This window comes from Capnocytophaga canis (assembly GCF_000827555.1).
Taxonomy (GTDB): domain Bacteria; phylum Bacteroidota; class Bacteroidia; order Flavobacteriales; family Flavobacteriaceae; genus Capnocytophaga; species Capnocytophaga canis.
In genome coordinates, this window is the sequence record NZ_CDOI01000195.1 from 57,672 (window position 1) to 115,342 (window position 57,671).

Sequence of the window (57,671 nt, forward strand, 5' to 3'; positions counted from 1 at the left end):
GTCGATATCCATTCAGGCATTCGATGACTACTGCAGGTTGGTTACACTCTAATAAGGTATTATAAAAACCTGCCGCTTTGGTCATATTTCGAGGTACCAGAATATGTACGCCACGCAATAAATGCAACAGAGCTCCCATATGCGAACCTGCATGCCAAATTCCTTCCAAACGGTGTCCACGAGTTCTGACAATCAGCGGAGCCATCTGCCGACCTAAGGTTCGATAATGTACCGTAGCTAAATCATCGCTCATCGTTTGTAATCCATATAAAATATAGTCTAGGTATTGAATCTCGGCAATTGGACGTAACCCTCTCATAGCCAAACCAATACCCTGTCCAATAATGGTAGCTTCACGAATACCAGTATCAGCAACTCTCAGCTCTCCATATTTCTTTTGCAAACCTTCCAATCCTTGATTTACATCACCGATGTTTCCTGTATCTTCCCCAAAAATGAGTAAATTTGGATATTTAGCAAATAATCCGTCAAAATTTTCGCGTAGCACTACCCTAGCATCAACCAGTTCAGCATTTTCTTTGTAGATAGGTTTTACCTCTGTGACCAATGTTGGATTTTTTTCATTTTCAATATACAAATGACTGCTATATTTCGGTTGATTTTCAGCAAAATAATCATTGATCCAACTACGTAAGGTTTCTGCGTTAGTTGTCGTTTCAGTGGCAACATATCGCAATACTCTACGTGCGGCACTTGCTACATCTCGGCGTGAAATGGTAGAAATAGAGGCTAAATGGTTTTTTATGCTTTGAACAGCATCATAATTTTTAAATGATTCATTTACAGATAATTCTATAATCTCAATTAAACTGTTTCTTTCCCTGAAAATAGGATTTTGATAAGCTTCCCAAGCTCGTTTTTTCCCATCCCGAACCATTTTCTTAGCCTCAGCATCAATGGATGCTACTTCTTCTTCGGTAGCAATGCCACTCTCAACAATCCACTGACGCATTTTCAGATTACAGTCAAATTCACGTTCCCACTCCAGTCGCTCAGTACTTTTGTAACGTTCGTGCGATCCAGAGGTTGAATGTCCTTGAGGTTGTGTGAGTTCCCGAACGTGAATCAGTACAGGGACATGTTCTTCACGAGCAATTTTTCCAGCTTTTTCAAAAACTTCCAACAAAGCAGGATAATCCCATCCGTTCACAACGAAAATTTCATAACCATTGTTATTCTCATCACGCTGGAATCCTTTCAATATTTCGGAAATATTCTCTTTAGTAGTTTGATATTTAGCAGGTACCGAAATTCCATAGTTGTCATCCCAAACCGAAATTACCATAGGTACTTGCAACACCCCTGCAGCGTTGAGGGTCTCAAAAAAATGACCTTCACTGGTACTGGCATTTCCAATAGTTCCCCAAGCTACTTCATTTCCGTTGTTTGAAAATTTTTCTTTTTCTGTTTGGGGTACTTCCCTGAATATTTTTGAAGCCTGAGCTAATCCAAGTAAACGTGGCATTTGTCCAGCAGTGGGAGAAATGTCGCTACTACTATTTTTCTGTTGTAATAAATTTTTCCAATTGCCGTTTTCGTCTAAACTGTGAGTGGCAAAATGCCCTCCCATTTGCCGTCCTGCACTGGTTGGATCTGCTTCGATATCAGGATTAGCATAGAGTCCTGCAAAGAAGTTTTCAATAGTAAATGCTCCAATGGCCATCATAAAAGTTTGATCACGGTAGTAACCACTTCTGAAATCACCATCTTGGAACGCTCTAGCCATTGCCAACTGAGGTACTTCTTTTCCGTCTCCGAAAATACCAAATTTGGCCTTTCCGGTAAGGACTTCTCTCCTACCCAGAAGACTACATTCACGGCTAATTACTGCTGTTCTATAGTCTGTTAAAATATCTTCTTTCGATAAATGAATTGTTGTTTGTATTTTATTTTTTCGTGTCATAATTCTGAAAATATAGCGACCTCAAAGGTAATATAATTTTATGATATAAGCAAAGAATTTGAGGTATGCTTCATCCGTTTATCTTCTAATTCCTTGTGCATTAATCCACTCGTGATAAACTCGACTGTTAATCAGATGCTGCGAGTAGGTAGACGCAAACTTGTGAAACCCAGGTTTTTCAACATCTGCTACGAAATAGAAAAAATCATGATTTTCAGGGCTTAATACAGCTTCAATTGCTGAAATATCCGACATGGCGATAGGAGCTGGTGGCAGTCCTGCGTACTTATAGGTGTTATACGGAGAGTCGATTGTCAAATCACGATTTAACACCCTTTTTATGATAGTATCATGCTTACCAGTGTGTTCCTTGATGGCATAAATAACCGTAGGATCGGCTTGAAGGAGCATATTATTTCTTAAGCGGTTGATATAAACCCCCGCTACCCTACTCTGTTCCGATACTTGCGCTGTTTCTTTTTGCACAATCGAAGCTAAAACACTCACTTGCTTTGGCGTAAGATTTTGATTTTTAGCTTTTTCTATTCTGTCTGAATTCCAAAAACGACGGTACTCCTTGAGCATACGATCTCTAAACTGCGTAGCTGAAGTATTCCAAAAAAATTCATACGTGTTGGGTAAGTACATTCCTAACACATCTTTCGATGTAAATTCATTTTCAGTCAAAAATTGAGGATCTAAGAAAGCATTCAACAGCGAAATGCTATCCGCTTCAATTTGCTGTGCAACCCGTCCTGCTAAATTTTCTAACGTCTCTTGGTTGTTGAAAGTCAATTTTATAGGTCTATTTTTACTGCGTAATACATTGATTATGTCATTATTACTACTTCCTTTTTTGATGATATAACGACCCGCCTTGATGTTATCAACATATTTTTTCTGCTTGGCTACCTGTATAAATGATTCTATATCAGACAAATATGGATTTAGCACATGCGTAACATCGCTAAAATAAGCTCCTGTTGGAATGAATATTTCAATTTCACGCTCCTCAAAATTGGTGTTAGGAGCTAAAATAAGATTGTAAATTGAGTAGGAAAAGAAACCTAAAATAATTAAACCAATAATTGAAATAGCGATTAATATTTTCTTGAAATACATGTCGTTATATATTGAAATTTATATTCTACGTAAAAATAATATGCCACAAATTTACAAGAATATTTGGCTTTACCAAAGGTTTATTGATAAATAAAGGATATAGCATTAGGCGAACTCAAAATTTCCCCATTTAGAACGACCAATTTGGACTGCATGAAATGGTCAATATTACCGAAGATAAAATACACGATATCAGAGTATTATAGCAAAATATCTATCCGAAAATTAAAAACTTTCGGACGGGAGTGATTACAAATTAATGAAAATTGAAAATAACCACCGAAACTGATAGTTTCAAACAGTGCTAAATATGTATTTCCCTATTTATTCAATTCCAAATTTTTCAATGGCTTCTTCAATAGCATCGTAGACCTGCGTTAACTGCTGATTTGTAATAACATAGGAAGGAAATACATATACTGTATTTCCAACAGGACGCAAGATAATTCCTTTAGAAATAAAAAAATCATATAGCTGATTGCGTATACTGCCATAGTATTCATTTCCTGCATTAGTATTCACTTCAAAAGCTAAAATTACTCCCAAACTACGCCAACCGCTTGTCTTTGAGTTGCTTTTCATTTTATTTATAAACTGTTTGTGCAAATCTGATATTCGCTGTATGTTTTGGCTACAATCATTAGTTTGCAAAATTCGAATGGTTTCCAAAGCAATAGCACAACCTGTAGGATTTGCCATATAGGTATGCCCGTGAAAAAATGCTTTATTAACATCATCACTACAAAAAGCATCAAAAATAGCTTGAGTAGTTGAAGTTACTGCAAGTGGAATCGTACCTCCTGTTAAGGCTTTGGACAAACAAATGATATCTGGCTTTTCATTCAAATAATCACAGGCAAATATTTTTCCTGTTCTGCCAAATCCTGTCATTACTTCATCAGCTATTGTGATAACTTTTTCATTTTTAGCTATTTGAATTAATCTATCCAATGCTTCAGGTGCATACATTCGCATACCCGCAGCTCCTTGCACTAAAGGTTCAAAAATGAAAGCCGCAGGATTGTATTTCTTTATGACTTCAGCTAATTTTCTCTCCGAATCCTGTTCTTTTCCTTTTTCAGGAATTGGAATACGAACCACTTCAAGTAATTGATTTTTAAAAGATTCGGTAAAAAAAGAAATCCCTGAAGCTGCCATTGCTCCGAAGGTGTCACCATGAAATGCGTTTTCAAAGGCTACAATAACATGCTTTTTTTGTCCTTTGTTAAAAAAATATTGAATAGCCATCTTTATAGCTACTTCTACTGCCGTTGAACCATTATCAGAAAAGAATATTTTTTGTTGATTTTCAGGCAATAATTCAATTAGTTTTTCGGCGAGTTTTACAGCTGGTTCGTGAGTAAATCCACCAAAGAGTACATGTTCCAGTTGCGAGAGTTGTTTGAAAGCTGCCTCGGCTAAATGAGGATTAGCATGTCCGAATACATTTACCCACCAACTGGCGATAGCATCTATATATTGTTTACCGTTTTCATCCCAAAGTAAGGCATCTTTTCCTTTAACAATACCGATGGGATACATGGCTGTTTTATGTTGAGTGTAAGGATGCCATAGATGGCGTTCGTCTCGTTGTTGTAAATTCATTTTAAAAATATGTAAAATATAGGTAGCATTTTGACCTATTTATTTTCAAAAAAGTGGAATGTTGCAAAATAGGAATATTCATCCTCAGGATTCAATTGCGTTGACGGAAACTGCGGATAGTTCAAAGCATCAGCAAATCCTTGACATTCAAAGCATATTCCTGCGTTTTGTCCTGTTGATTTTCTGCCTTCTGGATGTAGCTCTGGCACGTAGTATCCTCCATAAATATGCAGTACAGGCTGATTGGTTCTTACGTCCATTCGGATGTTACTTTCTTCACATATCAACGAACCTACAACTTCATTTTCAGATACTTGACGAGGAAAAGCATTGTCTATATCTGGATGTACAGTTACTGGCTTTCTATAATCTAAATATGTATTTTCTACAAGAAGCAATTCACCAGTTGGAGAATAGTCGGGATTCAATGGCGAGTAGCGATTTCCATTGACCTGTAAAAGATGGTTCAATATATTTTTTGAATCACTATTAAAGTTAAAATACGTATGCTGTGTCAGGTTTAAAATAGTTGGTTTATCCGTTTTTCCATGATAATCCACACGAAGTTCATTATCATCGTTGAGTGAATAAGTAACGGTTACTACGACTTCGCCTGGAAAGCCTTCTTCTCCATCTGGTGAAATGTATTTTAAGACTACGAATAAATTCTGGCTATCACCAACTTCAACAATTTCCCAAACTTTACTATCGAATCCTTGAAAACCACCGTGCAATTGAGCTGCTCCATGGTTCACCGTCAACTGAAGTTCTTTACCATTAAGCGTTGTTTTTCCTCCTTTAATACGCCCTGCATTTCGTCCAATAATAGCCCCGAAATAAGGATATTCCTTGCGATAAGCCTCACTTAAGTATTCTTCAAAAGTATCAAATCCTAAGACTGTTTCTATTTTTTTTCCATTCACAGGATATTTTATAGAAGTGATGATACCTCCGTAGTTCATAATGGAGACTTCCATACCTTTACTATTCTCTAACGTGATGAGTGTTACGTTTTTACCTGCGTATGTTCCGAAAGTTTTTTTATGTATCTGTTTCATTATATTTTTTCGGACGAATGTACACCTTTTTTTGGGATTTTGCAAAGATTTTACACAAAAACATACTCCCGTCCCAAAATTAAAAACTTTCGAACGGGAGTTAGATTTTTACAAGTATAAGGCATTCTCAGGCAATTTTTATGAAAAAAGTTTAGGATAGTTGTGAGAGAAAATTAATTATCAAAATTGTACTTACTAAATAAATCTAATTCGTGTTTACATTTGTGTATATGAATATAATTCACAGTTTTTGCGTTACAATTGTAAATTAGAGTACTTGCAATAAACCTTGTTTATTACTTTTAAATGTTTGTATGTTTCAAAAAAATAGTTTACATTTGTGCCATCTTTAATTTAAAAAAGACTTTACAATGATAAACACCCCTGATTTCGTTAAAAGGTTACAAGAAATTATGGAACACTATGACCTTAATGCTTCTTCTTTAGCTGATATACTTGACATACAACGATCAAGTATTTCGCATTTATTGTCTGAACGTAATAAACCTAGTTTAGAGTTCATAATGAAGCTCATAGAGCAGTTTCCTGAAGTTAATTTTCACTGGATAACACAAGGAAAAGGTAATTTTCCTTCTAAAGAAAATTCTGTAACTAAAATTGAAGAAAAAAAGTCTATTATGCAAACAAATCTTTTTGGTGATGAACCCGAACAATCTGCTACTACTAAAAGAAAACAAAACCCACCTCAAAACGTAGTAAGAGTAAAAGAACCTGAAAGCGAAATTTCTTATCAACAGATTTCACCAATCTCCAAAGTTGTAGAAAATACATTTGTTACAAAAGTAAACAACAAAAAACAATTGAAGAAGATTATCTTTTTTTATGACGATAATAGCTTTGAGGTTTTCGAAAATTAATTTACTTTTGTAAACAAATCTTTTTTTGCACTTAAATTCATTAGGATGGTGACTATTTACTGTGCTACCTCTTTTCTCTCGTGTTATTGGTACTAAAGTCTGTAAATGTAAAAACAAATTGTAGGTGGTATTACATCAGGTCAAACACTTGATATTGACATCAATTTTTTATACTTTCCTAAATATGTCATGCTGTGATAAACACCTCACGTTTCATCTTACAAAATTCCTATTCTCAGATGATGTCTGCTCATCAGAACTGCTACAATAGGAAAATATCAAGATTAGAAATCTACTTCCCATTTTTTATTCGCTTTTTCTTTCCTAGATAACATAGTAAGAAGTTATTTTCCATACTAATTCAGCGTCCAAAAATGGTTTTTACGAACGTAAGTTTATTTTTTACCTCATAAAAATCATTTGAAATATATACTATTTTTCTTAATAAAATAAGATGAAAAAATGAAATAAATTTTTTTATATATAAAATAATGATTATAAAATACTTAAATATTAATTTATAAATTAATACTTTAATATTAGTAACAATTTATTAATATATGACATTTTGGCAGTTATTTTGATGTTTATTTTTAAATAATTGATTTACAGATATTTGAATTACATTAATACTTCTTCAAAAACATATTTTTATATATATTAAAGTTATTATTTATATATTGATATATAAATTACTTATTACCAATTATTTAAACTGTAAAATTTTACAGATATATTCGCAGTCAGCTTTATAAAATAAATCCTGAAAAAACGACTTCCATTAACGGATTTTTATTTTTTATTTTGGTCAATATTTTTTTGCTGAGGTTGTATTATCCAATGTATTTTTCATCGAAGAAGTTCTATCTAACAAGAATAATCGCTGTCCCCTACTCTTTAAAAGGAATAACAATCATACGAATTCAAATTTGTGATAAAATTTTTATGGAAAACTTTAATTATTTCTTTTTTTAGTATCTTTGCCCGATTTTTAATGATTTACAAAATGCAAATAGAAGTATTAAAATCTAAAATTCACCGAGTTACAGTTACTGGAGCTGACCTAAATTATGTAGGAAGCATCACAATCGATGAAGATTTGATGGAAGCAGCCAATATGATTGAAGGAGAGAAAGTTGCAATCGTAAACGTAAACAATGGTGAACGTTTGGAGACCTATATTATTAAAGGAAAACGAGGTTCGGGAGAGGTAATTCTTAACGGGCCTGCAGCTCGGAAGGTACAGCGAGGCGATATCATTATCATCATTTCCTACGGAATTTTAGATTTTGAGGAAGCTAAGGCCTTTAAACCTTGGATTATTTTCCCCAATGAAAAGACAAATAAAATAGAATAAATAAAACATAAAATACTGATAATGAAGTTAATAAAAACTATCCTTCCGCTATTTTTAGGTGTTTTTTTATGCTGGTATGCTTACAGCCAATTCACTGATGAGCAGCTGAATGAAATCAAAGAAAAGTTCTTAAAAGCGGATTATTTTTATATTATATTATCAGTTTTACTCGGTTTTTTGAGCAATGTCTCACGTGCTTTACGATGGGAATTATTACTCAACCCTATGGGATACAGAACTCGTAGCTATAATCGGATAATGGCAGTTTTTATCGGATATTTAGTAAACGTTACTATCCCAAGATCTGGGGAAATATCAAGAGCTTTGGTAGTAAATCGTTATGATGGTGTGCCTTTTGACAAAAGTATAGGAACCATAATTTCGGAACGAGTAGTTGATCTAATCCTATTACTATCGTTCACGTTGACTGCTTTTCTACTTCAATTTAATTTAATTAGCGAGTTTTTACTGTCGATAATTCCTTTCCAAAAATTGATTTTTCTTTTAGGAATTGTATTAGTTCTTGGAGTATTATTTTCTATATGGGTCTATAAATCAACACATTTCATTGCTTTAAAGGTACGCAATTTTGTAGCAGGACTTAAAGAAGGTATTTTTTCCATACTTAAACTACGGCGACGAGGAGCTTTTTTATTGCATACAATTTTCATTTGGACAATGTACGTTTTGATGTTCTATCTTCCGTTTCTTGCTCTACCTGAGACCTCCTACGTTAGCATAGGAACGGTACTAACATCCTTTGTAGTAGGCAGTTTTGCCATAGCTTTTACTAATGGTGGCTTTGGTTCATATCCCTTTTTTATAGCAGAAATTTTACTACTTTTTGGCATACCTTTAGTGTCAGGTACCGCTTTTGGTTGGATTGTATGGACAGCACAGTTCTTTATGACTCTCTTTTTCGGAGGAATTTCTTTTATTTTACTCCCGTTATTAAATAGATATCAAGAAGATTAGAAATGTTTCTTTCTGAAAATGAGAAAAATATCGAAAACACGCAACTCGTAGAGCTTTGAACCAAATTAATTCAAAAACTTTTTACGAATTTCAGGAGGCAGTATGGGGCATTCTTTTTTAATGAGTTTCTTACGATGTTTTGCAATAATGTCATACACAAAATCAGCTATAAATGTAGGAGTTATCCAAATAATAAACCGAAGCAATGGATACATATTACTTTCTTTCAAAAACATAAAAATGGCTTTTGATTTTATATAAAACACCTCCCCTACTCGAACTATAACTGTTTTATCTACAAACTTTTGCAATTGATATTTTACGATAAAATATTGTCCCGTTTCAGAGGTGCTTGACACAAATTTAAAACTATCCCGCTTGTCGGATTTTGCTAAATGATAAGCTATCCGATTACAAAAAAGGCAATCACCATCAAAAATCAAAAAAGAATTATTCATAACGAAGAGCTTCAACAGGATCTAACTTGGAAGCCTTCATCGCAGGGTATAACCCTGAAATAATGGCTACTACAAAGGCTATCAAAATGGCCACAAAAATGACTCCCCATGGAATTATAAAATCAAAATCTGCTACGAGTGAAATGAAGTAACCTAATGTTATGCCTAAAACAATTCCTGCCATGGCTCCCAATTGTGCAATGATAACTGTTTCAGTGAAAAATTGCATTGTAATTGCCTTACGATGAGCTCCTAAAGCCTTGCGAATACCAATTTCTTTGGTACGTTCAGTTACAGAAACGAGCATAATATTCAACAAAGCAATCGACGATCCTAAAATAGTAATCAATCCAATCACAAACCCTGCAATTCCAATGCCTTGTGTGATACTTTCAATACGATGCAATAAATCATCACTGCGTTCCATACCAAAATTATCTTCATCCAATGGTCTGAGGCTTCGAATGTTACGCATAACAATAAGTGCATCATCCATAACGACATCTAGCTTACCTTTATCATTTACCTTTACTTTTATTGCAAAATTCGGATTTTGGAGCGTAAAAACCGAACGAGCAATCCCTAATGGAATCAACACTTGCATATCTTCATTATTTCCAAATGTAGAACCTTTTGACTCCAATACGCCAATAATTGTAAATTTATGTCCTTTAATAGAAATAACCTTACCAATAGGATTGACATCTTTTAATAATTTTTTTGTAAAATCAGCTCCAATAATACAAACTTCTGCATTATTCTCAATATCTAACTTACTGAAATCCCGACCACTGTCAAGTTCTAAGCCCGAATTTTTAATATAGAACTCATCCACTCCAATCACTTTTGATGAAGGATCGGTTTTTTGATTTTCGTATTTAACTTCAACCGAAGCAGATGAAAACAATGAAATACTGATTTGTGCAAACGGATTTTGTAATTGTTCTCTGAATGCTATTGCATTTTGGTAACTAATGGGCGGATTTATCTTCTCATTAGCTCCGCTGCCTTGAACTCGTTGGGTATACTGATAGCGTGTAATAGAAAATGTATTGGATCCCATTTTTGAAAAGTTACCTTCCAAAGTGTTGCGGAGTGCTGTGATAACACTCAAAATCCCAACTAATGCCGTTATACCGATAGCAATGATTAGCACCGTAAGAATTGTACGCAACAACTGGCTTTTGATTGACTCTAAAGCAATTTTTATATTTTCTCGAATAACTGTAAATCGGATTGCCATACTACGAAATTTTAAGTCTATTCATATACTTTCAACTCTTTAAGTTGCTGTTGGTCAAAACCATAAATATCATTTTTGATAATAAGCTGATTATTTTCATCAACCCAAGCGGTAATATACAACAAACTGATTAAGTATCTGTTTTTTAGAGTAATACGATTTTGATTGGGCCCCGATTGCATTGCTTGGTCTACCTTCTCACGTGTCCATTCATCTTGATTCTTAAGCAGTAAATACGCCAATTCGGCAGGTTGTTCCACACGCACACAACCATGACTAAAAGCTCTTTCTTCACGTGAAAACAATCGTGTTGAAGGAGTGTCGTGTAGATAAATACTCATATCGTTGGTTAAAATAAATTTCACCAGCCCCAATGAGTTCCGAGCTGATGGAGCTTCTACAAAACGAAATTTACGCTTTCTGATTTCAGGATTTGTCCAATCTACACTATTCGGATCAATCTTTTCACCATTTTCATAAATGGTATAGCCTCGTTTTTGGTATTTTTCGGCATCATTCTCCGACACCATTTGTGGAATCATTTCATTGTGAATAATGCTCTGTGGCACCGTCCAAGTAGGTCGAAATTCTACGTAACGAATCGAATCAACAAAGACAGGAGTTGCGGTATATTCCCTGCCTACTACCACATTCATTTGATGAATCATTGAATCTTTATGATATACAAATAACTTAAAATCAGGAATATTCACAATGAGATAATCATCACCTAAATCATTGTTTAACCAACGCATACGCTCCATATTAAGTTTTAGAAGTTCCACTTTTTGAGCCTTGGTCATATTTAAGTGATAGAGAGTTGTCTTCCCTGGAACACCATCAGGAGTAATGCCTTTGGTTTCCTGAAACTTTTTGAGGGCATTTAACAAAACGGTATCAACCACATTTGTCGAAACCAACGGAGTGACTTCATAACCTTTCTGTTTTAAATTATGCCGCATAGCCTCCACTGCCGAATGCTTATACCCATCAACAAATAACTTTGGATTCTCAAAAGCAATTTTAATGATTGAATCCGGCTGAGTATCAGCTCTCAATTCAGCGTATTTTTCACTCATTCGCTTGTACAGGAGATGGTTGGGATGTAAAGCATCAATCACGGTTACCAAATCATCTGTATCTTCTAATTTTAATAGAATTTCAAGATCGTTTCGATTGCGTTTGATTTTCTTCCAAACGTGTTGACCATGTGATAATTTAGATACACGTCCGCTACCTAAATGCTTCGTTAACAATAAAAAAGAAGCCGTTATTTCTTTATCAGCTTGTTCAAGTTGCATAAAATCAACCGTTTTAGAATAGAGACTGTCTACCAAATGCTGCAAAGCCTTATAACGGTACGTTTCTGGATTCAATCCGTAATTTTCTGATTTTTCCAATACTTTCATATAGCCATAAAACAAATTAGTCGGTTTTTTTTCGTAAAGCCAACGTGTACTATAGCCATTTTGAGAATAAAAACTTTTTAATTCCGCTAATACTTCTTTATCTTTTACAGTTATTCTTTCAAAAGAAACCTCTGTAGTGTCTGAAAATGAGATTGTTTTGTTATTTTCAAACACCTCACGTGATTTGATTTCATCAATCAATTCCTTTGGATTCGAATTATTTTTACAACTTTGGAAAAGTACAAACCCCACTAAAAGGATTAACAAATATTTATTCATTTACTGTTCTATTTTTAAGTTCTAATTTGGAAATATTATCTAAATCGGGAATTTGAAAATAACTGCCAATTAATTTCCCTTTATTTCCATAAATTTTATTTATTGTTAACTGCTTATATAGAAGATAACACCCTATGTACAAATCATTTAAATCGGATTAACATCTCACTAATAAGTATTTTTCAAAGAAAAAGTATTGTCCACCAGTTCAAAAATTTTAGCTTTCTCTCTTCTCTTTTTTAAAAAATTGTATGGTTTTTTCGATACTTTTTTTCAAGGATATCTTTTCTGTTTGTAACTCTAAATAGTCAATATATTCATTCAAAACGGAGGATGTAAATGCTATTTTTTGATTTATCGACCACAATACTGCAACTAACAACTCAACAGCTAATATTTGTTCAATATTTTCGATTACCTGCAAACATTTAACTGCTGAACTGCCTCCCATTCCTTTAATATCAGTCATTTTTTCAGTAAAAATAGGGCTTTCAACACTCACAGGTGTAGACAACCGCTTATTTTCAGCTAAAATACTCTCTGTTATACGTTGAAAAACAGATAAATCTAAGAAAAAATCCTCCTTTTCATCTTCTCTTGATGAAATAAGATGAAAAATTCGTCGTTCTGACATATTTCCCAAACTTGTCAATGCTATAGCAAGAAAATCTAAACCTAATGACAAGGGTAAAGTATGTGAATTTCCACTGGAAATCAGTTGGTTTTCTTTAGAAAAAACCAACAAATTATCCGTTACAGAATTAATTTCGGTTTTAATAACTTTTCGAACATGGGCTACCGTATCTTTGACAGCCCCATGCACCTGTGGAATAGCACGAAAAGCCTCAGGAGCTGTATCAAACTCTGAACGTTCCACATTTATTTCATTGTTTTTCAGTAATTTGCGTAGCGATTCTGCTGTTTGAATTTGCCCTTTATGTGGACGAACGATTTGGACTTGTTCTGAGAAGAACAAGTCACTCACTCCGAAGACTTGTGAAGAAACCGAAGCTATAAAATCCGATAACTCACACAATTTAAGAGCTTTGATCATATTAAAAGCTCCATAAGCAGTTGTCAATTGTGTACCTCCTAACAAGATTTCGGCTTCTTTTTCTTTCAGATGCAACGGTTTCCACCCAAATTTTTCTTCCAGCTCACAGGAGGAAAAAATCTTTCCTTTAATGCGTACCTCACCCTCTCCAATAAGCGGTAAAGACAAGTGAGCCAATGAAATACGATCATCTGGTGTATCTTTTGAATAAACAACCGGCAATACATTGTAATTAAAAAAATTCAAAAATCGTTCAATAATTTCTAGACGTATACCGCTGAATCCGTAGCAAAAAGACTGTATTTTTAAAAATAACATCAATTTTACCACCTCATCAGGAATGGCAGTACCTACACCACAGGCATAGGATTTCAATAAACGACACTGAAAATCAGCATTTTCGTTAGGAATATTTTGTTTTTGATGCTCAAGAGACCATCTACTCAAAAAATCTTGGCTTTTTTGGATATTTATTTTTGCCTCCTCCGATAATTTGAGTTTTACATCCTCAATTAAGAGATTTTCAATATTTTCTAAAAATAATGTATCGTTAGATATATAGTGATTCATTTCAATTTTTCGTTTAATTCGATCAGTTTTTCGACAAGAATATAGAAATCACTCAATTTCAGCACTTAAATCGGCATTTAAAAGTGCAGTACACATCGGTTCTAAGGTCTTGTAGGTTCCTGATTTTACATCACATTTTCCTTTGTAATGCACTATAATAGCACATTGTTCGGCTTGTTCATAGGTATGATCACAAACTCGTACCAATGTATCAATCACATGATCAAAGGTGTTTACATCATCGTTGTATAAAACAAGATGATATTCCCTATCCAATAATTCCTCAACAAGTGTTTCGGTCTCGGTTTGGGTTTGCTCTTTATGATTGAAAATTAGCATATTACAAAAATTAATCTTTTTTGACACATTTTACTGCTACCCATTCATTACGTTCTAAATTTTCAACAAATGAAAGACCATGTTTACTGCATTCCTCAAGGATTACTGGCATATCACTTTTGTAAAATCCACTGAGAAGCACCATTCCATTTTGCGATAGAGTCGCTGCGTACAACGAGAGATCATTTAATAAAATATTTCGATTGATATTAGCTATTACCACATCAAAATGCTCGTTTTTTAATAAAGAAGCATCACCTAACTTCACTTCAATACACTTACAATCATTTCGTTGTATATTCTCTATTGAATTTTCAACACACCAATCGTCAATATCTATTGCCGTAATTTTAGTCGCACCTCGTTTTTCACTCATAATCGCCAAAACACTGGTACCACAACCCATATCAAGTACCGATTTTCTGCTAAAATCGGTCTGTAATAAAAACTGCAACATCATATAAGTCGTTTCATGATGTCCTGTTCCAAAACTCATTTTGGGTTCGATAATAATGTCATATTTGGTGTCTGTTTTTGCATGAAAAGGAGCCCGAACCGTACACAAACCATCTACTGAAATCGGATCAAAATTCTTTTCCCACTCTTCATTCCAATTTACTTGCTCAATAGTTCGGAATGAATAAGTTATGAGAAATTCCTCCGATTTTAAAATATAAATCTCATCTAAAATATGTTCATTCCACAAACTTTCTTGAATATAGGCCAAAATCCCTCGTTCGGTATCAACAAAACTCTCAAAACCCCATTCTGCTAACTCAGCCACCAGAATCTCAGAAGCAACTCCCTGAGGTTCTATTTTGAAATCATATTCTATATAATTCATTTGTAATACTTCTTTACTATTTTATACAAGTTTATTTTGAAAATATGATTTGCAGAACATTCTAATATAACTATTTCATATTTAAAATAATACACACAAACCAAATTCGTCTTAAATTTTTAGAACTTATTTGATACTCGATTACCCATTTCACATAAACATTTTGGACAAAGACTCTAATTTTACAAAAAATAAACCCCTAAAAATCAGATTCTTGCTATTGCTTTTCCCAGAAAAAATATACCAAATCAACGTATAACTAATTAAGAGTAAGTTAAGTGACACATCAATCTACTAATAATCAGAAACATAATTAATTTGGATTAATCACATTTTACAAACGACCTATGGAGTAACTCTTTCGAGTATTGAACATGAAGAAGACATAAACATTGTATTCCTAACTATTTCAACAACGCTAATAGTTCAAAAAAATACAAGTGGGAACTCCTTCCTTACTAAAATAACTTTTTTCTTCTCAATTCAAAATTTTGTCCTAGATAAACTTTTCTAACCATTTGATCTTCTGCCAACTCTTCAGGAACTCCCGCTTTGAGAATTCCTCCCTCAAACATAAGATAAGTACGATCAGTAATCGCTAAAGTTTCCTGTACGTTATGGTCGGTGATTAGGATACCAATATTTTTATTTTTAAGCTGTGCAACAATACGTTGAATATCTTCTACAGCCACGGGATCAACTCCTGCAAAAGGTTCATCCAATAGAATAAATTTTGGACTTGTTGCTAATGCTCGTGCAATTTCAGTACGACGTCGTTCACCTCCTGATAATAAATCACCTCGATTTTTGCGAATATGTCCCAAACCAAACTCCTCAATCAATGAATCGGTTTTCATCTGTTGTTCTTTTTTCGATAACTTGGTCAATTGCAACACACTTTTGATATTGTCCTCAATGCTTAATTTACGAAAAACGGAGGCTTCTTGTGCCAAGTACCCAATACCTCGCTGAGCTCTTTTATACATCGGATAGTCAGTAATATTCTCTGTATCAAGATAAATAGTTCCTCCATTAGGTTTAATCAACCCCACAATCATATAGAAAGATGTTGTTTTACCCGCTCCATTAGGCCCTAAAAGCCCAACAATTTCTCCTTGATTTACCTCCAAAGAAACGCCTTTAACAACTTTTCTTCCTTTATAGATTTTGATAATATCATTGACTATTAATTTCATCGTATGTAAAAAATATGCAATAAATTTAATTTTTCGAGCAATATTAATGCTATTAGTTAGAACAATACACTCCAAATACTACCAAAGCTAACAAACCCCTCGTTTTGCATAACTGTAACTACTTTGGTTTAACTTTAAATTCAGAATAAATATTGTTTATCCACACCAAAAGATAAATTTTCCTGCTTGAATTTTGGTATAAAAAATGGTTAGGATTTTAAAACTCAAATCGGTATGGCATTTCATCCAATTCAGCCTCCAAATCCACCCAATCATGCACTTCGCTCACTAAACTATATACCATTGCTTCGGTGAGTATCTTACCTTCATAAATGTCCGTAATAGTCTGCTCGGAAGCATCTTCCTTGAAATAAGTTTCATCACCAAAGAAATCAAATGCCCATTGCTTATAGACGGCAGGATTAGTAGTGATTTGGTCAAATTTAGAAATAATTTCTTCAATTTCAAAATTTTCCTCAGCATTCCAGGTTTCTCCATCCAATGACCACAACACGAACGGAATATCAGAATTCGAAAAATTTTTACGAAAATAAGGATGAAAAATCTTCGGTATTTTTTTTTCAAACAACTGACTGTTAGCATCTTTACTATCTTCCGAACTCGCTGACGGCACAATCAGACACGCCTTGTCAAGAAAATAGAACGACAGGGAGATTCCATCTTCATCCTCAAACCCTAAGCCCCATTGAGCCTCGGTGCCGTCATACTCCTCTTGCTTACTCTTGTAGAAGGTGTGGTAGGTTTCAAACTCATATCCACAAATAATCCAATCCATCACAGCTCTGCCACGACAAATCTGTTTTAACGTTTTCACGTTAGGTAATTGCTTTAGGTAGGTTTTACAATTCATTGAACCTTAAAAATATTAAATTATATTTTGAAAATATGATAATGTTTCATTTATAGGATTTTATTCCACTTTTGCCTTACGCTTTTGTTCCTTTTTCAAAACGTAGACTGAAATGAATATACTAATTTCATAAAGTAACATAATGGGGATAGCTACAATAATTTGACTCGCTACATCGGGAGGTGTGATGATTGCAGCTAAAATAAGTACCAAAACAAGTGCATGTCGACGATATTTCCTCATAAAAGTCGGGGTTATGAGTCCTAATTTGGTTAAAAAGTAAATGATAATAGGTAATTCAAATACTAAACCGCACGAAATTACGGATGATCGGACTACCGAAATGTAAGAATTTAGATCAATTTGGTTTGCAACTTCTTGACTAACAGTGTATGTTCCTAAAAAATTTATAGAAAGAGGTGCAATCATGTAATAACCAAACAACACTCCCATAAAAAACAACAAGGACGCTATGAAAATAAAACCACTCGCTATTTTTCGCTCATTTTCATATAGCCCGGGACTTATAAATCTCCAAATTTCATACAAAATATAAGGAAAACCAAGAATAACTCCTGCCCAAATAGATGTCCATAAATGCACTGAAAATTGTCCTGCCATTGTTCTATTTTGTATACTAAAAGGCAGTTTTTCCATGCAGAAATCACTCTCATAATTAAAAAATTGTCCCAATTTACAAAACATTTCGTAGGTAATAAAATCACCTTTTCGAGGTCCAAAAATAATAGTATCGAAAATAAAATCTTTCAAGAAGAAGGCCACTACGGCAATGACCAAAACGGCTACAGTGGAGCGGATTAGGTGCCACCGTAGTTCCTCCAAATGGTCTAAAAAAGACATTTCATCTTTTTGCTGTGTCATATAGTTGTTTGAAAATAAAGAGTATAGCTCTCTCCGTTTGATAAATAATGTGCAAATATACGTTTTGTTTTGAATTTTTGGAATTTTTAGAATAGTTTTTTGAAGCAGTACCACTAAAAAATTACTCTAAAAATCCTTTTATATAATTACATCAAGTAGAACTTTTTGTTTCCTGATGCCGTTTAAAATACTGACTAAATGCACTTATAGTTTATAAACCATAAGGATGGGATTCTTGCAGAGTCTGTCTATTCATTCTGAACTCATATTTTTCAAAAAATAACTTTTAAAAAGGCGTAATTCATCCCAAGTGTATCTTTCGTTCAAAAGGTCATAGATATATCCTAAACTCAAATCTTCTTCCTGTTCAAAAACAGTTGTCAGTTCGTTTAGAGCCTGTTCGGATAACAATTCTGAAATTTGCACCTTATCCATTTCCATTAACTTCATAAGATGTCGATAGATAGTTGCTGTGGTAAACATGCGTTTTTCTGCAACTGCCTCAACAGAACGCATTTCTTCCCATAATTGATAGGTGATATCATAGGTCGATTCTTTTTCTTTGGTAGCAATTTTTATTGCTTGATGTGATTGCTCCTCCACAAAAAGTCGTTTTTCTTTCAGCTGTTCTTTTGCTTTTAATATTAAATTTTCACGAATCCTTACCAACTGCGAAAGATTGATGGAAGAATTATTAAATGGCTGTTGATTTTTAGCCAATTGCATCATTTGTCTTGTTTTAAATAGGCTACGTATTACTTCCGAAGTTACACTCTCCAAATCAATAAGTTCCTCACGAAATTGTTTCACTTTTTTATGAGTTTCAATCTCTTTTTGCACTCGTAAGACTTCATACCAAAGAGTCTCTAATCGTGGAAAAAAATAGAGATATGCCTTTTCAAAACGCTCATAGAGGAAGTTAAAATCATAGTCAGTCTGTAAGATATCTTTCAACTGCTTGGTAAATTTTTCGGTCAGTATAACCATTTCAACGACTTGATTCATCTGTTCTAATGCCCAATCTTTATAAAGATTCTTATTTCCCATATCTCCTACATAGCTACCTTTGTGTAAGTTCCAATTTCCTAACAAATTATCCCATTGAAAACATTGTAAAACGGCATTCTCTAAGTACGCTTTTTCACCACTGACACATGCTTGAGAAAGTTGTTCAGGACTAGCTTTATTTACTGCATACTGAACCACTTCTTCACTATTTTCGATACCATATTTACTAACTTGAGAAAGCAATACCATTCCCTCGATGGAACGCAATCGAGAAAAAGCTACATACAATTGTCCTGGGGCAAACACATGGTCTAAATCTAAAATTGCCTTTTCGAAAGTAAGCCCCTGACTTTTATGTACAGTAATTGCCCAAGCTAGCCTCAATGGATACTGTGAGAACGTTCCAAGTCGCTCTTCTTCAATTTCTTTGGTTTGCTCATTAATCTGATAGCGGATATTTTCCCATTCATGTTTTTCAACATTAATGGTTTTTCCTCCATCTAAAAGAACTTCAATCTCATCATCCGAAAGCCTCATCACTGTCCCCATTTTTCCATTAAAAAACAATTTTTCAGGTGATAAGTCGTTTTTAATGAACATAACCCTCGCTCCTTCTTTTAAGTAAATATATTTATCTATAGGATACATATATTCAGGAAAATCACCCACGATCTCTGCCTCAAACACATATTCTTTAATATGTAACTCTCTCATTTCATGATTGTTAATAGCATCAGCTTTGGCATTGTGAGTCGTCAAAGTGATATATTCATTTCGTCTATCCGATCTAAAATTAGGATTTACATAACCTTGTAATAATTCCATATTACTGAAATTCAATTTATTATCTCGAAGATTATTTAGTATGGAAATAAAATCATCATCCGACTGTCGATATATTTTATCCAACTCTACGTATAATAACGGATTTTCAGTAATAACTTTGGACTGAAAGAAAAATATCCCACTGTAGTATGTTTTCAAAACCTCCCATTCTTCGTTTTTGACTACGGGTGGTAGCTGCAATAAATCTCCAATAAACAAAACTTGTACCCCTCCAAAAGGACGTTTGTCTTTTCGAATATTTTGCAACATAAAATCCATAGCATCCAAAACATCGGCACGTAGCATACTCACCTCGTCAATAACCAATAGCTCCAAATGATGAAATAACTGTTGTTTATTTCTTCTCATTTTAAAGTGCTTACGCAATGTCATCCGATTTTCAAAACGCGAATTAGCATAAACCACAGGTGGATTGGACAATGTTGGTAAAAATGACGCAAAAGGCAACTGAAACATAGAGTGAATGGTAACTCCACCTGCATTCAAAGCTGCTATGCCTGTGGGAGCAACCACAATAGTATTTTTATGTGTAGTTTTAATGATTTTGTGCAGTAATGTAGTTTTTCCTGTTCCTGCTTTTCCTGTTAGAAATATATTTTGTGAGGTTTGATTTATTAACGTGAGTATGAGTTCCTCCATAAGGCAACTATTTTGATTGGGGTAAAGGTAAAAAATCTTTAGAATTTAGGCAAATAAACTTTAACATTCAATCCCCTTGAAATTCAATAGATTAAATGAATCAGTGAAGAGTAAACTTTTACCATAAAACAGTAACAAAATTTGAGAAAGAGTGATTATTTATGCATTCTTGTAGTAAATTATTAGTTTTGCCAACTCATACCAAACTATTTGACACATTCAATCAACAAAAAAAGAAGCCTTACTAAGCTTCTTTCTTTTGTTTAATCTGTTTGATAAAATCTTTTATAAAAACACCTCCTATACCAATCACTATACCTAAAAATGTCCAAATAGCAACTATCATCGGTCGTTTTGGTTTTGAACGCTCATTAGGAACACTCACAGGTTCAATAATAGTGAAAATAGGTTGATCTTCTTTTACTTTTATCTTTTTGCTTTCTAATTGTTTAGCCAATTCAGAGTATACGCTGAAAGCTAAGTTATAATCTGTTTGTAATTGCTGTAAACGAGTTTGAGGTAACGAACTAAAAAGATTTCTATTTTTATCCTGAAACTGAGCCAAAGCAAATTGTTTACTCTTGAAATCTTTCTCAGCTTCTTGATAGCGTTCGTTAATAAAATCTAATTCTTCAACTGCTTTTTGAGTCTTAAATTCAGTAATACTCTCTTGTAATAAATTCTGAGCACTTTGTAACATCTGAGCAGCTGCTAAGGCCTCCGACATTGAGTAAGATAGCATAATCGTACCCTCTTTTTCATTGATTGTAATTGATAATTGACTATCAACGCTATTTAAAATTTCTCGCTCCTTTTGAGATAGTTGTAATACGGTCTTTTGTTCCTCAGAAGTGTTTTCTTCTTCTTTGCTTCCAAACAACAACCCAGGTAAACCTATAGTATATTTTTTCACATAATCCAATATACCGGGTTTTACATGATCCTCACAATAAGTTTTATAGGTAATCTTTTCTGAAATGTTTTCAAAATTCAAAGGTGTTTGTACTAATTTCTTTTTAAACGGAACACTTTGAACCACTTTTGGGTAAACTGTAATAGGAACCTCCTCTGAGGAAGCTCCGCCTAAGCTAATTCCAGCTATAGCCGCAAACCCACCTAATCCTCCTCCAATTGATTTACCATCAGTAGTTTGAGGAATCATCAGTGTAGTTGCGGTATATTCCTTTGACGAAAACAAAGCAACTAAGATTCCTATGATGAAAAATAAGATTGTAACTTTTAAGATATACTTACGAGCATCCCAAAGCTTTCGGATTAACTCCAATAAATCTATTTCATCTTCTTTTTTTTGTTTACTACTTTCCATTTTATTTTGTTATAACGTTATAAATCAATACCCCCATAGTGGTTATGGCTGAAATAATTCCGATGGTTTCTCCTGGTGAAAGTCGCTGACGTTCAGGTTTTGAAGGAACAATAATAATCGCTCCCGGCTTAATTTCTGGATAATTATTGAAAATCAAGGAAATATCTGTAGAACGAATATCACCATTAGCATACATCACATACACGGAACGTTTTTTAGCTCTATCAGAAAACCCTCCTGCTCTGTTCACATAATCACGAAGTGTCATCCCTTTTTGATAGCGAACCAGTGAAGGTGCTAACACTTCACCTCGAATTTCAACAGTTTGTTTTTCAGAGGGAATCAACAGCACATCGGATTCATTAAGAACCAAGTCATATTTGCTATGCTTTTTTTCTAATATTTTTTGTAAATTAATTCCTATACGATATTCAGAAACTTTTTTTTCTATCTTTTTTAAAGATTTATCTTGATCACCAATGCTACCAATGGATATCAACTCATCCAAAAACTGCTCTTGCTTGACTTCACTCTCATCTAATTTCTTACGAATTAAAGTAGCTCCCTCAATATACGCATGAGGTGAAAATCCCCCAGCTCTCGCAATTAAATCTGAAATGCGTTCATCTTTGCTTTGTATGCTATACACACCAGGATAAAGTACCTCTCCTTCTATTTTTACGGATTGCATAGGAGTATAACCTTTAAGATAACGCACTGAAACGATGTCGTTGGGTTGTAATATAAAGTCCGAATCGTCTTCTGTTACTTTAAACTCTTGACTTAATTTTTTAAAATTTTGATCGTATGTTTCACGAAAAACGTCAATCGTTGACGCATCAGCTCCTTGTGCCAATCCTCCCGTAAGTACAATAACATCCTTTATAGTCATATTCTCCATAAAAGGAAGATCTTTAGGTTTATTAACAGCTCCTTCTACTTTTACAAAACGACTCATTTGTAAAGAATCCTTAAAAAAGATATGAATACTATCGTTATCTTTAAGAGCTATATTGTGCTTCTGTTCAATCAAATCCTTCACGGAAAAATTGATGGTTTGATAATCAACTCTATTCAAAGTTCTGAAAATCAGACCTCTTTCTAATGAAGCTTCTCTTTTAAGTCCATTAGCTCGATTTAATAAATCAAAAGCTGTCATTCCTTCTTTAAACTCATACGTACCAGGTTGGTAAACAGCTCCTCCAATACTCAATCGGTTTTCGTATTCATCTGTGATTGGATGGATGTTTAATTTATCTCCATTTTGCATTTTAAAATTTGCTATGTTTTCGAACATAACTTCACGAACTTCTCGTTTAGCATCTTTAATACGTTCAACAACCAATGTATTTACAAATGCATCTGATTCGAATCCTCCAAAAAAGGTAACTAAGTTTGCTAAAGTCTCTCCTTCCTTCGTTTCATAAGCTCCTTCTCTTTTTACACGACCCTCAACCCAAATACGATTTATGTAAGGAGGTACAATGATTACATCTTGGTCTTGCAATGTCAAATTGCCTTTTTCCGACCCTTTAATCAGGAAATCATAAACATCAAAAATAGCAACTTGTTTTCCTCCTCTGATTAATTTAATCTCTCGAAATGAACCACTTTCAGTGGGACCACCACAAGCATATAGAGCATTAAGAACTGTAGACAAAGCACTTAGCGAATATGTCCCAGGGACAACAACCTCTCCAATAATATTGACACTCACGGTACGCACCTGAGTGATAGTTACACCTGTATATATTTTGTTATAGCTACCTTCAGAAGCGGAAATTCCAGAATAAATACGCTTTAACTGAGAATTTACTTTCGCTTTAACTTGATTTAATGGCAAGCCTAACACATTAATTTTCCCTACACCATTAACAGATATATTACCCTGATTATCAACAACCTGTTTAAATGAAGTTTCTGTAGCTCCCCAAACTTCAATCAACAATTCATCTCCTACCCCTACTTGATAAGTTTCAGGAGTTACCATATTGCTATTTGGCGTAAATGAAATTTTAGGATTTTTGAAAAAATTCATTCCAAAAATACTATTCTTATCATTTTTAACCGCTAATGAGTCTTTATTTTCTTGACCAGTAAACCCAATTGCTTCTGAATCAACTCGCTGCGATATTTGTTTCTGGTTGGAAGAAAGCGTTGATGTGGATAACTGCAAAATACGTTGTCTCAACTTATTTGCTTGAATTTCAGACATTCCTCGAGTTCGTACTCCTACAATAAGCTGTTCTAAAGAATAACCTTGATCTTGAGCCTTTTTCCAATAAACTCTAATTTGCTCATCGGATAAGTTATCTACATTTACTGAAGATATTTGTTGTACATCCATTTCAGTCTGTGCTATAGACACATGAAACGACCCAATAAACAACAAAAAAACAACAAAAAGTTTAATTTTTAACATAATACTTCTATATTTGGCGCAAATATAAAACATATTTTTATAAGAGTAAAAGGGTAACGTTTTTTTTAGCAATAAAATAAAGACTTCAGCATAAAAAATGTTGAAGCCTTTATTCCATAATTTGATTTTGACTATTTCACTTTATTAACATGGAAAGCCACCAACCCATCAATAGGTTTACGTAATACGTTACCTAACTTCAAATTATTTTCAGTAAGAACCTCTTTTAGAATATCTTGCAAATAAAAAGCAATGCTTCCTACAAAATTAATTGGCACTTCATAACGAGCCTCGTATTGGGAAATCCAATGATCAACAAACAGCTGTACTCCATTGCGAACAATATTTCGACAATAGTCGTGTTCCTTATTTTCTACAATGAACTTTGCAAACGTTGCTAAATAACTATTTGGATTCGGAAGTTTATACAAGTGATTTTTGATAACATCTGAGTTTAAATCATACTCTTTCTCAAATTTTTGAGCTAATTCTTTGGGCATTTTATTGAAAAAGTAATCTGTAACCAGACGCTTTCCGTAGAAGTTTCCGCTGGATTCATCCATCAGAATATATCCTAGAGAATCAACTGCTTGAACTAATTTTTCTCCATTCCAGTAGGAGCAATTAGCCCCCGTACCAAGAATACAAACAATAGCCTTATCTTCAGGACGCGTAGTTGCATAAACCGCAGCAAAAGTATCTTCTTTTACATCAATTTTGGCTGTTCTGAAAATAGTTTGCAAAGTACGAGCCATAAACGAAGTCATACGCTCTGTACCGCAACCTGCACCATAAAAATACAATCCTGTAACTTTATCTTTGTTTGAGAATAAGTCATTATTAGTCGTAATACGCTCAATAATGAGTTCCTCTGTCAAAACTTCTGGGTTCAAGCCCAAAGTTTGTGTAAAAAACAATTGCTCTCCTTTGTCATTTAGTGCCGTCCAATCCGCCTTGGTAGCTCCACTATCAACAATTAAAATCATATTTTTCTAATTTATTTATTGAGTAATTAAAAAATTAAGGCTGTTTGACTCCGCCAAACAGCCTTGAAATATACTATTATAAAGAAGCTACGTGCTCTGCCAAATCAACCAATTTGTTAGAGTATCCTGCTTCGTTATCGTACCAAGAAACTACTTTGAAGAAAGTGTCGCTCAATGCAATACCTGCTTTTTCATCATAGATAGATGTTTTTTTGCAACCTACAAAATCCTGAGAAACAACTAATTCATCAGTATATCCTAAGATTCCTTTCAATTCACCTTCTGAAGCTTTTTTCATAGCAGCATTAATTTCAGCCAATGAAGTTGGTTTTTTAGTACGAACTGTTAAATCCACTACTGAAACGTCAGCTGTTGGAACGCGGAACGCCATACCTGTCAATTTTCCGTTCAACTCAGGAATAACTTTTCCTACCGCTTTAGCAGCTCCTGTTGATGAAGGAATGATGTTGATAAGTGCTGAACGACCACCTCTCCAGTCTTTTTTAGAAGGACCATCAACCGTTAATTGCGTAGCTGTTGTAGCGTGAACTGTTGTCATCAAAGCCTCTTCAATTCCGAAAGCATCGTTGATAACTTTAGCGATAGGAGCCAAACAGTTTGTTGTACAAGAAGCGTTAGAAACGATGTTGTCAGTTGGTTTTACTGATTTGTGGTTAACTCCCATTACGAACATTGGAGCATCAGCAGATGGAGCAGAAATAACTACTTTTTTAGCACCTGCATTGATGTGAGCTTGAGCTTTTTCCAATGTAGTAAAAATACCTGTACATTCAGCAACTACAGTAGCTCCAACTTCATTCCATTTCAAGTTTGCTGGGTCTTTTTCAGCAGTGATACGAACCACTTTTCCGTCAACTACCAAGTTTCCGTCTTTTACTTCTACGTTTCCTTTGAAAGTTCCGTGAACTGAATCATATTTTAAAAGATAAGCGATGTATTCTACATCTTGAAGGTCGTTAATCCCTACGATTTCTACATTTGGTCTTTCGTAAACCGCTCTAAACACAAGACGTCCAATGCGTCCGAATCCGTTGATTCCAATTTTTAATGTTGACATAATTATTTTTTTTTGTTATTAATTTATTCTTTTTGCTGTTAGCGATTAGCTATTGGCTTTTTGCAATTATTAATTAGCAATTAGCTAATAACCTTTGTATTACATTTTTTTATATTTTTTCCAATCTTGAAAACGCTTGTCAATGACTTTTTTAAGCAATTGATAATTTTCAGGCGTATTTTCTATCTCATAGAAACTTTCCAACTCCTCTCTGTCAAGCGTATTGATGTAATCGTCTGTATAAGATGCAAATTTTTCTCCAAAATCGGTATCATCTTTGTAATAATCTTGGGCAAAGGCATTTCCAATTTCGCTTAAATCTTCATCAAGTAATTTTTCATCGCAAACCGAAATTAAAAAATCTGCTCCAGAGAGTTTGCCTTCTTTCACTTGCTGAATTTCTTCTTCGGCTTCTTCTCGAAGCCAATCCGAAATCAAATCATTTTCAATGCACCACGCCAAAAACATTCCTATGTGCGTAGCTCCATTTTCATTGGGCAAATTGGCAGGAAACTCTCCCTCATAGTGCCAAGAAGCGTCATCGTATTTCATTATATTTTTTCTTAATACTCACCATAAAAGGCGGGTGGCTCTATGCCCAAAGCCCGCAGATAAACATAGCCTTGTCCTCGATGATGTATTTCATTTTCAAGTAGATAGATTAAATTTTCAATCAGAGCATAATTATACATTCCAAACATATTGAAAACCTCACGATATTTTTCTTGTGATGTTTCCTTGCCAAATTTTTGAATCAAAGCGGTGGTTTTGTCCCAATGGGTTAAAATTTCAGCTTTGGTTTTTCCAGCATATCCCATAAAATCAGAAAATTCAATAACTTGATTTTCAGAAATTTGTTTAATTGATAAATTAACTACATAAAGCAATTCATCAACGATATTTGCAAACGGACGCATCCCACCGATTGAAAATTCAAATAATTCTTTTTCGGGAAACGCTTCTATCACCTTACGTGTCAATCGCCGATTTGATTGCCAATTTGCGATCCATTCTTGGGGCGTGACGATATCTTTACTCACTTTTTCTACTATTTTAATCCTTGCAAATATACGATTTTTAAATGTTAAATTTCCATAAAAACCCTTTATATCCTATTTTATTTTGCTTGTTTTTTACTCTATTCCATTTTTAGGGGCAATCAGATTAGTATCCTCTATTACTTAAAGCAACTCCTGAATGGCAACGGGTTATCTATTGATGGTTTTCTTTTGTTTCTTTTTTTACAGAAGACCCTTATCTCTAATCTCTCTATGTATTTTGGAAATATCATCAGGAATTTCTCCTGAAATGAGCCAACGAACATCCAATCCGTTGTGAATTGCCGATTTTATCAAATACGGATTATCGGCAATTAGCTCTCCGAATTTTTGTAAATCTTCTTGAAACTCCATAAAATAATCTTCGTGCATTTTCTTTATCAAAATCAGCAATTTAAATGCTCGGGCAATAACTGCCGTACAAAATTTTTGAGCTTTTTTAAAATTTTGTTCCAAAATATCTTTTTTATGAGTTTCAAGAATTTTACAAATCATTGATAAATTCAACGAAATTTCCCCAAATTTATCTTTGGTTATGCTTACGTGTTCGTTAATCATACCGCTTAACTCACGAACTTCCATGTTAAGCACTCCACACGAATAAAAATGTTTAGCTCTTCGCTCGATAATTTTCTCTATTTTTTCTTGTGTTTTTTGGCGTTTTTCCTCGACAGATTCCTCACTAACCAACTCAAACAAAAGCCGATTTGCTAAGACCAAATCTTTTTTTAATAATCTGAAAATGAGTTTATCTTTTTCTGCTGACGATAAGTGACTTATCGCCTCTTTTAACTCTTTAGGTATAGTCATTCTTATTAGATTTCAAAAACTGTGTCTGCTTCTATTTCTAAATTCGGGAAAATCACCGAAGTAAAAAACATCGCCTTCAAAAATAGGTTTAAGTAGTCCATATTTGTTATCTTCCAAAACATACACAAAAATGGCTTTTTCAGTAGAATGAACTACCCAACATTCCTGAACATCAACCTCTCTTCGTATAACTCGTAAAAATCTTGCCCTTGAAAAGTTCTACTTTTTCCTTCTATTTTCAAAGTGAATAATCAGTTTAGGTATAAATCCCGTTTGGTTCCAATTGCCATAAACTTGTGATTTCCATAATATTTGTGTTTTTTGATTACTTAAAACTCAAAAATTGAAAACAACTTTTCAAGGGCAATGATTTTGTATTATACGCTCATAATCTCTGCTACGCGAACAAGTTCCATATCCAATTTGCTTCCACCTTTGATGGCTTTTTCGAGCGGTGTTAAATCTATAACATCGTTATTTACTCCAACCATATAGTTTGATTTTCCTTCTAAAAGAGTTTCTACGGCTTTCACTCCCATACGACTGGCAAGAACACGATCATAGCACGAAGGAGCTCCTCCACGTTGCATATGCCCTAAGATTGCCACACGGATATCAAATCCAGGGTGTTTGCTCTCCACGTATTCTTTCAATTGGAATACATTTTTCCCCGATTTGTCCCCTTCAGCAACAATAATGATATTCGAAGTTTTTCCTTTAGCATATCCTTTCTCTATATCAGCTAACAATTCTTCGGCTGTAGTATTTTCCTCTGGGATTAAGATTCGTTCAGCCCCTACTCCAATACCTGTATTCAGTGCTATAAACCCTGCATCGCGTCCCATCACCTCAATAAAAAACATACGATCATGGGAACTTGCCGTATCGCGGATTTTATCAATAGCCTCAACAGCTGTATTTAAAGCTGTATCGTACCCCAACGTATGGCTAGTTCCATAAATGTCGTTATCAATGGTTCCTGGGATTCCCATCACTGGAAAATTAAATTCTTCATTGAACAACAACGCTCCTGTAAAAGAACCATCCCCACCGATAACAATTAACGCATCTGCTCCTGATTTTTTTAGATTTTCATAAGCTTTTTTACGTCCCTCGGGAGTTCTAAACTCTTTAGAACGAGCTGATTTCAAAAATGTTCCTCCTTTGTTAATAGTATCACGAACGCTACGAGCATTCAACTCAACAAAATCGCCCTCTATCATTCCCTGATAGCCACGATACACACCTAATACTTCTACGTTGTGATATGCACACGTACGCACCACAGCACGAATGGCTGCATTCATCCCAGGAGCGTCTCCCCCTGAAGTCAATACTGCTATTTTTTTTACTGACATTGTCTTATTTATTTTTTATTTTCTATTCTATTTTTTGGGACGTAAAGTTACAGTTTTTTTCTTAAATATAAGATATTTTTTTCTTCTTTTTTCTCGAAAACGTTTTCCAAATCTAGGTCATTTATCAAATAACATATAAAAAGCTGCCTTTACAGACAGCTTTTAGAATTTATTTATTTTTATTGTGCTTGTTGATTTAGCATAATAGGCATTGCCAACATAAGCACTTTCTCACCTACATCCAACCCATCAAGAGGAGTCAAAATTCCTGCCCTATTAGGATACGACATTTCGAGCATGACCTCGTCCGATTCTAAATTATTCAACATTTCAATCAAAAAACGGGAGTTAAATCCAATTTCTATATCATCCCCTTGGTAGTCACATGCGAAACGTTCTTCAGCTCGGTTACTATAATCAACATCTTCAGCTGAAATTTGCAGATCAGACCCTGCAACTTTCAATCGAATTTGATGTGTGGTTTTGTTGGAAAAAATAGAAACCCGACGTGCTGAACCTAAAAACTGTAATCTGTTTACAGTTAATTTATTAGGATTCTCTTTCGGAATTACTGCATCATAATTTGGATATTTTCCATCAATCAATCGGCAGATAATTTCCATATCATCAAAAGAGAATTTTGCATTACTTTCGTTATATTCAATCGTAACCTCCGATTCGCTTCCTGCTAAAATTCCTTTTAACAAGTTTAGAGGTTTTTTAGGCATAATAAAATCGGAACTTTCCGTTGCTTTGATATCCGTACGTTGGTATTTTACCAATTTGTGAGCATCCGTTGCCACAAAAGTCAAGCCCTCATCATTAAATTCAAAGAATACACCACTCATTGTCGGACGCAAATCATCATTTCCAACAGCAAAAATGGTTTTCTGAATAGCGGTAGCTAAGATATCTCCTAATAAACTTACTTTACTTGCTTCTGGCAAACTAATTGGTTTAGGAAAATCTTCGGCGCTGAAATAAGTCAACTGATAATTACCATTTGTTGTGCTGATTTCAATCTGGTTTCCTTCTTTCACAATGAAAGTAAGAGGTTGTTCAGGAAATGCTTTTAGTGATTCAATCAATAATTTAGCAGGAACGGCAATACTTCCTTCTGAATCAGACTCCACTTCCAAAGTACCTTTTACAGTGGTTTCCAAATCCGATGCTGAAACAGTCAAAAGATTAGGACTTAGTTCAAACAGAAAATTATCAAGTATCGGCATGGTGTTATTGCTATTAATAACTCCACCTATGACTTGTAATTTCTTCAATAAGTACGAACTTGATACAATGAATTTCATATTCTTACGATTTTTATTTTTCTTCCTTCCTCAGAAGGATGCTTTTTCATTACAGTATAATTTTAGCGACAAAAGTACTCAAAAAAAATATTTCTTCAAAAAAATATTTTATTATAAACTGAAAAAAATATTTTTTTGAAGAAATATTTTATTAAATCATTGATTTTCAAAATATAAAAATTATATCGCGAAACCATAGATTTTCATTAACTTCTCAGACCTTACAGAAAAAATTTATAAATCAAAAAGGCTGTCCGTTTTTTATAGGACAGCCTATTCATTCACATTATCTTCTGAGAATTTATTTTTTCAATACTTCAGCTACTTTCTCCCCAATTTTAGCTGGTGAGTCTACAACATGAATACCGCATTCTTTTAAAATACGTTTTTTAGCTTCAGCAGTGTCATCAGCACCTCCTACAATAGCTCCTGCATGTCCCATTGTTCTTCCTTTTGGAGCGGTTTCTCCAGCGATGAACCCTACAACAGGTTTTTTATTTCCGTTAGCTTTAATCCAACGGGCTGCTTCCGATTCCAACTGTCCTCCAATTTCTCCAATCATTACGATACACTCTGTTTCAGGGTCGTTCATTAAAAGTTCAACAGCTTCCTTAGTGGTTGTTCCGATAATTGGATCACCTCCAATACCAATAGCCGTGGTAATCCCTAAACCTTGACGTACGATTTGATCTGCTGCTTCATAGGTTAAAGTTCCTGATTTTGAAACGATTCCTACTTTTCCTTTTTTGAAAATGAACCCGGGCATAATGCCTACTTTAGCTTCTTCAGGAGTGATAACCCCAGGACAGTTTGGCCCAATTAAACGACAGTCTTTATCTTTAATATAGTCCGATACTTTAATCATATCTGCAACAGGAATCCCCTCTGTGATAGTAATAATCACTTTGATTCCTGCATCGGCAGCTTCCATAATGGCATCAGCAGCAAATGCAGGTGGAACGAAAATGATTGAAACATCTGCTCCCGTTTCTTTAACAGCTTCTCTCACTGTATTGAAAACAGGTTTTCCTAAATGTACCTGCCCACCTTTGTTAGGAGTGATACCTCCCACTACGTTTGTTCCGTACTCAATCATCTGTTCAGCATGGAAAGTTCCCTCGCTTCCAGTGAATCCTTGTACAATTATTTTTGAATTTTTATTAACTAATACGCTCATGTTTTTTTATTTAGTATTTCGCAAAAGTAAATATTTCTTTCGAAAATAAAAAATTATTTATGCAGAAAAATCAAGAATACTGAATTTTAATTTTACAAGATAGGAGTTTACAACTGATGGTGTGTGATTGATTTAAAAAGTAACCTCGGTTCTTGTGCCGTCATAGGCAATTGCATAAACTATTACATTTGTTGCTACTGTATTTTTAAAATCGAATGAATTTTTGTTGGTCGCATAAATCAAATCATTATTACTGTAAACTTCATAAGCAACCACATTTTTATATCCACTGGTGGTCACTGTCGTCCCTCTTCTGGTAGCTGTTCCTTTAATAACGGAGGATTGGTCTCTGAAATATGTCCAATTGCTATCGCAAATATATTCTATCTTATCCGTTATTGGAGGAAGTCCTAAAACATTGATTTCTTTTCTGATTTGGTCAGCATACTCTTGCGTCACAGTCAATTGTCGGGTAGCATAATCTTTAATTGATTTATCAACAGGTTTATAGAATCCCCATTTTTCAAAAAAAGAAATAAGATTCATTCCCGTCATTTCAGAGGCTATTTTGGTGAAATCTACTTGATATTCTCCATCTTTCAAGGTCGGTTTTAAATCAATTGTTCGCATTTTCTCATAGAATCGTGCGTAAAAAGTAGGGTCATTTTTCACTCTTGAAAAGTATAAATTTAATTGCCAGAAAGGTATTAAACGGCAGAATACATCTGGAATTTCACAATTTGGCACATCTGGAATCAAACCTATGTTGTAAGCCTTTTCATAACGGTTATTATAACCACCCTCGCCTTGCATGGATTCTACTTCCAAACGTGTTGGGGAATTCCAAGCGGTTTGGATATTCATAGGGTTCATATTTACGGAAACTTCGGTCATACCAATCCACTGAAAAACAGGAGGTACTTGATGAGCATGTCCAATTTCGTGTGCTACCCCCCAAATGTTATTCCCTGTTTTCAAAACATCGGGATTACAAACCGTTGACATAGTACTTTCGTGATAGGAAGTCCTATATGCCGTACAATACATGTAAGAGTGATACATCACTTGAAAATAAGCTCTATTGGTCATGGCTCTCTCGCCTATAGTTCCTGCAAAAATATGGGTTTGACGCACAATTTCATCATAAATATCAATCAATTCCTTTCCTTTAGAAGTTGCGTATGCCTTGTAACTTTCGGTCGGATAGCACAAATGAGCATGTTCTCCAATTACATCAAAATACTTATTAGTTGCAGCACTTATCAAACGATTCCAATCATTAACCGCAGTATGTTTTGTTTTATCGTAGTATCCATTGACATTCCCTGTTGCAAAATGTATTTTAATTCTGGGTGCTGTTGCATAGTTAGGAGTTTGGTACTGTAAATAGATAAGTCCCTTTGAACCTGCTTTTATTTTGTTAACACCTTCATACAAGGGATGATATGAAGCTTGGTCAAAACCATCTCCCCCTGGTTTATCCAAGTTCATTATTTTAATTTGTAGCTTTTGACCCTTGGTTTCTCCTACAAAAACAACCAAATCTTCTCCTTCGTTCACGGAAATTCCCGTTGGATTATCAAGATTACTATAGGCATATTGCATACGATTTTTAGTCTTAATTACATTTGGATCAGCCCAAGCTCTATATTCCTGTATGCGAAATTCTGACTGATATTGATTGTTTTTAATTTGCATAGCAATATTCTTATAAAATGTATTGCTAATACTTTGAATCTCTTGCTCGGTGATACCTTCTTTAAGTTCGGAACAAGTTATATCTTTAAATATGGAAAGAGCATCAAAATTACTGGTTCTTTTAGCATAGAATTCAATTTCTGCAGCAGAAGCAAATCCTGCCCCATTGCCTTGTCCCGATTTAACAACGAGCTTAAACGACCTTGCTCCTACAATGGTTGCACCGAAGTTCACTCGACTCACAGCCCCTGTACCACCAAAATCAACATCTTTAACTTTTGTATATTCGTATTTCTTCTCCGTACTAACCCAAATTTCTACCTCTTTAAAATGACCATTCGAGCCATTGATTCTCGGGTAATACATCATATAATCCACATCCTTTGCACTTTCCAATGCTAATTCGATGGTAATCGGAAAATAATTAGAGGCTCTGTTGTCCCACGCCGAATGATATATCTCAGCATCTGAACCCCCTTTCAAATTTCCATCAAAGACCTTTTCAATCTCGGAACCCTTCTGAAAAGAAGACGCAGAACCTGTAACTATTTTCAACTTCAAATCATTTTCTATGCTATCCGGATTTGGATATATACCAAGCTGGGTTACCAAAAAATTGTAAGTTACTCGTTCTCCTATTAATTGTAAAGTTGCTGAACGCTCTCCTCCCTTATTTGAGACTGTTGCAATTTTAAACCCTCCTTTTTCCTTTACGGCTGTTAGCCATGAAGCAACTTCCGTTGGCACTACAATTCGCCAATTCGATACATTTGTTTGTACTTCAATAAACTCAAAAGACGCTTCTCTAGAAACTTCTATGGAATCTTTAAGGGTAAAGTAAGGCGTTTCCTCTACTTCCTTTTTACATCCAACAGTGAGTATTGCTGTAAATGTAAAAAATAACAATGTTTTTATCAATTTTATTCTCATTTCTACGTTAGTTTTCGACAAAAGTATCAAATATATTTTTCTCTTACAATGATTTGATAAAATATGTTGAACAGAAAATAATCAAACAGGAAACACTTCGATATAAAACAGTTTTGCTCACTGAGAGCGAATATCAAACAGAAATATTGTAAATATGTATATGATAAAAGTTACATAAAAAAATCTTAAAAAATTTCTTCTTTTTATTTTTAATTTAGTAACTTTGTAGAGTTTTAGAACCAAAAAATCGTTTAATATAAAATAAAAGAATACAATGAATTACAGAATTGAAAAAGACACAATGGGTGAAGTAAAAGTTCCTGCCGACAAATATTGGGGAGCTCAAACCGAACGCTCACGCAACAATTTTAAAATCGGTGCACCTGCTTCAATGCCTATTGAAATTGTTCGCGGTTTCGCCTATCTAAAAAAAGCTGCTGCTTATGCAAATTGCGATCTAGGTGTACTTCCTATTGAAAAGAGAGATGCCATTGCACAAGTTTGTGATGAAATTTTAGAAGGAAAATTAGATGACCAATTTCCGCTTGTAATTTGGCAAACGGGTTCCGGAACGCAGTCAAATATGAACGTAAACGAAGTAATTGCGAACCGTGCACAAGTACTTTCAGGCGGGAAAATAGGCGAAGGTGATCCTGTTTTAAAAGCAAATGATGACGTAAACAAATCGCAATCTTCAAACGATACTTTCCCAACAGGAATGCATATTGCTTGTTATAAAATGGTGGTTGAAAAAACTATCCCCGGCGTAGAACAACTTCGCAACACCCTAAAAGCTAAAGCTGAAGCCTTCAAAGATGTAGTAAAAATTGGACGTACTCACCTTATGGACGCCACACCACTTACCTTAGGACAAGAAATTTCAGGATATGCAGCTCAATTGGATTATGGACTTAAAGCCCTTAAAAATACATTGGCTCATCTTTCTGAATTAGCCTTAGGTGGAACTGCTGTAGGAACAGGTCTCAATACTCCAAAAGGATACGACGTGAAAGTAGCTGAATACATTGCTAAATTCACAGGACATCCATTTGTTACAGCTCCTAACAAATTTGAGGCTTTAGCATCGCATGATGCAATTGTAGAAGCTCATGGAGCTTTGAAACAATTAGCGGTTTCTTTGAACAAAATTGCAAATGATATTCGTATGTTGGCTTCTGGTCCTCGTTCAGGAATTGGAGAAATATTAATCCCTGAAAATGAACCTGGTAGTTCTATCATGCCAGGAAAAGTAAACCCTACACAGTGTGAAGCACTTACAATGGTTGCTGCTCAAGTTATGGGTAATGACGTTGCTATTTCCATTGGAGGAGCTCAAGGTCACTACGAGTTGAATGTCTTCAAACCTTTGATGGCTTCAAACTTCCTGCGTTCAGCAGAATTATTAGGAGATGCTTGTGTGTCATTTGACGAACATTGTGCACAAGGAATTGAACCTAATCACAGACGTATCAAAGAGTTAGTCGATAATTCTTTAATGTTGGTTACCGCTTTAAATACAAAAATAGGATATTACAAAGCTGCTGAAATTGCTCAAACAGCACACCGAAACGGAACTACTCTGAAAGAGGAAGCCGTTCGTTTGGGATACGTAACCCCTGAGGATTTTGACGCGTGGGTGAAACCAGAAGATATGGTAGGTAGTCTAAAATAAAATTTAAACTCAGAAAACAAAAGAGGCTGTCCTTTTCGGACAGCTTCTTTTCAAATTATCAGCTCTAAAAATATTGTTTAGCACGTTTTACTTTATTTAGCTATTAAATATAGTTTTTGTATGCTTGGCAGAAAAATAAGAGATGGATTGTCCAATTTGTAAAAGCAAAAACAAAATAAAAATGGAATTATCAAAGGCGCATTGTACGGATTATTGGAAAAGCTACAAAGAGTTTATCCCTGCTGAAAAGCATCTGCAAACTAAAAAGAAACTTATACTGTTGAAAGTTACAACAGCAGAATTCGGCATTATTTAGCCCGATTTAGAAGAAAAACCAAATGTTACACAAAACAATTATATATGATGATTTACAGTTTAAAATTATTAATGCTTAAACTAAACAATGAACTATCTATACTTAATTACTAATTCCAAAGCAAATAATATTAAATAATATCAAATAAAAATACAGTTATAAAAATTAGTTCAAATTCAAAAAAATATATATTTTTGTGGAATAATATAATTAAATCTTAGTTTAGTATGAAGAAAATAGCTATTTCTATCGTTGCTTTATTAACATTTCAACTGGGTATGGCTCAGTTAAAAACACCAAACGCGAGTCCTAAATCATCAATAAATCAGACTATTGGACTTACGGAAGTACAGATAACTTACGCTCGTCCGTCAGTGAAAAACAGGGTTATTTTCGGAGATTTGGTTCCATACGGAAAAATTTGGCGTACTGGAGCTAATGCTGCTACGGTTATTGAGTTTTCTACTCCAATAACTTTTGGAAATACAGAAGTCAAAGCAGGAAAATATGCTCTTTATTCTGTGCCTGACACCAACCAATGGAAAGTATTTTTATATGCTGACTCAGAATTGTGGGGAGCTCCAGGTAAAAATTTCGATCAAGGAAAGGTAATTGCAGAATCTGTTGTCAAACCATTAACTATAAACCCCAAAGTAGAAACTTTTACGATTGGTTTTGATGAAATTCGTAATAATGATGCCATGCTTACCCTTGCATGGGATAATATCTTAGTAAAAGTCCCTATCAAAGTAAATACCCGACAAGCCGTAATCGAAAGTATAGGAAAAACAATGAACGGCCCAACAGCAAGTGATTATCACAGAGCTGCTATGTTCTATTTTGAAGAAAATATAGATTTAGACAAGGCTTTGGAATGGTCATCAAAAGCGGTGGAACTTAACCCTACAGCTTATTGGGTACAAAAACTGAAATCTGATATCCAAGCAGCCAAAAAAGATTATAAAAATGCTATCAAAACTGCTGAAATAGCTTTGGAAAGAGCTCAAAAAGCAGGAAATGATGGTTATGTAAAGGCTATCCAAGAAAATATAAATGCTTGGAAAAAGAAGTAAAAACAATTGAAATCGTAGAAAGGCTATCCGCAAACTTTTTGGGGTAGCCTTTTTTATTGCTACTCCTCCCCCATTTTATTACGCTACATTTCTTTATGTGATAATCAAATTTGAGAACCTTTTCCGTTTGCCCACCCAATTGCGTTTCGTAATTATTTTTATATCTTTGCACAAAAAATAAGCAAAATTATGAGTGCAATAGTTGCCATTGTAGGTCGCCCAAATGTAGGGAAATCTACTTTTTTTAATCGACTAATAAAACGCCGTGAGGCGATTGTTGATGCTGTGAGTGGAGTTACACGTGATCGTCATTACGGGAAAACGGATTGGAATGGAGTTGAATTTTCTGTTATTGATACAGGAGGATATGTTTTAGGGAGCGACGATTATTTTGAAAAAGAAATAGATAAACAAGTTACTTTAGCCATTGATGAGGCTGATGCCATTATTTTCATGGTAAACGTGGAAGATGGCGTTACAGGAATGGATGAAACAGTGGCTGATTTGCTTCGAAAGTCAAAAAAGCCGATTTTTGTAGCTGTAAATAAAGTAGATAGCAACAATCGAGTGGCTGATTCACACGAATTTTATGCCTTTGGTTTTGAAAATGTGTATACACTATCCAGTTTAAATGGAAGTGGCAGTGGTGAGTTATTGGACGACTTGGTAAAGGTACTTCCTATTAAAGAAGGTGATGAAGAAACAGAGCAATTACCCCGTTTTGCAGTGGTTGGACGACCTAATGCAGGAAAATCATCATTTATCAATGCATTGATTGGAGAGGATAGATATATAGTTACAGACATTGCAGGTACTACACGCGATGCAATTGACACAGAGTACAACCGATTTGGATTCAAATTTAATTTGGTTGATACAGCGGGTATCCGTCGTAAATCAAAAGTAAAGGAAGATTTGGAATTTTATTCCGTAATGCGTTCTATTCGAGCCATAGAACATGCCGATGTGTGTATACTGATGATTGACGCAACACGTGGGTTTGAAGGTCAAGACTCTAATATTTTTTGGTTAGCGGAACGGAACCGAAAAGGAATCGTTATTTTGGTAAATAAATGGGATTTGGTTGAAAAACAAAATAATACGATGAAAGAGTATGAAGCAATCATACGTAAAGAAATTGCTCCATTCACTGATGTACCGATTATTTTCATCTCAGCACTGAGCAAACAGCGTATTTTCAAAGCTATTGAACAGGCTGTGGAAGTTTATAAAAATCGTTCAAAGCGTGTTCAAACCTCAAAGCTAAACGAAATTATGTTACCTCTGATTGAAAGTTATCCACCACCTGCCATCAAAGGTAAGTATATCAAAATTAAATATTGTATGCAATTACCTACACCAATGCCTCAATTTGTGTTTTTTGCCAATTTGCCTCAGTATGTAAAAGAACCTTACAAACGATTCATTGAGAATAAATTACGCGAAAACTTCGATTTTAGAGGAGTTCCAATTGATATTTACTTCAGACAAAAATAGTCATATCATATTGATAAAAAAGCCGAAAGTGCAATACTTTCGGCTTTTTTATTACTTCTTTAAAAGAAATCTTACAATTATTTAAACTCTTTTTCGTAACGTTTGCGGTCGTTTTCGTTTAGGTAGATTTTACGCAGACGCAATGATTTTGGCGTAACTTCTACGTATTCATCTTTTTGGATATATTCCAGAGCTTCTTCCAAAGAGAATTTAATAGCAGGAGCAATACGCATTTTGTCGTCCGCACCTGCCGAACGTATGTTAGTGAGTTTCTTGGTTTTAGTAACGTTTACCACCATATCATCACCACGTGAATTTTCGCCTATTACTTGTCCTTCGTACACATCTTCGTTCGGGTCGATGAAGAATTTCCCTCTATCTTGCAGTTTATCAATAGAATACGGAATAGCTTTTCCGTTTTCCATAGAAATTAACGAGCCATTGATACGCCCTGATATTTCGCCTTTGTAAGGTTGGTATTCCAAGAAGCGATGTGCCATAATAGCTTCTCCGGCAGTAGCAGTAAGTATCTGATTACGAAGACCTATAATCCCTCGTGATGGAATAATGAACTCAATAACCATTCGTTCGCCTTTCGGAGTCATTGACAACATTTCACCTTTACGAAGAGTTACAAACTCTACAGCTCTTCCTGATAGGTTTTCAGGTAGGTCGATGGTCAATTCTTCAACGGGTTCGCATTTTACGCCGTTGATTTCTTTAATAATTACTTGTGGCTGACCGATTTGTAATTCATAACCTTCACGACGCATCGTTTCGATAAGTACTGAAAGGTGCAATACACCACGTCCGAAAACCATAAATTTGTCGGCACTATCCGTAGGCTCTACGCGAAGAGCAAGATTTTTCTCCAATTCTTTCTCCAAACGCTCCTTAATGTGGCGTGAAGTTACGAATTTTCCTTCTTTTCCGAAGAAAGGAGAATCGTTGATAGTGAATAACATACTCATTGTAGGCTCATCGATAGCGATGGTAGGTAAGGCTTCCGGATTTTCAAAATCGGCAATGGTGTCACCAATGTCAAAACCTTCCAAACCTGCGATGGCACAGATATCACCGGCTTGTACTTCATCGATTTTTTTACGTCCTAATCCGTCAAAAGTGTGTAGTTCCTTAATTTTTGATTTTGTGATAGTTCCGTCACGTTTTACCAACGAAACATTCATTCCGCTTTTTAGCACACCACGTTGCAAACGCCCGATAGCAATTCGACCTGTAAAAGAAGAATAATCTAAGGAAGTGATAAGCATTTGTGTGGTTCCTTCCTCTATTTTGGGTGATGGAATATGCTTGATAACCATATCCAAAAGCGGGTCGATAGAATCGGTTTGGTTTTTCCAATCTTCTGACATCCAATTGTTTTTGGCAGAACCATACACGGTAGGGAAATCCAACTGCCATTCTTCGGCACCGAGTTCAAACATTAGGTCGAACACTTTTTCGTGAACTTCATCAGGGGTACAATTCTCCTTGTCCACTTTGTTTACAACCACGATAGGTTTGAGTTTCATTTCGATAGCTTTTTGAAGCACGAAACGCGTTTGTGGCATTGGACCTTCAAAAGCATCTACCAAAAGAAGTACTCCGTCCGCCATATTAAGCACACGTTCCACCTCACCACCGAAATCGGCGTGTCCTGGAGTGTCTATGATATTGATTTTCGTTCCTTTATAATTCACGGAAACATTTTTAGAAAGAATAGTAATTCCGCGTTCGCGTTCAATGTCGTTGTTGTCCAAAATCAATTCTCCCGACTCTTGATTTTCTCTGAACAACGCACAGTGGTGTAGTATTTTATCTACCAAAGTGGTTTTTCCGTGGTCAACGTGGGCAATGATTGCGATGTTTTTGATTTGTGTCATATAGTAAAGTAATAATTTTTCAGGCGACAAAATTACAAAAAAAGTATGTGTTTACAACAAAAGATGAAAAAAAATCAAATAAGAGATTAAAAACATAAATAAATACAACGTTTAGAGAGATTTTGTACAATTTTATGATTTGATTTTCAATAATTGTTTCCAAACCCCTTTCCATCGATAGTTGCGAATCCAATGACCTTGTTTGTAGGTTACCAAGTATGGCTGTTTTTCACGTTTGGCATTAAAATAACCTTGTAGATAATCTTTAAAAAGTTGCCATTTTCTTTTTTTCGATGCTAATTTAGCAGAAGCTAAGAGTGATAACCAAAATCCATAGCGGAGGCGATAGAAAACACCGCCTTGTAGCAGACGAGCTTGGAGAGTGTAACTCGTTCCTGTAGGTTTTAAATGTTTGACTTTCAGTGATGAATCAGTACATACTTCCCATCCGAAATAACGAGCAAGTAACTCATCGATAGTGTCCCACCCCATAGCAGGAGGCAGTCCACCTATGTTCGAAAAACAATCTTTCCGATATGCTTTTAAAGCTCCTCGTAAATGATCCCTGTTGGTCAGATTTTCTAATTCCCAAGTGCCGTTTTTTTCAATATAACAAAATCCTCCGCACATGCCTAATTGTGAGTTTTCAAGGAAATGTCGTTGTAGAGTAGCTAAATAATCTGTAGGAAACACTAAATCTGCATCAAACTTGCAGATTATATCAATATCTTTGCGCAAAAAAGGTAGTCCTGTATTGAAGGTTTGTACTACTTTGCTACCAGGAAGGTGTTTTCCTGTATTTTCTTTGCGAATAACTTCTAAAATAGGATTTTTCCGACGTATTTTATCTAAAATTAATGGGGTTTCATCCGTTGAAGCGTCATCTACTACGATAATTTGTGTTGGTAATAGCGTTTGATTAAACAATGATTCCAAAGTTTGTGCAATGTAATTAGCTTCGTTATGAGCGGGGATGATAATACCAAAATTCATAGACTATATGTAAAATAACTTCGTAATATTTTATTAATCAATAGTGTCATGTTCAATAATATAAACATCCTCATTGTCGTGTTTCAGGTAGTACTCTTCTCGTCCCAAACGTTCACGACCTTCATCGGTATCTAAAATCAATAACATTTCTTTATCTTTTTCAATTTCCTTTTGTAGAAACTGTTTTTGTCGATTCAATTTATGAATTTCCTTATTCAATTCACGGTGTGTGAGTAAAGAATTAGAATCAAAAAAAGCCATCCAAAAGAAAAAACAAAACAGAATAAAGACATACAGTCTATATCCTTTGAGAAATGAAATGTATTGAAAAATAGTTTTTTTCATTTAATTTGCTAAGATGCGATTATGTACAATGGTTTTAATGATGTCAATAGCTACGAAATTACGTCTATTATTAGGTATTATAATGTCTGCATATTCTTTTACTGGTTCAATAAACTTCAAGTGCATCGGTTTGAGAGTGGTTTGATAGCGGTTCAACACCTCTTCTACGTCGCGTCCTCGTTCGGTAATGTCACGTTTAATACGTCGGATAAGTCGTTCATCAGGGTCGGCATGTACATAAATCTTAATATCGAACAACTCACGGATATCAGCACGTGAAAAAATTAAAATTCCCTCTACAATGACTACTTTAGTTGGTTTTATCAGTACCGTTTCGCCTGTTCTGTTGTGTTCAACGAAAGAATAGACGGGACTTTCCACTGGTATTCCTGATTTTAGAGATATCAAATGTTGTTTTAGTAAATCAAAATCGATAGAATCGGGGTGGTCAAAGTTTGTTTTTACCCTTTCGGTATAAGGCAAATGACTCATTTCCCGATAGTAAGAATCCTGTGAAATGACACTTACTTCTTGGGATAATTCACTAACAATTTGATTTACAACGGTTGTTTTTCCACATCCCGTTCCTCCTGCAATTCCTATAATGAGCATCCTTTTATATTTTAGTTTACACGTATGATTTTAGCTCCTAAGGAACGTAATCGTTCATCGATATCTTCGTAACCTCGGTCAATTTGTTCAATGTTATAGATAATTGATGTTCCTTTGGCAGAAAGTGCTGCGATAAGCAAGGCAATTCCAGCACGTATGTCGGGTGAAGTCATCAATGTGGCTCGTAAGGGTGATTTGAAATCGTTACCTATGACAGTAGCCCGATGCGGGTCACACAGAATAATTTTTGCCCCCATATCAATAAGTTTATCAATGAAAAACAAGCGACTTTCGAACATTTTTTGGTGAATAAGTACCTCCCCACGAGCTTGGGTAGCAACTACTAAAACGATACTCAGTAAATCAGGCGTAAATCCAGGCCAAGGAGCATCAGCAACTGTCAGAATAGAGCCATCAATATAACTTTGAATTTCATACCCATCTTTGTGGGCAGGAATATAAATATCATCACCTTGGCGCTCTAATTTAATACCTAACTTACGGAATACGTTGGGAATCAATCCCAAATGCTCCCAGCCTACGTTTTTAATTGTAATTTCGCTTTGAGTCATGGCTGCAAGTCCAATCCAGCTACCTATTTCAATCATGTCCGGTAGTATGGTATGTGTGCATCCCGATAGTTTTTCTACTCCGTTGATAGTAATAAAATTAGAACCAATACCTTGAATGTCAGCCCCCATATTGTTTAACATACGACACAGTTGTTGTACGTAAGGTTCGCAAGCGGCATTGTAAATCGTGGTAGTTCCTTTAGCTAAGACTGCTGCCATAATTATATTCGACGTTCCCGTAACCGAAGCCTCGTCTAATAGCATATCCGTTCCTGTGAGTCCATTTGCTTTTACGCTATATATGTGATTGTCAGAATCATATTTGAAGTCAGCTCCTAATTTTATAAACCCTTCAAAGTGGGTATCTAAACGTCTTCGACCTATTTTGTCACCTCCTGGTTGCGGAATATATGCCACACCAAAACGTGTTAAAAGAGGCCCAACAATCATTATAGACCCTCGTAAACTTTGTCCTTCAGAGTGAAATGCCATGGATTCCAAGTAGTTGATATTGATTTCATCGGCTTGGAAACTATATGATCCTTTTCCTAATTTTTGAGTTTTCACTCCTAAGTTTTCAAGTAATGACATCAATTTATTGATATCTAAAATATCTGGTATATTGTGAATGGTCACTTTTTCATCGGTGAGCAGTACAGCACATAAAATCTGTAGTGCTTCATTCTTAGCACCTTGTGGAGTAATTTCACCCTTAAGCTGATGCCCCCCTTCAATTTTAAAAATTCCCATACTTATTTTGTTTTTTTATGATTTGTAGCTCCTTTTTTATTGTTTTGAGATGTATTTTTTCTGGTCAGATTCTGTTTTGTTTTAATCAATTCCTGACTGGTTGTTAAATCTTCTTTATCTTGCTTTAAATCAATCTGCCCATTGCTTAATTCATACAGATGTTGGAAGATTACTTCGTCCTCAACAGTTTCTTTATTCCAATTTAAGTAACTTTTTTTCATATGATTCGCTATTGAGAATTTCAATGCTGTTTTTAAATCACTTTCTTCCCAACGCACACAAACATCAATCATTTTTTTGATATTGTTACCGTAAAAACGATATTTTGGATGACTTTGGGGGTAGTTCAACCTGTCAGGGTGTCGTACTAAAACAGCTTCTGTTGGACGTTCAAAAGGAGAATCTACATCCAGCTGAAATCCCGACATGATGAAAAGTTGATCCCATAATTTATGCTGGAAGTCTGGCACATCTCTTAAATGTGGATTTAGATTTCCCATTACTGCAATAATCCCTTTGGCGGTATTGTTGCGTTCTTCTCGGTCTTCGATATGAATTGCCTTCTCAATCATTTTCTGGATATGTCGACCATATTCAGGAATGATTAAAGGGGTACGTTCTGTGTTATATTCTAAGCTCTCCAAAATTATTTAGATGTTTTAATTTTAAATGATTTAATAGTCCTACTAAGGTACTTATTTTCTAGTGTTTTTTATCAAAATATTCAAAACACTACAACTATTCTTAGGGAAAAATCCATTTTATATCTTTTCTGAGGAATTTCTATTTATTGTTAAAACCTAATAGCTCCTACAGAATTAATAAATTGAGTCTCTATCACGCAAAGTTATGAAAAAAATTTTACTTTTTCCGCATTCGAGCCATATAAAATCCGTCGTAGCCTGTTTGGTGTGCAAAAATATTTTCTTCAGTTTCAAATATAAAGTTTTTACCTGCCTCAGACTCTAAAAAAGTTTCTACTTGTTTTTGATTTTCCGAAGGAAGTATGGAGCAGGTTGCGTAAACCATTTTTCCTCCAGGCTTTACCATCTTGCTGTAATCTTGCAAAATCTGCTGTTGTGTTTCCCTAATTTTATTTAAAAATTCAGGTTGTAATTTCCATTTAGCATCTGGATTACGTTTAAGCACTCCCAATCCACTACAAGGTGCATCAATCAATACGCGGTCGGCTGTGTTTTGCATTCGTTTAAGGTGTTTATTATCAATCACTTTGGTTTCTATATTGAATACCTCATTACGACGGGCTCGACGTTTGAGTTCTTGCAATTTGTTCTCATAAATATCCATTGCAATAATTTGCCCTTTATTTTTCATCAGCGATGCCAAGTGTAGGGTTTTTCCACCAGCACCGGCACATGTGTCAATCACTCGCATTGAGGGAAGTACCTCCAAGAAAGGAGCTACTCTCTGTGACGAAGCGTCTTGCACCTCAAACATACCACTTGAAAAAGCCTTGGTAGTGAATATGTTAGCTCTCTGAATCAACTCTAAGGCTTCAGGATAGGATTTTAGAAGTTTTGTTTCGATACCTTCATTTCTTAATAGGTTTTTGAGCTGTGCAGGAGCAATTTTTAGAGTATTCACTCGTAATACAACAGGAGCTAATTCATTGAGGGCAGTGAGCTCTTTGCTCCAAATATCTGAACCTAACTCCGCTTCTCCCAAAGCATCAAGCCAGTCGGGAACGGAATCTTTAAATTTACGTATTTTTGAAAGTTCATCAAATTTGCCTTTAATACGACGTTGGGGTGTGTTCTCAAAACACGACCAATCAGGCAAATGAACACCTTTAAGAACTGCCCATACAGCAAACATCCGAAATAAATCATGTGAAGAAAACGGTGCTTTTACCTCTGCAATTTCAGCATACAGACGTTTCCATCGTACAATGTCATACATCGTTTCGGCTATGAAAGCACGATCACGAGCCCCCCAGCGTTTATCTTTTTTCAGTTGTCTTTCAACTACTTTATCGGCATACTGTTGCTCGTTAAAAATAAACCCCAATCCTTCGATGACAGCCTCTGTAAGATTTCGATGTAATCGCATGTTTAAATTTTTATTGATACTATTTTACTTTAAATATACTTTTGAAATATAGGTACGTAGTACCACAGGTGAAGTTAAATAAAAACTATTCTACTGTATAACAAGCGGACAAAGGTAGTCATTTGTATATGAATAAACAACTATCATCAACAAATCGCACTTACCGATGGAATTTAAGTACTAATGTAATTTAAGAAACATCACATAAAACAATGAAGTATAAACACTTAACTTTGGAGCAAAGATACGAAATAAAAATATACATTAAATGTAATAAATCACAAAAATTTGTTACCAAGCAATTAGGTGTATCAGAAAGGCACCATCAGTAGGAGCTTAAGAGGAATAGGCTCAAAAGAGGTGTTTATAACCCTCAAAACACTCAAGAACAAGCCAATATTCGCAGAAAATATTTTCTAAAGAACAAAAAATTGACCGAAGGATGATTATTTTTTAGAGAACACATCACGAACACCTTAACTTTAAAAACTATAAAAATAAGTAATAACACTAGATTTTGAAGAACCTAAAAATTTATTTTATAAATTGATGGCATAAAAAATTGGACTTGGGGGTTGAATCTAAGGTATAAATAATATCAAACCATAATTGTTTAATAGCAAAAAAAATTGTAACTTTGTCCCTTATAATTAACACTTGAAAAGATATGGCTAATACCACAGAGGAAAATCTGGAAATTGTTCGTAAGGTTTTCACCGCCTACTTAGAGGAAAATGGACATCGAAAAACACCTGAACGTTTCGCTATCGTGAAAGAAATTTACGAAAGTGGTGAACATTTCGATATTGAAACGCTGTATATCAGCATGAAAAACAAAAAATATCGAGTAAGTCGTGCTACGCTCTATAATACTATTGAGTTGCTTTTGGAATGTGGTTTGGTACGTAAACACCAGTTTGGACAAAACCAAGCTCACTACGAGAAATCATACTTTGACCGTCAGCACGATCATGTAATTTTAACCGATACAGGCGAAGTGTTTGAATTTTGTGATCCGAGAATCCAATCTATCAAAAAAACAATTGAAGAGGTTTTTAATATCGAAATTACGAACCATTCGCTATATTTTTACGGAAAGAAAAACAAATAACCAAATCATAAAATCGCTAAAAAATGGCAGTAAATTTACTTCTTGGGCTTCAATGGGGCGACGAAGGAAAAGGAAAAATTGTAGATGTTCTCACTCAAGAATATGATATCATAGCTCGTTTTCAAGGAGGACCTAATGCAGGACATACTCTTGAATTTAACGGCATCAAACACGTCTTGCACACCATACCGTCTGGAATTTTCCATGAAAGTGCAATAAACATCGTTGGAAATGGGGTAGTTATTGATCCTATCATCTTCAAAAAAGAAATCGAAGCACTCAAAAAATTCGATATTGATCTGAAAAAAAGATTATTAATCTCTCGTAAAGCACATCTTATTTTACCTACTCACCGATTGTTAGATGCTGCTTCTGAAACTTCAAAAGGAAAAGCAAAAATTGGTTCTACACTCAAAGGCATTGGACCTACTTATATGGACAAAACTGGAAGAAATGGACTTCGTGTGGGGGACATCGAATTGGATGACTTCAAAGAACGTTACCGCAATTTGACCGACAAACACGAAGAAATGATTTCTCACTACAATGTTGAAATTCAGTACAACTTAGCTGAGTTAGAGGCTGAGTTTTTTGAAGCTATAGAGGTTCTAAAAAGTTTACAGTTTATTGACAGTGAGGAATATATACACCAAGCTATCAGAAATAATAAAAAAATCTTGGCTGAAGGAGCTCAAGGTTCGCTGTTGGATATTGATTTTGGCACGTATCCTTTCGTAACCTCGTCAAATACTACGGCTGCTGGAGCTTGTACTGGTTTGGGGGTTGCTCCAACGCAGATTGGAGATGTGTTAGGAATTTTCAAAGCTTATACCACACGTGTAGGTAGTGGCCCTTTCCCTACCGAATTGTTTGATGAAACAGGTGAAACAATGGGACGTGTGGGTAAAGAGTTTGGAGCTACCACTGGGCGAAAACGTCGTTGTGGTTGGTTGGATTTGGTTGCATTACGATACGCTGTTCAAATAAATGGAGTTACACAGCTGATGATGATGAAAGCCGATGTACTAAGTGGATTTGACACTTTGAAAGTATGTACTGCATATCTGTATAAAGGACGAGAAATCAAACACTTACCATACAATATTGAGGAACAAAATGTTACGCCTATCTACACAGAGATGAAAGGATGGGCTCAGGATTTAACGACAATCAAAGATCATAATAAATTGCCACAGGAGTTGCTAAATTATATTGATTTCTTAGAGAAGGAACTCGAAGTACCAATTACCTTAGTTTCGGTAGGTCCTGACAGAACGCAAACTATACACAGAAAATAGGCTATTATAAATCAATAATTTGAATATGTCAGTAGCAAAAAAAGAATATAAACGTGTAACAACCAAGTCACTGATTGATATGAAATCAAGAGGTGAAAAAATCTCAATGCTTACGGCGTATGACTATACGTTCAGTAAACTCATTGATGGAGCTGGAATAGATGTTATTTTGGTGGGAGATTCGGCAAGTAACGTAATGGCAGGACATGAAACGACTTTACCAATTACGTTAGACCAAATGATTTACCACGCTTCATCAGTGGTTCGTGGTGCGAACCGTGCCTTAGTAGTAGTCGATTTGCCTTTTGGTTCATATCAGTCCGACCCTAAGGAAGCTCTACGTTCTGCCATCCGCATAATGAAAGAAAGCGGTGGACACGCAGTAAAATTGGAAGGCGGTAAGGAAATAAAGGAGAGTATAAAACGTATTTTAAATGCAGGAATCCCTGTTATGGGGCATCTGGGATTGACACCACAATCAATTTACAAATTTGGTTCATACACTGTTCGAGCAAAAGAAGATGCTGAAGCTGAAAAACTAAAACAAGATGCTCTTTTACTGCAAAAAATGGGATGCTTTGCTATTGTATTGGAAAAAGTTCCTGCAAAATTAGCGGAAGAGGTTGCTAAATCTGTCTCAATTCCAGTAATTGGTATCGGAGCAGGAAGCCATGTGGATGGACAAGTACTTGTACTACACGACGTACTTGGAATGACTCAAGGGTTTCATCCTCGTTTTCTGCGTAGATACGCTAATTTATATGAAGATATTAATTCAGCGGTTTCTCGCTATGTCGAAGATGTGAAAAACATAAATTTTCCAAATGAAGAAGAAAGTTATTAACTAATTATTCTTCTCACATGAGAGTATTCTGATTTCGGAAATAAGTAGATATTACGGATCATACAGTGATTGAATCAAAGAGAGTCTTGCATCCTTAATCCATACTTAAAAAATCAAAAGATTATTATAACTTATTACCTAAATAAAGTAAAGAAACAACCAAAAAAAGAATAAAATGAGTACAACCATTCAAAAAAACACGCAATCCATCAAACACCAGCCTGCTGGATTGTTCGAGGAAACTCGCTATGAAAAAATACACAATGTTATTTTTTCGGATGCAAATTCGGCTTCTATTGCCGTAGCCAAAGAAATAGCTGAATTGATTAGAACAAAACAAGCTGAAGGAAAGAATTGCGTACTCGGTTTAGCGACTGGCTCTTCTCCTGTAAAGGTTTATCAGGAGTTAATTCGTATGCATAAAGAGGAAGGTCTTAGCTTTAAAAATGTAATTACGTTCAACTTGGATGAGTATTTCCCAATGCAAAAGGAAGATATTCAAAGTTACTGGCATTTTATGCACAAAAACTTATTCAACCATGTGGACATACTTCCTGAAAACATCAACATCCCAAGCGGAACATTAGGCAAAGAAGAAGTTCGTGACTACTGCTACGCTTATGAAGAAAAAATAAAACAAGCAGGTGGAATTGATTTCCAACTTTTAGGAATCGGACGTACTGGACATATCGGATTTAACGAACCTGGTTCAAACGTAAATTCCATCACGCGTATGGTCACTTTGAACAAAGTAACAAAAACGGATGCAGCACACGCTTTCGGTGGATATAAAAATGTACCTAGTAAAGCCATTACGATGGGAGTTGGAACAGTTTTAGCGGCTCGTCGCGTAGTGCTTTTGGCTTGGGGAGCTTCTAAGGCTTCTATCATTGCAAAAACTATTGAAGGAGAAGTTTCATCACAAATTCCCGCTACATTTTTACAAGAACACAAAAATACAACTTTTGTGATCGATGAAACGGCTGCAAGTGAATTGATTCGCAATAAAACTCCTTGGTTAGTAGGAGATTATGATTTCAATAATAAAAACGAAGAAGAAATTGCACGTGCGGTAGTTTGGTTGTGCGAACGTTTAGATAAAACCATTTTAGGACTTCGTGAGGAAGATTATCTTGAAAATGGATTAGGAGTCTTGTTAGAGGACACTTCGGCTTACGACCTAAATATCCGTATTTTTAATCGTATTCAAAGAGCCATCACAGGTTGGCCAGGCGGAAAACCTAATGCCGATGATTCGTATCGACCTGAGAGAGAACATCCTCACAAAAAAAGAGTTATTATTTTCAGCCCTCACCCCGACGATGATGTAATTTCAATGGGAGGTACTTTTGACCGATTGGTAGAACAAGGACACGAGGTACATATTGCCTACCAAACTTCGGGAAGCACGGCAGTTGCTGACACTGAAGCGTTACGTTTTGTAGAAGTAGCTCATGATATGTTACTGGGAAAAACGGATGTATCACATCTTGAAAAAGTAATGCAAATCCTTAAAAATAAAAAACAAGGAGATAAAGAGACCTTGGATGTTTGGAAACTTAAAGGAAACATCCGTCGTCATGAGTGCTATGGAGCTACGCGTTATTACAATGTTCCCGATGAAAATTTGCATTTCTTGAACTTACCTTTCTATGAAACTCAAGCGGTTGAAAAACAACCAATTGGTGAGGCAGACATCAAAATAATAGAAGACTTGATTCGTGAAGTAAAACCTCATCAAATATATGCAGCAGGTGATTTAGCCGATCCTCATGGAACACATAAAGTGTGCTTGGATGGAATTTTTGCTGCTTTGGAACGTTTGAAAAATGAAGATTATATGAAAGATTGTTGGGTGTGGCTTTACCGCGGTGCATGGCATGAGTGGGATGTTCACGAAATGGAAATGATTGTTCCTATGACACGTGACCAAGTGCTTCGCAAACGTCAGGCGATTTTCTTCCACCAATCACAAAAAGACGGAGCTATGTATATGGGAAGTGACATGCGTGAATTCTGGCAAAGAGCAGAAGAGCGAAATTCTGATACGGCTAACCGTCTTCACAAACTTGGTTTGGCAAAATATCAAGCTATGGAGGCCTTTAGACGTCACTTTTTTTAATAGTCAATGACACTATATCTTTTTACAAAAGGTAAATACATGCAGGGGCGTAGTCTATACGCCCTTGTATGATTTATTGAGGTTATTGATTTTTAAGGCTTATAAAATGTTTCGACATCAGGGAAAGAAAAGGACTCCAAAAAATAATCTGCAAATAGCGGTAGTATTATCTTTCGTTGCAGGGGTCGTAAATGTTGTTGGATTTCTATTTTTAGGGAAATTGACAACTAACGTAACGGGGCATTTTGCACTCTTTATGTACGACGTTTTTATTATGGAATTTTGGAAAGGAACTCTCTATTTATTATATATTCTTTCATTTCTAATGGGTTCATTTACATCGGGTTACTTAATAGAAACAGCAAATTTTTACAAAAAACACAATATTTTTTTAGCTCCAACCATTGTTGAGTGCTTTTTGTTATTTACAGCGATGGTTCTCAACTATTTTATCACTGATTTTTCGAATGATGTGACAGCCTTTATTCTGCTGTTTGCAATGGGTGTACAAAACTCTTTCGTTACGAAAATATCAAATTCAGTGGTACGAACTACTCACCTAACGGGACTTTTCACAGACTTGGGTATCGAACTTTCACAGTGGATTTATCTGAGTAAAAATAAACACAAAAATCAGCTAAAAAACTTAAAATCAACTATTAAACTTCGATTATTTATCATTACCTTTTTCTTTTTAGGAGGATTATCCGGAGGTTTTTTCTTCGTTAAGATGAAGATGAATCTATACGCTCTTACCATTGCTATAGCATTACTTTTGGGAGGTTTGTTCTATGACGACTTCCGATTTATGTATTTGACTAAAAAACGAAAATATGAAAGTAATTTCAAACGAAAAAAATTTAGACGTTCTCTACGAAGACAATCATTTAATCATCATCAATAAACGAGCAGGAGACATCGTTCAAGGCGATAAAACTGGCGACACTCCACTCAGTGAAATTGTGAAATCATATCTCAAAGAGAAATACCATAAACCTGGAGAGGTTTTCCTTGGTGTGGTACATCGTTTAGATAGACCCACTACAGGAATTGTAGTTTTTGCAAAAACTTCAAAGGCTCTTTCAAGGCTCAATACCCTATTTGCTAATAAGACTGCTGTTGAAAAAACATATTGGACAATGACTGATAACTGTCCGACCGAAAGCGAGGGAACCTTAGTTCATTGGCTTACGCGAAACTCGGAGAAAAATAAATCCACAGCCCATTCAAAAGAAGTTAAAGATAGTAAAAAGTCTATTTTACATTACAAAGTGTTAGAAAAACTAACCAATTACTATCTGTTGGAAATTCAATTAATTACAGGAAGACATCATCAAATTAGAACACAATTAGCTGCTGTAGATTGCTTTATTAAGGGTGATTTAAAATACGGAGCCAGACGTTCAAATGCAGATGGTAGTATTCATTTACACGCTCGAAAATTGAGTTTTATTCATCCTGTAAAAAAGGAAAAAATCGAAATCATCGCTCCCCTACCCGATGAGCCTCTGTGGCAAAAATTGACCGTAATTCGGTAAAATATTTCCAGAAAATTTTAACTACAGAACAGCCTAAATTACTATATTTGCGGTAAATTTACTATGACAGCAAATACAATGGAAAGAATCAGCGTATTCGATATGTTAAAAATAGGGATAGGCCCCTCAAGTTCACATACCTTAGGCCCTTGGAGAGCTTCTGAGGCATTTGTTAAAGAATTGAAAGACAAAAATTTTTTACATAAAACCTTTGAAGTTCGAGTAGATTTATATGGTTCATTGTCCTTAACTGGAAAAGGACATGCTACGGACTTAGCTGTGATGTTAGGGCTTAGTGGTGCTGACCCTGAGTATGTCCCTATTGAAAGTTTAGAAGTCATCATCAATGCCATCAATAGGAATCAGGAACTTTGCTTAGGGAATGAGTCAATTATTAAATTCAGTCCTTCAGAAAATATTGTTTTTAACAAAAACTTCTTACCTTTCCATGCCAATGGAATTTCTTTTACCGCAAAAGGCAATGATTTTGAATATAATTCTACTTTTTATTCTATAGGAGGAGGTTTTATTATCAAAGAAAACGAAGAAAGCGACAATAATACAGGAAAAGTTGTCCGAAATTTTCCTTTTCCAATTGAAAAAGCTACCGAATTGCTAGAATATTGTCATAGAGAAAACAAAAAAATCTCAGAAATTGTTTTCGAAAATGAAAAATCTATACGTTCAGAAGCCGAAATTGATAGCGAACTATTGCGTATTTGGAATACAATGCTTGAATGTGCCTACATAGGTTGCCACACTGAGGGGATACTGCCTGGAGGGCTAAACGTTCGTCGTCGTGCTTATGATATTCATAAAAATTTGATTGGGGTGGTAACATATCACAATCCACAAGATTGGTTGCTTTCTATCAAAAAAACGAATGTTAAATTCCGTGAAATATTGAAATGGGTAAGCTGTTTTTCACTGGCTGTCAATGAAGTAAATGCCTCATTGGGTCGCGTGGTTACAGCTCCAACTAACGGAAGTGCGGGTGTAATTCCCGCTGTATTGCTCTATTATTTAACTATTGAAAATCATGAGGCTTCCAATGAGCAAATCAAGCAATTTTTGTTAGTAGCGGGTGAAATAGGTAGTTTATTTAAAAAGGGAGCTACTATTTCTGCTGCGATGGGAGGTTGTCAAGCTGAAATTGGCGTTTCATCAGCAATGGCGGCAGGAGCTTTATGTGAGTTGATGGGAGGTACGCCAGACCAGGTGCTTATAGCTGCTGAAATTGCCATGGAACACCATTTAGGACTTACCTGTGATCCCATCGGAGGTTTGGTGCAAGTGCCTTGTATTGAAAGAAATGCCATGGGAGCTATCAAAGCAATTAACGCGGCTGAACTCGCTATCGAAACAGACCCCAAAAATGCGAAAGTCCCTATTGATAAAGTAATTAGCACTATGTGGGAAACCGCCAAGGATATGAATCATAAATATAAAGAAACTTCGGAAGGAGGGTTAGCTGTGGCTGTTAGTTTAGCCGACTGTTAGTTTGAGAATGTTCTTTGAAGATGTTGAAAAGAGTAAAAAAGGGAAAATTAGAGTATCCCTTGAAAAATATTTATTAAATCACTCCCGTCCAAAAGTTTTTGATTTTTGGACGTTTTTTATGTAACTCATCGGTTTTAGACAGTAAAAACCTTTGTAGGATAAAAATGAGAAATAAACATTTAAACAATTAATTATTAATTGTTTGTGTTGTATATTTGTCTAATTAAAAGCTCCAAAAGCCTATCCGTTACGACCTTTGATTCTTACAATGTAGAAAGACGCAATCGAAAAGATTCTTTTAAAGCAAAAATGGCTACCATTATATTGCGTTTTTCATCACCCCACATCATTAAAAAGGACTTTCCACTTCGGGCGAAAAACCTTGCAATGGATTAGTACTCTTCAAAATGTTACTCATCGGAATGTGAAGCAACCATCTATCGGCTATAAAACTCTGCAGATACAGGTGAAAGATTCTGTCCTAAGTTTACCGAAATGAAATACTTTCATTTCTATTACTTTCGGAAATCAACCATCAATTGGAAAAACACAGAGTCGTCATTCATGAAAGTATGAAAGTAGATACAAGTATACGCAAAGTTGGTTTTATTCGAAAAAACCGAAATCTTTTGAAATCTCCTAAGATCGAAAAGAAGATGAATTGTCCGAGGGAAAAGTTGAAAAACAAAAGATTTTTTAAATAAATTACTAAAAATGTAGTAGACAATTGAGATAGATAACTCAAAAAAAGAGGCGGGTAAAATCAATCCGAAAAAAAGGGAAAAACGATAAAAAGTACACTTTTAAATTTTCAAAAACACATGTAAAAAATCATTCGAATACGGAAATATAGGGATTAAATGGTTCTTGCAAAGGTCTCAATAATTTAGTAAAAAAATAGGGTCTAAGAAATAACTATTAGAACCAATCTTCTAAAAAAGTCTATTTTTTGTCCATTACACCCAAAAACATAACAAAAATCATGTTTTTCACTTCTTTTTTTTCATAAATTTGGCACATGTAATCATAAAAATTAACACTATATGCTAAAAAAATTATCAACTACACTTATGCTGACATTTTTAGCTTTACCGCTAATAGCACAAGTGAAAGTAACTGGAAAAGTTACTGATGAGATGAATAGCCCTTTACCAGGAGCTAATGTTATGATAAAAGGGACTAAGAGTGGCGTGGTTTCCGATTTTGATGGAAATTACGAAATTCAAGTGCAACAGGGCGATGTACTTGAATTTAGTTTTATTGGTTTTAAGACGCAATCCAAAAAAGTAATGGACGAAAGTGTTAAAAACCTGATTATCAATGTAATTCTTGAAGAGGAGACACAACAGCTTGATGATGTAGTGGTAATTGGATACGGAACACAGAAGAAAGAGAACTTAACAGGAGCCGTGTCGCAAGTGAAGATGGCGGAGGTTTTAGGTGATCGTCCCGTAGTTAATACATCTAGTGCTTTACAAGGAGCTGTTGCAGGATTACAAGTAACGAGAAATCCTACCCCTGGGCAAAATGGCAATACCCTCCAAATACGAGGAAATCTATCCATTAACGGAGGAGGTCCTCTTGTGCTGATAGATAACGTACCTGGTGATATAGGCTCACTCAATCCAGAGGATATTGAGTCAGTTACCGTGTTAAAAGATGCTGCTTCGTCTGCCATTTATGGAGCTCGTGCAGCGGGAGGTGTAGTACTCATAACCACCAAACGACCTTCTTCAGGTACTAAATTTCAATTCAATTACAATTACAACATTGGTTTTGAAAAATCAATTAATAAACCTAAACAAGCTTCTCTATATGAATATTTTGAGGCATATCAAGAAGCAGGTTTTCCTAACGCATATTGGGCAAATTCACAGGATGTTACCAAATGGGTACAATATTTAAAAGAATACCGAGAAAACCCATCTAAATTCAATATCATTGGTGATGGTATTTATGTAGATCCCAGCGGAATTCCTTATTATTTACACGAAAAAGACTTATATGACAATATATTAAGTACAGGACTTTTGCAGACGCATAATGTATCTGTTTCGGGAGGGACTGACAAGTTACGTTATCGTATGTCTGGAGGATACAATCACGAAGATGGCCCTTTGATTACCGATAAAGATTCCTACAAACGTAAAAATTTAGGAGCATTTATTTCAGCGGATATTGCTAATTGGTTTACTCAAGAGGTTGATGTAAGATATTCTGAGTCCCAAAAAACGAATCCGCAAGGAGCTCATCTTTATAGCCTTCGATTGATTTCGTATTATCCAGAAGGAAATTTTCCCGCAAGTGTTAATATTGGCTCAAATAAAGACCTGCCTTTAATTACACCGCGTAACTCTATTTTAGGAAATAACACATCAGTAAACAATGGGGGTACAACGCGTATCTTTTCAAAATCTATATTTAAGCCTTTTGAAGGATTTACAGGAATTTTTGAATATACTTTCAATAAAACAGATAACAGACATAGCCATTTTTCTAACAAGTGGATACATACCTCTATACAAGGAGGCGAAACGTCTTCTCCAACAAAAGATGTATATCGGAAAGATTATAGTTTTACTAATTACAATTCTGTAAATGCTTACGGAACCTATACAAAAGATATTCTAAAAAATCATTTTAGTTTGATGGCAGGATTTTCTCAAGAATCAAGTTATTATGAGATAGTACGCAGTACCGCTGAAAGTCAGAATGTACCAACTGTACCTTCCTTTGGCGGTGCTACCGAGAATTTTGTGATAACCGA

The 57,671-nt window shown here is 35.1% G+C and carries 46 protein-coding genes and 1 pseudogene (2 of these 47 cut by a window edge); 15 read left to right on the plus strand and 32 right to left on the minus strand.

All coding sequences use genetic code 11. The features are described 5' to 3' along the window. From CCAND38_RS10360 to CCAND38_RS10375, 4 genes are all read right to left on the minus strand, one after another. Window positions 1-1,924: the 5' portion of an alpha-ketoacid dehydrogenase subunit alpha/beta gene (locus tag CCAND38_RS10360; protein WP_042345258.1), read on the minus strand. The gene continues 485 nt to the left of window position 1, outside the view; 1,924 of the gene's 2,409 nt are visible here — the first part of the coding sequence; its start codon is at window positions 1,922-1,924; its stop codon lies beyond the left edge, outside the window. 78 nt (window positions 1,925-2,002) lie between these two features. After that, window positions 2,003-3,046, minus strand: a complete 1,044-nt coding sequence (gene mltG, locus CCAND38_RS10365) for an endolytic transglycosylase MltG (RefSeq protein ID WP_042345260.1) — start codon at window positions 3,044-3,046, stop codon at window positions 2,003-2,005. Between the two features lie 324 nt (window positions 3,047-3,370). Beyond that, the gene (gene bioA / locus CCAND38_RS10370; RefSeq protein WP_042345262.1) at window positions 3,371-4,651 is read right to left on the minus strand and encodes an adenosylmethionine--8-amino-7-oxononanoate transaminase; all 1,281 of its coding nucleotides are present in this window, start codon (window positions 4,649-4,651) and stop codon (window positions 3,371-3,373) included. A gap of 35 nt (window positions 4,652-4,686) precedes the next feature. Next, complete coding sequence (locus CCAND38_RS10375) at window positions 4,687-5,712, minus strand: aldose epimerase family protein (RefSeq protein WP_420896113.1); 1,026 nt, start codon at window positions 5,710-5,712, stop codon at window positions 4,687-4,689. Between the two features lie 368 nt (window positions 5,713-6,080). On the opposite strand from CCAND38_RS10375, the gene CCAND38_RS10380 reads away from it, so the two are divergent. From CCAND38_RS10380 to CCAND38_RS10390, 3 genes are all read left to right on the plus strand, one after another. Then, window positions 6,081-6,587, plus strand: coding sequence for a helix-turn-helix domain-containing protein (locus CCAND38_RS10380; protein WP_042006528.1), 507 nt, complete (start codon window positions 6,081-6,083; stop codon window positions 6,585-6,587). Window positions 6,588-7,593: 1,006 nt separating this feature from the next. Continuing rightward, window positions 7,594-7,944 carry an aspartate 1-decarboxylase gene (panD, locus tag CCAND38_RS10385; protein WP_042345342.1) on the plus strand — a complete coding sequence of 117 codons (351 nt, stop codon included), beginning with the start codon at window positions 7,594-7,596 and terminating at the stop codon, window positions 7,942-7,944. Between the two features lie 18 nt (window positions 7,945-7,962). Continuing rightward, window positions 7,963-8,919, plus strand: coding sequence for a lysylphosphatidylglycerol synthase transmembrane domain-containing protein (locus CCAND38_RS10390; RefSeq protein WP_042345267.1), 957 nt, complete (start codon window positions 7,963-7,965; stop codon window positions 8,917-8,919). 65 nt (window positions 8,920-8,984) lie between these two features. Here CCAND38_RS10390 and CCAND38_RS10395 read toward each other — a convergent pair whose 3' ends face one another. The 21 genes from CCAND38_RS10395 to CCAND38_RS10495 all read right to left on the minus strand — a co-directional run bounded on the left by CCAND38_RS10395 (window position 8,985) and on the right by CCAND38_RS10495 (window position 34,708). Further along, a complete protein-coding gene (locus CCAND38_RS10395) occupies window positions 8,985-9,377 on the minus strand; it encodes a thiol-disulfide oxidoreductase DCC family protein (protein ID WP_042345269.1) in 393 nt (130 codons plus the stop codon). Beyond that, on the minus strand, window positions 9,370-10,620 hold the full coding sequence (locus CCAND38_RS10400) for an ABC transporter permease (protein WP_042345271.1): 1,251 nt from the start codon (window positions 10,618-10,620) through the stop codon (window positions 9,370-9,372). The genes CCAND38_RS10395 and CCAND38_RS10400 overlap by 8 nt, the downstream gene beginning before the upstream one ends. Before the next feature lie 17 nt (window positions 10,621-10,637). Continuing rightward, on the minus strand, window positions 10,638-12,308 hold the full coding sequence (locus CCAND38_RS10405; protein WP_042345273.1) for a L,D-transpeptidase family protein: 1,671 nt from the start codon (window positions 12,306-12,308) through the stop codon (window positions 10,638-10,640). Window positions 12,309-12,525: 217 nt separating this feature from the next. Continuing rightward, complete coding sequence (locus CCAND38_RS10410; protein WP_042345275.1) at window positions 12,526-13,932, minus strand: HAL/PAL/TAL family ammonia-lyase; 1,407 nt, start codon at window positions 13,930-13,932, stop codon at window positions 12,526-12,528. Between the two features lie 48 nt (window positions 13,933-13,980). Then, complete coding sequence (locus tag CCAND38_RS10415) at window positions 13,981-14,271, minus strand: ATP-dependent Clp protease adaptor ClpS (RefSeq protein ID WP_042345277.1); 291 nt, start codon at window positions 14,269-14,271, stop codon at window positions 13,981-13,983. Between the two features lie 10 nt (window positions 14,272-14,281). After that, on the minus strand, window positions 14,282-15,115 hold the full coding sequence (gene prmA / locus CCAND38_RS10420; protein ID WP_042345279.1) for a 50S ribosomal protein L11 methyltransferase: 834 nt from the start codon (window positions 15,113-15,115) through the stop codon (window positions 14,282-14,284). Window positions 15,116-15,573: 458 nt separating this feature from the next. Beyond that, complete coding sequence (lptB, locus tag CCAND38_RS10425) at window positions 15,574-16,311, minus strand: LPS export ABC transporter ATP-binding protein (RefSeq protein WP_042345281.1); 738 nt, start codon at window positions 16,309-16,311, stop codon at window positions 15,574-15,576. Between the two features lie 217 nt (window positions 16,312-16,528). Next, complete coding sequence (locus tag CCAND38_RS10430) at window positions 16,529-17,182, minus strand: hypothetical protein (protein ID WP_042006507.1); 654 nt, start codon at window positions 17,180-17,182, stop codon at window positions 16,529-16,531. 60 nt (window positions 17,183-17,242) lie between these two features. Further along, a complete protein-coding gene (tatC, locus tag CCAND38_RS10435; RefSeq protein ID WP_042345283.1) occupies window positions 17,243-18,064 on the minus strand; it encodes a twin-arginine translocase subunit TatC in 822 nt (273 codons plus the stop codon). Between the two features lie 252 nt (window positions 18,065-18,316). Continuing rightward, window positions 18,317-20,557, minus strand: a complete 2,241-nt coding sequence (locus CCAND38_RS10440) for a helix-turn-helix domain-containing protein (protein WP_042345285.1) — start codon at window positions 20,555-20,557, stop codon at window positions 18,317-18,319. Between the two features lie 244 nt (window positions 20,558-20,801). Continuing rightward, window positions 20,802-21,884 carry a Wzz/FepE/Etk N-terminal domain-containing protein gene (locus CCAND38_RS10445; protein ID WP_042345287.1) on the minus strand — a complete coding sequence of 361 codons (1,083 nt, stop codon included), beginning with the start codon at window positions 21,882-21,884 and terminating at the stop codon, window positions 20,802-20,804. A 1-nt stretch (window position 21,885) separates the two neighbouring features. Next, entirely contained in the window at window positions 21,886-24,306 is a 2,421-nt protein-coding gene (locus CCAND38_RS10450; RefSeq protein WP_042345289.1) for an SLBB domain-containing protein, read from the minus strand. 131 nt (window positions 24,307-24,437) lie between these two features. Then, complete coding sequence (locus CCAND38_RS10455; RefSeq protein WP_042006500.1) at window positions 24,438-25,292, minus strand: N-acetylglucosamine kinase; 855 nt, start codon at window positions 25,290-25,292, stop codon at window positions 24,438-24,440. Between the two features lie 76 nt (window positions 25,293-25,368). Then, window positions 25,369-26,370 carry a type I glyceraldehyde-3-phosphate dehydrogenase gene (gene gap, locus CCAND38_RS10460; RefSeq protein WP_013997127.1) on the minus strand — a complete coding sequence of 334 codons (1,002 nt, stop codon included), beginning with the start codon at window positions 26,368-26,370 and terminating at the stop codon, window positions 25,369-25,371. 99 nt (window positions 26,371-26,469) lie between these two features. Continuing rightward, on the minus strand, window positions 26,470-26,922 hold the full coding sequence (locus CCAND38_RS10465) for a DUF7832 domain-containing protein (protein WP_231550031.1): 453 nt from the start codon (window positions 26,920-26,922) through the stop codon (window positions 26,470-26,472). 11 nt (window positions 26,923-26,933) lie between these two features. After that, the gene (locus CCAND38_RS10470; RefSeq protein ID WP_042345293.1) at window positions 26,934-27,410 is read right to left on the minus strand and encodes a DinB family protein; all 477 of its coding nucleotides are present in this window, start codon (window positions 27,408-27,410) and stop codon (window positions 26,934-26,936) included. A 201-nt stretch (window positions 27,411-27,611) separates the two neighbouring features. Continuing rightward, a complete protein-coding gene (locus tag CCAND38_RS10475; protein ID WP_042006497.1) occupies window positions 27,612-28,238 on the minus strand; it encodes a hypothetical protein in 627 nt (208 codons plus the stop codon). A 377-nt stretch (window positions 28,239-28,615) separates the two neighbouring features. Then, entirely contained in the window at window positions 28,616-29,596 is a 981-nt protein-coding gene (gene pfkA / locus CCAND38_RS10480; RefSeq protein WP_042006495.1) for a 6-phosphofructokinase, read from the minus strand. Between the two features lie 179 nt (window positions 29,597-29,775). Further along, on the minus strand, window positions 29,776-30,903 hold the full coding sequence (gene dnaN, locus CCAND38_RS10485; protein WP_042006493.1) for a DNA polymerase III subunit beta: 1,128 nt from the start codon (window positions 30,901-30,903) through the stop codon (window positions 29,776-29,778). A gap of 301 nt (window positions 30,904-31,204) precedes the next feature. Next, a complete protein-coding gene (sucD, locus tag CCAND38_RS10490; protein ID WP_042006491.1) occupies window positions 31,205-32,080 on the minus strand; it encodes a succinate--CoA ligase subunit alpha in 876 nt (291 codons plus the stop codon). A gap of 132 nt (window positions 32,081-32,212) precedes the next feature. Then, complete coding sequence (locus CCAND38_RS10495) at window positions 32,213-34,708, minus strand: M60 family metallopeptidase (RefSeq protein WP_042345294.1); 2,496 nt, start codon at window positions 34,706-34,708, stop codon at window positions 32,213-32,215. A 274-nt stretch (window positions 34,709-34,982) separates the two neighbouring features. Here CCAND38_RS10495 and fumC point away from each other — a divergent pair, with 274 nt between their 5' ends. The 4 genes and pseudogenes from fumC (at window position 34,983) to der (ending at window position 39,266) form a co-directional block, all read left to right on the plus strand. Then, complete coding sequence (fumC, locus tag CCAND38_RS10500) at window positions 34,983-36,380, plus strand: class II fumarate hydratase (protein ID WP_042345296.1); 1,398 nt, start codon at window positions 34,983-34,985, stop codon at window positions 36,378-36,380. Between the two features lie 205 nt (window positions 36,381-36,585). Continuing rightward, a pseudogene (locus tag CCAND38_RS12115) lies at window positions 36,586-36,809 on the plus strand (IS1 family transposase); the annotation flags it as partial. A gap of 114 nt (window positions 36,810-36,923) precedes the next feature. Beyond that, window positions 36,924-37,769, plus strand: a complete 846-nt coding sequence (locus CCAND38_RS10505) for a DUF2911 domain-containing protein (protein ID WP_042345297.1) — start codon at window positions 36,924-36,926, stop codon at window positions 37,767-37,769. Between the two features lie 189 nt (window positions 37,770-37,958). Next, window positions 37,959-39,266, plus strand: coding sequence for a ribosome biogenesis GTPase Der (gene der, locus CCAND38_RS10510; protein WP_042345299.1), 1,308 nt, complete (start codon window positions 37,959-37,961; stop codon window positions 39,264-39,266). Window positions 39,267-39,343: 77 nt separating this feature from the next. Here der and typA read toward each other — a convergent pair whose 3' ends face one another. From typA to CCAND38_RS10545, 7 genes are all read right to left on the minus strand, one after another. Beyond that, entirely contained in the window at window positions 39,344-41,149 is a 1,806-nt protein-coding gene (gene typA, locus CCAND38_RS10515; RefSeq protein ID WP_042345301.1) for a translational GTPase TypA, read from the minus strand. A 132-nt stretch (window positions 41,150-41,281) separates the two neighbouring features. Next, window positions 41,282-42,142: a glycosyltransferase family 2 protein gene (locus CCAND38_RS10520; RefSeq protein ID WP_042345303.1), complete on the minus strand. Its 861-nt coding sequence runs from the start codon at window positions 42,140-42,142 to the stop codon at window positions 41,282-41,284. 33 nt (window positions 42,143-42,175) lie between these two features. Next, window positions 42,176-42,487, minus strand: a complete 312-nt coding sequence (locus CCAND38_RS10525; protein WP_042345305.1) for a septum formation initiator family protein — start codon at window positions 42,485-42,487, stop codon at window positions 42,176-42,178. Further along, window positions 42,488-43,099, minus strand: a complete 612-nt coding sequence (gene udk / locus CCAND38_RS10530) for a uridine kinase (protein WP_042009643.1) — start codon at window positions 43,097-43,099, stop codon at window positions 42,488-42,490. It abuts the gene before it with no gap. Window positions 43,100-43,110: 11 nt separating this feature from the next. Next, window positions 43,111-44,421, minus strand: coding sequence for a UDP-N-acetylglucosamine 1-carboxyvinyltransferase (gene murA, locus CCAND38_RS10535; RefSeq protein WP_042009640.1), 1,311 nt, complete (start codon window positions 44,419-44,421; stop codon window positions 43,111-43,113). Between the two features lie 2 nt (window positions 44,422-44,423). Continuing rightward, the gene (locus CCAND38_RS10540) at window positions 44,424-45,065 is read right to left on the minus strand and encodes a DUF4290 domain-containing protein (protein ID WP_042009637.1); all 642 of its coding nucleotides are present in this window, start codon (window positions 45,063-45,065) and stop codon (window positions 44,424-44,426) included. A gap of 217 nt (window positions 45,066-45,282) precedes the next feature. After that, window positions 45,283-46,491 carry an RsmB/NOP family class I SAM-dependent RNA methyltransferase gene (locus tag CCAND38_RS10545; protein ID WP_042345307.1) on the minus strand — a complete coding sequence of 403 codons (1,209 nt, stop codon included), beginning with the start codon at window positions 46,489-46,491 and terminating at the stop codon, window positions 45,283-45,285. A 667-nt stretch (window positions 46,492-47,158) separates the two neighbouring features. On the opposite strand from CCAND38_RS10545, the gene CCAND38_RS10550 reads away from it, so the two are divergent. From CCAND38_RS10550 to CCAND38_RS10585, 8 genes are all read left to right on the plus strand, one after another. Then, window positions 47,159-47,602: a Fur family transcriptional regulator gene (locus CCAND38_RS10550; protein ID WP_042008119.1), complete on the plus strand. Its 444-nt coding sequence runs from the start codon at window positions 47,159-47,161 to the stop codon at window positions 47,600-47,602. A gap of 23 nt (window positions 47,603-47,625) precedes the next feature. After that, complete coding sequence (locus tag CCAND38_RS10555; protein ID WP_042345309.1) at window positions 47,626-48,900, plus strand: adenylosuccinate synthase; 1,275 nt, start codon at window positions 47,626-47,628, stop codon at window positions 48,898-48,900. Between the two features lie 25 nt (window positions 48,901-48,925). Further along, window positions 48,926-49,744, plus strand: a complete 819-nt coding sequence (panB, locus tag CCAND38_RS10560) for a 3-methyl-2-oxobutanoate hydroxymethyltransferase (protein WP_042008123.1) — start codon at window positions 48,926-48,928, stop codon at window positions 49,742-49,744. A gap of 175 nt (window positions 49,745-49,919) precedes the next feature. Beyond that, complete coding sequence (nagB, locus tag CCAND38_RS10565) at window positions 49,920-51,866, plus strand: glucosamine-6-phosphate deaminase (RefSeq protein ID WP_042008125.1); 1,947 nt, start codon at window positions 49,920-49,922, stop codon at window positions 51,864-51,866. Between the two features lie 106 nt (window positions 51,867-51,972). Next, window positions 51,973-52,770, plus strand: coding sequence for a YoaK family protein (locus CCAND38_RS10570; protein ID WP_042008127.1), 798 nt, complete (start codon window positions 51,973-51,975; stop codon window positions 52,768-52,770). Next, the gene (locus CCAND38_RS10575; protein WP_042345311.1) at window positions 52,700-53,404 is read left to right on the plus strand and encodes an RluA family pseudouridine synthase; all 705 of its coding nucleotides are present in this window, start codon (window positions 52,700-52,702) and stop codon (window positions 53,402-53,404) included. Before CCAND38_RS10570 ends, CCAND38_RS10575 begins: the two co-directional genes overlap by 71 nt. 78 nt (window positions 53,405-53,482) lie before the next feature. Further along, window positions 53,483-54,904: an L-serine ammonia-lyase gene (locus CCAND38_RS10580; protein WP_042008171.1), complete on the plus strand. Its 1,422-nt coding sequence runs from the start codon at window positions 53,483-53,485 to the stop codon at window positions 54,902-54,904. Between the two features lie 1,043 nt (window positions 54,905-55,947). Continuing rightward, on the plus strand, window positions 55,948-57,671 hold the 5' portion of the coding sequence (locus CCAND38_RS10585; protein ID WP_042345313.1) for a SusC/RagA family TonB-linked outer membrane protein. 1,468 nt of this gene lie beyond the right edge of the window; 1,724 of the gene's 3,192 nt are visible here — the first part of the coding sequence; it begins with the start codon at window positions 55,948-55,950; its stop codon lies beyond the right edge, outside the window.

Excerpts from the sequence above, each read along its gene's own strand:
- CCAND38_RS10450 (WP_042345289.1), bottom strand. The coding sequence starts at position 24,306 with ATGTTAAAAATTAAACTTTTTGTTGTTTTTTTGTTGTTTATTGGGTCG.
- CCAND38_RS10465 (WP_231550031.1), bottom strand. The coding sequence starts at position 26,922 with ATGAAATACGATGACGCTTCTTGGCACTATGAGGGAGAGTTTCCTGCC.
- nagB (WP_042008125.1), top strand. The coding sequence starts at position 49,920 with ATGAGTACAACCATTCAAAAAAACACGCAATCCATCAAACACCAGCCT.
- CCAND38_RS10455 (WP_042006500.1), bottom strand. The coding sequence starts at position 25,292 with ATGATTTTAATTGTTGATAGTGGAGCTACCAAGGCGGATTGGACGGCA.
- CCAND38_RS10430 (WP_042006507.1), bottom strand. The coding sequence starts at position 17,182 with ATGAATTGTAAAACCTACCTAAAGCAATTACCTAACGTGAAAACGTTA.
- typA (WP_042345301.1), bottom strand. The coding sequence starts at position 41,149 with ATGACACAAATCAAAAACATCGCAATCATTGCCCACGTTGACCACGGA.
- fumC (WP_042345296.1), top strand. The coding sequence starts at position 34,983 with ATGAATTACAGAATTGAAAAAGACACAATGGGTGAAGTAAAAGTTCCT.
- CCAND38_RS10445 (WP_042345287.1), bottom strand. The coding sequence starts at position 21,884 with ATGGAAAGTAGTAAACAAAAAAAAGAAGATGAAATAGATTTATTGGAG.
- CCAND38_RS10415 (WP_042345277.1), bottom strand. The coding sequence starts at position 14,271 with ATGCTAATTTTCAATCATAAAGAGCAAACCCAAACCGAGACCGAAACA.
- dnaN (WP_042006493.1), bottom strand. The coding sequence starts at position 30,903 with ATGAAATTCATTGTATCAAGTTCGTACTTATTGAAGAAATTACAAGTC.
- CCAND38_RS10505 (WP_042345297.1), top strand. The coding sequence starts at position 36,924 with ATGAAGAAAATAGCTATTTCTATCGTTGCTTTATTAACATTTCAACTG.
- lptB (WP_042345281.1), bottom strand. The coding sequence starts at position 16,311 with ATGAAATTAATAGTCAATGATATTATCAAAATCTATAAAGGAAGAAAA.
- murA (WP_042009640.1), bottom strand. The coding sequence starts at position 44,421 with ATGGGAATTTTTAAAATTGAAGGGGGGCATCAGCTTAAGGGTGAAATT.
- CCAND38_RS10570 (WP_042008127.1), top strand. The coding sequence starts at position 51,973 with ATGTTTCGACATCAGGGAAAGAAAAGGACTCCAAAAAATAATCTGCAA.
- CCAND38_RS10545 (WP_042345307.1), bottom strand. The coding sequence starts at position 46,491 with ATGCGATTACATCGAAATCTTACAGAGGCTGTCATCGAAGGATTGGGG.
- CCAND38_RS10395 (WP_042345269.1), bottom strand. The coding sequence starts at position 9,377 with ATGAATAATTCTTTTTTGATTTTTGATGGTGATTGCCTTTTTTGTAAT.
- mltG (WP_042345260.1), bottom strand. The coding sequence starts at position 3,046 with ATGTATTTCAAGAAAATATTAATCGCTATTTCAATTATTGGTTTAATT.
- panB (WP_042008123.1), top strand. The coding sequence starts at position 48,926 with ATGTCAGTAGCAAAAAAAGAATATAAACGTGTAACAACCAAGTCACTG.
- der (WP_042345299.1), top strand. The coding sequence starts at position 37,959 with ATGAGTGCAATAGTTGCCATTGTAGGTCGCCCAAATGTAGGGAAATCT.
- CCAND38_RS10440 (WP_042345285.1), bottom strand. The coding sequence starts at position 20,557 with ATGGAGGAACTCATACTCACGTTAATAAATCAAACCTCACAAAATATA.
- CCAND38_RS10525 (WP_042345305.1), bottom strand. The coding sequence starts at position 42,487 with ATGAAAAAAACTATTTTTCAATACATTTCATTTCTCAAAGGATATAGA.
- CCAND38_RS10555 (WP_042345309.1), top strand. The coding sequence starts at position 47,626 with ATGGCAGTAAATTTACTTCTTGGGCTTCAATGGGGCGACGAAGGAAAA.
- CCAND38_RS10380 (WP_042006528.1), top strand. The coding sequence starts at position 6,081 with ATGATAAACACCCCTGATTTCGTTAAAAGGTTACAAGAAATTATGGAA.
- bioA (WP_042345262.1), bottom strand. The coding sequence starts at position 4,651 with ATGAATTTACAACAACGAGACGAACGCCATCTATGGCATCCTTACACT.
- CCAND38_RS10520 (WP_042345303.1), bottom strand. The coding sequence starts at position 42,142 with ATGAATTTTGGTATTATCATCCCCGCTCATAACGAAGCTAATTACATT.
- CCAND38_RS10410 (WP_042345275.1), bottom strand. The coding sequence starts at position 13,932 with ATGAATCACTATATATCTAACGATACATTATTTTTAGAAAATATTGAA.
- panD (WP_042345342.1), top strand. The coding sequence starts at position 7,594 with ATGCAAATAGAAGTATTAAAATCTAAAATTCACCGAGTTACAGTTACT.
- tatC (WP_042345283.1), bottom strand. The coding sequence starts at position 18,064 with ATGACACAGCAAAAAGATGAAATGTCTTTTTTAGACCATTTGGAGGAA.
- CCAND38_RS10550 (WP_042008119.1), top strand. The coding sequence starts at position 47,159 with ATGGCTAATACCACAGAGGAAAATCTGGAAATTGTTCGTAAGGTTTTC.
- gap (WP_013997127.1), bottom strand. The coding sequence starts at position 26,370 with ATGTCAACATTAAAAATTGGAATCAACGGATTCGGACGCATTGGACGT.
- pfkA (WP_042006495.1), bottom strand. The coding sequence starts at position 29,596 with ATGTCAGTAAAAAAAATAGCAGTATTGACTTCAGGGGGAGACGCTCCT.
- CCAND38_RS10575 (WP_042345311.1), top strand. The coding sequence starts at position 52,700 with ATGAAAGTAATTTCAAACGAAAAAAATTTAGACGTTCTCTACGAAGAC.
- CCAND38_RS10405 (WP_042345273.1), bottom strand. The coding sequence starts at position 12,308 with ATGAATAAATATTTGTTAATCCTTTTAGTGGGGTTTGTACTTTTCCAA.
- CCAND38_RS10580 (WP_042008171.1), top strand. The coding sequence starts at position 53,483 with ATGGAAAGAATCAGCGTATTCGATATGTTAAAAATAGGGATAGGCCCC.
- udk (WP_042009643.1), bottom strand. The coding sequence starts at position 43,099 with ATGCTCATTATAGGAATTGCAGGAGGAACGGGATGTGGAAAAACAACC.
- prmA (WP_042345279.1), bottom strand. The coding sequence starts at position 15,115 with ATGAATTATATAGAATATGATTTCAAAATAGAACCTCAGGGAGTTGCT.
- sucD (WP_042006491.1), bottom strand. The coding sequence starts at position 32,080 with ATGAGCGTATTAGTTAATAAAAATTCAAAAATAATTGTACAAGGATTC.
- CCAND38_RS10400 (WP_042345271.1), bottom strand. The coding sequence starts at position 10,620 with ATGGCAATCCGATTTACAGTTATTCGAGAAAATATAAAAATTGCTTTA.
- CCAND38_RS10475 (WP_042006497.1), bottom strand. The coding sequence starts at position 28,238 with ATGACTATACCTAAAGAGTTAAAAGAGGCGATAAGTCACTTATCGTCA.
- CCAND38_RS10495 (WP_042345294.1), bottom strand. The coding sequence starts at position 34,708 with ATGAGAATAAAATTGATAAAAACATTGTTATTTTTTACATTTACAGCA.